At 63.3% G+C, this 56,834-nt stretch carries 54 protein-coding genes (2 of these 54 cut by a window edge); 34 read left to right on the top strand and 20 right to left on the bottom strand.

Features of this window, described 5'->3' with window-relative positions; all coding sequences use genetic code 11:
- Positions 1–841, top strand: the 3' portion of a protein-coding gene (locus P7228_RS14705) for a serine hydrolase domain-containing protein (RefSeq protein WP_278015980.1). It extends 350 nt beyond the left edge of the window; only the last 841 of its 1,191 coding nucleotides appear in the window; the start codon falls outside the window, past its left edge; it ends in the stop codon at positions 839–841.
- A gap of 24 nt (positions 842–865) precedes the next feature.
- On the opposite strand, the gene P7228_RS14700 is transcribed toward P7228_RS14705, so the two are convergent.
- The 3 genes from P7228_RS14700 to purF form a co-directional block, all read right to left on the bottom strand.
- Positions 866–1,210, bottom strand: a complete 345-nt coding sequence (locus tag P7228_RS14700) for a PilZ domain-containing protein (RefSeq protein WP_278015979.1) — start codon at positions 1,208–1,210, stop codon at positions 866–868.
- A 138-nt stretch (positions 1,211–1,348) separates the two neighbouring features.
- Positions 1,349–2,068 carry an SDR family NAD(P)-dependent oxidoreductase gene (locus tag P7228_RS14695; RefSeq protein WP_278015978.1) on the bottom strand — a complete coding sequence of 240 codons (720 nt, stop codon included), beginning with the start codon at positions 2,066–2,068 and terminating at the stop codon, positions 1,349–1,351.
- A complete protein-coding gene (purF, locus tag P7228_RS14690) occupies positions 2,068–3,540 on the bottom strand; it encodes an amidophosphoribosyltransferase (RefSeq protein WP_278015977.1) in 1,473 nt (490 codons plus the stop codon). The genes P7228_RS14695 and purF overlap by 1 nt, the downstream gene beginning before the upstream one ends.
- Positions 3,541–3,734: 194 nt before the next feature.
- On the opposite strand from purF, the gene P7228_RS14685 reads away from it, so the two are divergent.
- From P7228_RS14685 to P7228_RS14645, 9 genes are all read left to right on the top strand, one after another.
- On the top strand, positions 3,735–4,976 hold the full coding sequence (locus tag P7228_RS14685; protein ID WP_278015976.1) for a lipoprotein-releasing ABC transporter permease subunit: 1,242 nt from the start codon (positions 3,735–3,737) through the stop codon (positions 4,974–4,976).
- Positions 4,969–5,643, top strand: coding sequence for an ABC transporter ATP-binding protein (locus P7228_RS14680; protein ID WP_278015975.1), 675 nt, complete (start codon positions 4,969–4,971; stop codon positions 5,641–5,643). Before P7228_RS14685 ends, P7228_RS14680 begins: the two co-directional genes overlap by 8 nt.
- 50 nt (positions 5,644–5,693) lie before the next feature.
- On the top strand, positions 5,694–5,981 hold the full coding sequence (locus P7228_RS14675; protein ID WP_278015974.1) for a P-loop NTPase family protein: 288 nt from the start codon (positions 5,694–5,696) through the stop codon (positions 5,979–5,981).
- A 96-nt stretch (positions 5,982–6,077) separates the two neighbouring features.
- Positions 6,078–6,623 (top strand): hypothetical protein, encoded by a 546-nt coding sequence (locus P7228_RS14670; protein ID WP_278015973.1) that lies wholly within the window; start codon positions 6,078–6,080, stop codon positions 6,621–6,623.
- A 9-nt stretch (positions 6,624–6,632) separates the two neighbouring features.
- Positions 6,633–7,112, top strand: coding sequence for a glutathione peroxidase (locus P7228_RS14665; protein ID WP_278015972.1), 480 nt, complete (start codon positions 6,633–6,635; stop codon positions 7,110–7,112).
- Between the two features lie 74 nt (positions 7,113–7,186).
- Positions 7,187–10,690 (top strand): DNA polymerase III subunit alpha, encoded by a 3,504-nt coding sequence (dnaE, locus tag P7228_RS14660; protein ID WP_278015971.1) that lies wholly within the window; start codon positions 7,187–7,189, stop codon positions 10,688–10,690.
- A gap of 85 nt (positions 10,691–10,775) precedes the next feature.
- Positions 10,776–12,383, top strand: a complete 1,608-nt coding sequence (locus P7228_RS14655) for a long-chain fatty acid--CoA ligase (protein ID WP_278015970.1) — start codon at positions 10,776–10,778, stop codon at positions 12,381–12,383.
- Entirely contained in the window at positions 12,370–12,894 is a 525-nt protein-coding gene (locus tag P7228_RS14650) for a GNAT family N-acetyltransferase (protein ID WP_278017784.1), read from the top strand. The genes P7228_RS14655 and P7228_RS14650 overlap by 14 nt, the downstream gene beginning before the upstream one ends.
- Positions 12,891–13,322 (top strand): DUF1330 domain-containing protein, encoded by a 432-nt coding sequence (locus P7228_RS14645; protein ID WP_278015969.1) that lies wholly within the window; start codon positions 12,891–12,893, stop codon positions 13,320–13,322. Before P7228_RS14650 ends, P7228_RS14645 begins: the two co-directional genes overlap by 4 nt.
- On the opposite strand, the gene P7228_RS14640 is transcribed toward P7228_RS14645, so the two are convergent.
- Positions 13,319–14,329 (bottom strand): phosphatase PAP2 family protein, encoded by a 1,011-nt coding sequence (locus P7228_RS14640; protein WP_278015968.1) that lies wholly within the window; start codon positions 14,327–14,329, stop codon positions 13,319–13,321. The genes P7228_RS14645 and P7228_RS14640 overlap by 4 nt on opposite strands.
- Positions 14,330–14,365: 36 nt before the next feature.
- Positions 14,366–15,475: a PA0069 family radical SAM protein gene (locus tag P7228_RS14635; RefSeq protein WP_278015967.1), complete on the bottom strand. Its 1,110-nt coding sequence runs from the start codon at positions 15,473–15,475 to the stop codon at positions 14,366–14,368.
- A gap of 28 nt (positions 15,476–15,503) precedes the next feature.
- Between P7228_RS14635 and P7228_RS14630 the strand changes: the two genes are divergently transcribed.
- Entirely contained in the window at positions 15,504–16,079 is a 576-nt protein-coding gene (locus P7228_RS14630) for a YcxB family protein (RefSeq protein ID WP_278015966.1), read from the top strand.
- Here P7228_RS14630 and moaB read toward each other — a convergent pair.
- Genes moaB through P7228_RS14615 form a run of 3 tightly spaced genes read right to left on the bottom strand, consistent with a single transcriptional unit; the run spans position 16,066 to position 19,100 of the window.
- Positions 16,066–16,593 (bottom strand): molybdenum cofactor biosynthesis protein B, encoded by a 528-nt coding sequence (gene moaB / locus P7228_RS14625; RefSeq protein WP_278015965.1) that lies wholly within the window; start codon positions 16,591–16,593, stop codon positions 16,066–16,068. The two genes, P7228_RS14630 and moaB, sit on opposite strands and share 14 nt — an antisense overlap.
- Entirely contained in the window at positions 16,577–18,346 is a 1,770-nt protein-coding gene (locus P7228_RS14620; RefSeq protein WP_278015964.1) for a lytic transglycosylase domain-containing protein, read from the bottom strand. Before P7228_RS14620 ends, moaB begins: the two co-directional genes overlap by 17 nt.
- 1 nt (position 18,347) lies before the next feature.
- The gene (locus P7228_RS14615) at positions 18,348–19,100 is read right to left on the bottom strand and encodes a uracil-DNA glycosylase family protein (RefSeq protein ID WP_278015963.1); all 753 of its coding nucleotides are present in this window, start codon (positions 19,098–19,100) and stop codon (positions 18,348–18,350) included.
- Between the two features lie 92 nt (positions 19,101–19,192).
- Between P7228_RS14615 and P7228_RS14610 the strand changes: the two genes are divergently transcribed.
- The 7 genes from P7228_RS14610 to P7228_RS14580 all read left to right on the top strand — a co-directional run bounded on the left by P7228_RS14610 (position 19,193) and on the right by P7228_RS14580 (position 27,105).
- Positions 19,193–20,842: an electron transfer flavoprotein-ubiquinone oxidoreductase gene (locus P7228_RS14610; RefSeq protein WP_278015962.1), complete on the top strand. Its 1,650-nt coding sequence runs from the start codon at positions 19,193–19,195 to the stop codon at positions 20,840–20,842.
- A complete protein-coding gene (locus tag P7228_RS14605; RefSeq protein WP_278015961.1) occupies positions 20,794–21,672 on the top strand; it encodes a 4-(cytidine 5'-diphospho)-2-C-methyl-D-erythritol kinase in 879 nt (292 codons plus the stop codon). The genes P7228_RS14610 and P7228_RS14605 overlap by 49 nt, the downstream gene beginning before the upstream one ends.
- Positions 21,669–22,403, top strand: a complete 735-nt coding sequence (locus P7228_RS14600; protein ID WP_278015960.1) for an N-formylglutamate amidohydrolase — start codon at positions 21,669–21,671, stop codon at positions 22,401–22,403. Before P7228_RS14605 ends, P7228_RS14600 begins: the two co-directional genes overlap by 4 nt.
- 74 nt (positions 22,404–22,477) lie before the next feature.
- Positions 22,478–24,199, top strand: coding sequence for a dihydroxy-acid dehydratase (gene ilvD, locus P7228_RS14595; RefSeq protein ID WP_278015959.1), 1,722 nt, complete (start codon positions 22,478–22,480; stop codon positions 24,197–24,199).
- A complete protein-coding gene (locus tag P7228_RS14590; protein ID WP_278015958.1) occupies positions 24,180–24,521 on the top strand; it encodes a hypothetical protein in 342 nt (113 codons plus the stop codon). The genes ilvD and P7228_RS14590 overlap by 20 nt, the downstream gene beginning before the upstream one ends.
- On the top strand, positions 24,521–25,912 hold the full coding sequence (locus P7228_RS14585; RefSeq protein WP_278015957.1) for an NAD(P)H-hydrate dehydratase: 1,392 nt from the start codon (positions 24,521–24,523) through the stop codon (positions 25,910–25,912). The genes P7228_RS14590 and P7228_RS14585 overlap by 1 nt, the downstream gene beginning before the upstream one ends.
- On the top strand, positions 25,909–27,105 hold the full coding sequence (locus tag P7228_RS14580; protein WP_278015956.1) for a class I SAM-dependent RNA methyltransferase: 1,197 nt from the start codon (positions 25,909–25,911) through the stop codon (positions 27,103–27,105). The genes P7228_RS14585 and P7228_RS14580 overlap by 4 nt, the downstream gene beginning before the upstream one ends.
- Here the strand turns inward: P7228_RS14580 and P7228_RS14575 are convergent.
- From P7228_RS14575 to P7228_RS14560, 4 genes are read right to left on the bottom strand one after another with little or no spacing between them, the layout of a single operon-like run.
- The gene (locus P7228_RS14575) at positions 27,102–27,884 is read right to left on the bottom strand and encodes a hydrolase 1, exosortase A system-associated (RefSeq protein WP_278015955.1); all 783 of its coding nucleotides are present in this window, start codon (positions 27,882–27,884) and stop codon (positions 27,102–27,104) included. The genes P7228_RS14580 and P7228_RS14575 overlap by 4 nt on opposite strands.
- Positions 27,881–28,579 carry an alpha/beta hydrolase family protein gene (locus P7228_RS14570; protein ID WP_278015954.1) on the bottom strand — a complete coding sequence of 233 codons (699 nt, stop codon included), beginning with the start codon at positions 28,577–28,579 and terminating at the stop codon, positions 27,881–27,883. Before P7228_RS14570 ends, P7228_RS14575 begins: the two co-directional genes overlap by 4 nt.
- A 5-nt stretch (positions 28,580–28,584) precedes the next feature.
- Positions 28,585–28,917 (bottom strand): phosphopantetheine-binding protein, encoded by a 333-nt coding sequence (locus P7228_RS14565; RefSeq protein ID WP_278015953.1) that lies wholly within the window; start codon positions 28,915–28,917, stop codon positions 28,585–28,587.
- Positions 28,918–28,953: 36 nt separating this feature from the next.
- Positions 28,954–29,940: a GNAT family N-acetyltransferase gene (locus P7228_RS14560; protein ID WP_278015952.1), complete on the bottom strand. Its 987-nt coding sequence runs from the start codon at positions 29,938–29,940 to the stop codon at positions 28,954–28,956.
- A gap of 25 nt (positions 29,941–29,965) precedes the next feature.
- Here P7228_RS14560 and P7228_RS14555 point away from each other — a divergent pair, with 25 nt between their 5' ends.
- The 13 genes from P7228_RS14555 (at position 29,966) to P7228_RS14495 (ending at position 46,079) form a co-directional block, all read left to right on the top strand.
- Positions 29,966–31,492, top strand: a complete 1,527-nt coding sequence (locus P7228_RS14555; protein WP_278015951.1) for an acyl-CoA ligase (AMP-forming), exosortase A system-associated — start codon at positions 29,966–29,968, stop codon at positions 31,490–31,492.
- Positions 31,489–32,715, top strand: coding sequence for a pyridoxal-dependent decarboxylase, exosortase A system-associated (locus P7228_RS14550; RefSeq protein WP_278015950.1), 1,227 nt, complete (start codon positions 31,489–31,491; stop codon positions 32,713–32,715). Before P7228_RS14555 ends, P7228_RS14550 begins: the two co-directional genes overlap by 4 nt.
- Before the next feature lie 170 nt (positions 32,716–32,885).
- Entirely contained in the window at positions 32,886–33,530 is a 645-nt protein-coding gene (locus P7228_RS14545) for an XrtA/PEP-CTERM system exopolysaccharide export protein (protein ID WP_278015949.1), read from the top strand.
- Positions 33,531–33,546: 16 nt separating this feature from the next.
- Complete coding sequence (locus P7228_RS14540) at positions 33,547–35,070, top strand: XrtA system polysaccharide chain length determinant (protein WP_278015948.1); 1,524 nt, start codon at positions 33,547–33,549, stop codon at positions 35,068–35,070.
- A gap of 10 nt (positions 35,071–35,080) precedes the next feature.
- Positions 35,081–36,052 (top strand): P-loop NTPase, encoded by a 972-nt coding sequence (locus P7228_RS14535; protein WP_278015947.1) that lies wholly within the window; start codon positions 35,081–35,083, stop codon positions 36,050–36,052.
- Position 36,053: 1 nt separating this feature from the next.
- Positions 36,054–37,688 carry a preprotein translocase subunit YajC gene (locus P7228_RS14530; protein ID WP_278015946.1) on the top strand — a complete coding sequence of 545 codons (1,635 nt, stop codon included), beginning with the start codon at positions 36,054–36,056 and terminating at the stop codon, positions 37,686–37,688.
- 13 nt (positions 37,689–37,701) lie between these two features.
- Complete coding sequence (locus P7228_RS14525) at positions 37,702–38,835, top strand: XrtA/PEP-CTERM system-associated ATPase (RefSeq protein ID WP_278015945.1); 1,134 nt, start codon at positions 37,702–37,704, stop codon at positions 38,833–38,835.
- Complete coding sequence (locus P7228_RS14520; protein ID WP_430732481.1) at positions 38,835–39,740, top strand: XrtA system polysaccharide deacetylase; 906 nt, start codon at positions 38,835–38,837, stop codon at positions 39,738–39,740. The genes P7228_RS14525 and P7228_RS14520 overlap by 1 nt, the downstream gene beginning before the upstream one ends.
- Positions 39,737–40,801 (top strand): FemAB family XrtA/PEP-CTERM system-associated protein, encoded by a 1,065-nt coding sequence (locus tag P7228_RS14515; protein ID WP_430732480.1) that lies wholly within the window; start codon positions 39,737–39,739, stop codon positions 40,799–40,801. Before P7228_RS14520 ends, P7228_RS14515 begins: the two co-directional genes overlap by 4 nt.
- Entirely contained in the window at positions 40,801–42,024 is a 1,224-nt protein-coding gene (locus P7228_RS14510; protein ID WP_278015944.1) for a TIGR03087 family PEP-CTERM/XrtA system glycosyltransferase, read from the top strand. Before P7228_RS14515 ends, P7228_RS14510 begins: the two co-directional genes overlap by 1 nt.
- Positions 42,014–43,042: an exosortase A gene (xrtA, locus tag P7228_RS14505; protein ID WP_278015943.1), complete on the top strand. Its 1,029-nt coding sequence runs from the start codon at positions 42,014–42,016 to the stop codon at positions 43,040–43,042. The genes P7228_RS14510 and xrtA overlap by 11 nt, the downstream gene beginning before the upstream one ends.
- Positions 43,043–43,054: 12 nt before the next feature.
- Positions 43,055–44,953, top strand: a complete 1,899-nt coding sequence (locus P7228_RS14500) for an XrtA/PEP-CTERM system amidotransferase (RefSeq protein WP_278015942.1) — start codon at positions 43,055–43,057, stop codon at positions 44,951–44,953.
- A 232-nt stretch (positions 44,954–45,185) separates the two neighbouring features.
- Positions 45,186–46,079 carry a crotonase/enoyl-CoA hydratase family protein gene (locus tag P7228_RS14495; RefSeq protein WP_278015941.1) on the top strand — a complete coding sequence of 298 codons (894 nt, stop codon included), beginning with the start codon at positions 45,186–45,188 and terminating at the stop codon, positions 46,077–46,079.
- A gap of 9 nt (positions 46,080–46,088) precedes the next feature.
- On the opposite strand, the gene P7228_RS14490 is transcribed toward P7228_RS14495, so the two are convergent.
- From P7228_RS14490 to P7228_RS14470, 5 genes are all read right to left on the bottom strand, one after another.
- On the bottom strand, positions 46,089–46,787 hold the full coding sequence (locus P7228_RS14490; RefSeq protein WP_278015940.1) for a pirin family protein: 699 nt from the start codon (positions 46,785–46,787) through the stop codon (positions 46,089–46,091).
- 71 nt (positions 46,788–46,858) lie between these two features.
- Positions 46,859–47,974, bottom strand: a complete 1,116-nt coding sequence (gene zapE / locus P7228_RS14485) for a cell division protein ZapE (RefSeq protein WP_278015939.1) — start codon at positions 47,972–47,974, stop codon at positions 46,859–46,861.
- On the bottom strand, positions 47,971–48,426 hold the full coding sequence (locus P7228_RS14480) for a PaaI family thioesterase (RefSeq protein WP_278015938.1): 456 nt from the start codon (positions 48,424–48,426) through the stop codon (positions 47,971–47,973). The genes zapE and P7228_RS14480 overlap by 4 nt, the downstream gene beginning before the upstream one ends.
- 4 nt (positions 48,427–48,430) lie before the next feature.
- Positions 48,431–49,213: a succinate dehydrogenase iron-sulfur subunit gene (locus tag P7228_RS14475; RefSeq protein WP_278015937.1), complete on the bottom strand. Its 783-nt coding sequence runs from the start codon at positions 49,211–49,213 to the stop codon at positions 48,431–48,433.
- A gap of 245 nt (positions 49,214–49,458) precedes the next feature.
- Positions 49,459–50,808, bottom strand: coding sequence for a lipopolysaccharide biosynthesis protein (locus tag P7228_RS14470; protein ID WP_278015936.1), 1,350 nt, complete (start codon positions 50,806–50,808; stop codon positions 49,459–49,461).
- A gap of 110 nt (positions 50,809–50,918) precedes the next feature.
- Here P7228_RS14470 and P7228_RS14465 point away from each other — a divergent pair, with 110 nt between their 5' ends.
- Positions 50,919–51,665, top strand: coding sequence for a phosphocholine cytidylyltransferase family protein (locus P7228_RS14465; protein WP_278015935.1), 747 nt, complete (start codon positions 50,919–50,921; stop codon positions 51,663–51,665).
- Here P7228_RS14465 and P7228_RS14460 read toward each other — a convergent pair whose 3' ends face one another.
- Complete coding sequence (locus tag P7228_RS14460; RefSeq protein ID WP_278015934.1) at positions 51,666–52,094, bottom strand: HIT family protein; 429 nt, start codon at positions 52,092–52,094, stop codon at positions 51,666–51,668.
- Positions 52,091–53,227: a CDP-alcohol phosphatidyltransferase family protein gene (locus tag P7228_RS14455; protein ID WP_278015933.1), complete on the bottom strand. Its 1,137-nt coding sequence runs from the start codon at positions 53,225–53,227 to the stop codon at positions 52,091–52,093. The genes P7228_RS14460 and P7228_RS14455 overlap by 4 nt, the downstream gene beginning before the upstream one ends.
- Before the next feature lie 112 nt (positions 53,228–53,339).
- On the opposite strand from P7228_RS14455, the gene P7228_RS14450 reads away from it, so the two are divergent.
- Both P7228_RS14450 and P7228_RS14445 read left to right on the top strand, forming a co-directional pair.
- On the top strand, positions 53,340–54,107 hold the full coding sequence (locus P7228_RS14450; RefSeq protein WP_278015932.1) for an NTP transferase domain-containing protein: 768 nt from the start codon (positions 53,340–53,342) through the stop codon (positions 54,105–54,107).
- 74 nt (positions 54,108–54,181) lie between these two features.
- Positions 54,182–54,817 (top strand): class I SAM-dependent methyltransferase, encoded by a 636-nt coding sequence (locus P7228_RS14445; RefSeq protein WP_278015931.1) that lies wholly within the window; start codon positions 54,182–54,184, stop codon positions 54,815–54,817.
- 62 nt (positions 54,818–54,879) lie between these two features.
- Here the strand turns inward: P7228_RS14445 and P7228_RS14440 are convergent, their stop codons facing one another.
- Positions 54,880–56,834, bottom strand: the 3' portion of a protein-coding gene (locus P7228_RS14440) for an Rne/Rng family ribonuclease (protein ID WP_278015930.1). 784 nt of this gene lie beyond the right edge of the window; only the last 1,955 of its 2,739 coding nucleotides appear in the window; its start codon lies beyond the right edge, outside the window; the stop codon is at positions 54,880–54,882.

Raw genomic sequence — 56,834 nt, 5'->3', positions numbered from 1 at the left:
GAAGCGGTTCGAGCAGTATGGCCTGGGGCTGGGGCCGCAGGATCGCTGGACCAGCTTCTCGGTCGCGAAGAGCTTTACCTCGACGCTGCTGGGCGCGGCAGTGAGAGACGGCTTCATCACCAGCCTCGATGATCCGGTGACCAAGTATGTCCCGCAATTGACCGGTTCGGCCTACGATGGCGTCACCGTGCGGCAAATTGCCACGATGACGTCAGGCGTCGCGTGGAACGAGGACTATGCCGATCCCGACAGCGACGTTGCCAAGATGCAGGAATACATCAACGCCTATGGTGCCGATGCCATTTTCGCGCAGATGAAGACGCTCAAGCGGGAAGCGCCTGCTGGCGAAAAGTGGCTCTACAAGACGGTCGAGACGAACCTGATCGGGATTGTCGTCGAGAATGCGGTCGGCCTTCCGCTCGCCAAATACGCCAAGAGCAAGATCGCCGATGCCGCAGGGTTCGAGGGCGACATGTTCTGGATGACCGATCCGCGCGGGGGCAGCATTGGCGGCTGCTGCCTGTCGATCCGGCTGGCGGATTACGCCCGCATGGGGCAATTCGCTCTGGAAGGCGGCGGTGACGTCGTGCCTGAAGGCTGGTTTGTCGATGCCGGAGATTCACTTGTGGATTTCGGCGATAGCGGCTTTGGCTACGGCTACCAGTGGTGGACCTATCCCGGCGGAAACTGGGGCGCTCAGGGAATATTCGGCCAGGCGATCACGATCGTGCCGTCCCGCAATATGGTGGTGGCGATCGTCAGCAACTGGCCGACTGCATCGAACAACGACAATCGTGCCTTGTGGCGGAACCTGATTGAGAAGATCGCAGCAGCGGATTGACGTCAGCCCAGCTGGCTGACTGCGTCAGATCGGGCGATACATGCCAGTATTGCTGTAACGCTGGATGATGTTGTCGTGCACGATCGGGCTGAGGAGCTCGCTGAAGGCGCAGCCGACGATGCAATTGTCCCACCACACGACCTGCGCCTGGAGCGACTCCAGGCCGGGGAGGGTGAGCCAGCAGACCTGGCCTTCGTGCATGCGATTGATCGAGGCGGCGGAGAAGCCGGAAATCGAGAGGTCGTGCACGACGCTCTGGAACGCTCGGCCACCCGATGCGCGCAGCGATGCAGGGATGGTCAGCTTGGTGCGCGGAGCGCAGCGATCTTCCTGGGCGGCGATCTGGTAGCGATCTTCGATGCTGTGCATGGCCTGAACCCTCATGAAACCAAAACCTAATCTCGCCGACGCGCGCGTGCGAAAGTGCGTCTTTGCAGCGATGGTTTGGACAGATTGATCAGGGACGCTTACCGGGCGGTCACGGATAATGGTTACCGCAGCGTTTACCTATTGATTTTCAACCCGTTCGCGGTGCCCTGTAGGGAAATCTTGCTGCACGAGGGCAACGATGCGTTCTGCCACGACGTCAGGCGATTTGACGGTGGCCGGATCCTCGCCTGGATAGGCCTTGGCACGCATTGCCGTGCGAGTCGCACCCGGATCGAGCACGGCCACCCGGATCGGGCTCAGCTTCTCGACTTCCTGCGCATAGCTATCGAGAATGTTCTCGAATGCCGCCTTGGTCGAACCATAGGCCGACCAATAGGCGCGCGGTGTGGTGCCAACGCTGCTGGTCAGGCCGATGATGCGCGCAGCCTCGGCGCGTTTTAGCATCGGGTCGAAACCGGCGAGCAAGGCCTGGGTCGCGAGAACGTTGACCGTCATGGCCTGGCTCAACTGCTTCGGGTCGATCTGCGTAACCGGTGTGAGCTGTGGCAGGTAGGCTGCAGAAATGATTAAGTAATCGAGCTTGTCCCAACGTCCACCAACCGCGGCGGCCAGGCGTGCGACCGAGTCGGGTTCTGTCAGGTCAAGCGGAGCGATGGTGGACGTTCCACCCGCGCCGTGAATCGCGTCCTCGATCTCTTCCAGGCCCTTCACGTCGCGCGCGGTCAGCACGACATGCGCACCGGCAGCACCGAGCGCGCGCGCGGTGGCGGCGCCGATACCCTTGCTTGCACCGGTGACGAGCGCAAGGAGCCCTTCGAGTGGTTTCGCGTCGGTCATCAGGCTGCTTTGTGATCGGCAAAGGTGAGCTGGGCGGCCTGGCTCTCGACCGTACTATGGTCGGTCAGCGAGGTCGGATATTCGCCGGTGAAACAGGCATCGCAGAATTGCGGGCAAGCCTTCTTGCGTGGCTCCGCGCCGACGGCGCGATAGAGCCCGTCGATCGACACGAATGCGAGGCTGTCGGCCTTGATGAAGTCGCGCATCGGCTCGACGTCCATGCGCGCCGCCAGCAGCTTCGCGCGTTCGGGCGTATCGACGCCGTAGAAGCAGCTATGCGCCGTTGGTGGGCTGGCGACGCGGAAATGCACCTCGCTTGCCCCGGCTTCACGCATCATCTCAACGATCTTGAGCGAGGTCGTTCCGCGCACGATCGAATCGTCGATCAGCACGATGCGCTTGCCCGCGACTAGGCCGCGGTTCGCATTGTGCTTGCGCTTGACGCCCGAATGGCGAGCGCCGTCCGATGGCTGGATGAATGTGCGCCCGACATAGTGCGAGCGGATGATGCCGAGTTCGAACGGCACGCCTGACTGCTGGGCGAAGCCGATCGCAGCCGGGACGCCGCTATCTGGCACCGGAACCACGAGATCGGCATCGACCGGGCTTTCGATCGCGAGCTGCTCGCCAATGGCCTTGCGCGCCTCGTACACGGACCGCCCGGCGAAGAATGAATCGGGCCGGCTGAAATATACGTGTTCAAAGATGCAGGGGCGGGACTGGTGCTTGCCGAACGGGTGGAGGGATTCGATTTCTCCGTCGAAGGTTACGCGGATCAGCTCGCCCGGTTCCACCTCGCGGGTAAATTCCGCTCCGACCACGTCGAAGGCCACCGTCTCGCTGGCGAAGGCGATCGCATCGCCCATGCGGCCCATCACGAGGGGGCGAATACCAAGCGGATCGCGGCAGGCAATCATACCTTCGGGCGTCATCACGATCAGCGAATAGGCACCCTCGACCAGGCGCAGGGCGTCGACCAGGCGGTCGATCATGGTCGGATAGCGGCTCGTCGCGACGAGGTGGATGATGACTTCGGTGTCGGAGGTCGACTGGAAGATCGCGCCGCGCCGCACGAGGTCGCTGCGCAGGCTCTGGGCGTTCGAGATATTGCCATTGTGCGCGACGGCAAAACCGCCGCTTGCCAGATCCGCATAGAGCGGTTGCACATTGCGCAGGCCCGCCCCGCCAGTGGTGGAATAGCGGACGTGGCCGGCCGCCATGAAGCCCGGCAGTTCACCGATCGCTTCGGAGCTCGAGAAATTCTCCGCAACATGGCCGAGGCCACGCCGCGAGTAGAATTCAGTGCCATCGAAGCTGGTGATGCCCGCAGCTTCCTGCCCGCGATGCTGAAGTGCATGAAGGCCGAGCGCCGTCGCGGCCGAAGCATCGGATGCGTTGATAACGCCGAATACGCCGCATTCCTCGCGCAGCTTGTCGCCGTCCAGGTCAAGGAAGGGGTGCGTGCAATTCATCGCCGGGAATGTCCGTTGCGCTTCGCCGTGGGCTCGGGGCGCTCAATGGCGATGTTACGGCAGGATTACAAGGGCCGTGGTGGGGAGCATTCACGGAAAATCATGCCGGGGATCATCCCGCATTTGCGATTGCGCGCCATGGGCGCCGCCCCTACAGCCCCGGTTCACCTGGATAACGCAAGAAGCACCCTGTTTTGATCCTGTCACCTTTCGAATGGATGATCGCGAAACGCTACCTCCTGCCGGGGAGGGGCGAGGCCTTCATCGCGCTGGTCGCCGGCATCAGCGTCGGCGTCGTGATGTTGTCGGTCGCCATGCTCGTCGTCGTGATGAGCGTCATGAACGGTTTTCGCGCCGAACTGCTCGACAAGATCGTCGGGCTCAATGGCCATGCGATCGTGCAGGCCTACGGCGGGAGGCTCCAGAACTGGGAGCAGGTGCTCGAGGAAGTGCGCGACACGCCCGGCGTGGTCGATGCCTCGCCGCTGATCGAACAACCCCTGCTCACCACCTTCAACGGGCGGGTTGAAGCGATCCTGGTGCGTGGCAACACCGATGAAGATCTCGCTGCGCTCGGTGAAAAGGTCGTGCTCGGTGACATGAAGGCGCTGGTGCCGGATTCGGGCAATGTCGCGATCGGTTCGCGCCTGGCGCAGAATATCGGTGCCCGGGTCGGGGACACGATCACCATTATCAATCCGCAGGGCCGATCCAGCCCGTTCGGTACCGTGCCGCGGCAGATCGGATATCAGGTCGCCGCGATCTTCGAGATCGGCGTCTATGATTACGACAAGGCGTTTGTCGTGATGCCGATGCAGGATGCGCAGACCTTGCTCCTTACCGGCGATGCCATCGGCATGATCGAGGTCAAGGTCGAAGATCCGGACGAGGTCGGGGAGATCCTGGCTCCGGTGCAGGAAAAGGTCGCCGGTAGGGCCGTAGTGGCCGACTGGAAGACGATCAACGCGACCTTGTTCGAGGCGCTTCAGGTCGAACGCGTGGCAATGTTCTTCGCCTTGAGTTTCATGGTGGTGGTGGCCGCATTCAACATTCTTTCGAGCCTGGTCATGCTGGTTCGTGCGAAGACCCGCGACATCGCGATCATGCGCACCATGGGGGCGACGCGAAGGAGCCTGCTCAAGATCTTCGTCACGACCGGTTTCACGGTTGGCGCGATCGGGACCGTGGCCGGCCTGATCCTGGGCTTCATCGTCCTCGCCTTCCGTCAGCAGATCGTTCGCGGGATCGAGATCGTCACGGGGCAGAACCTGTGGGATCCCTCGATCCGTTTCCTGTCGACCCTGCCCTCGCGCACCGACCCGGTCGAGGTGGCCGGTATTGTCGCGCTCGCCTTGGTGTTGAGTTTCCTTGCGACACTCTACCCCGCGATGAAGGCGGCAAGCACCGATCCAGTGCAGGTGCTGCGCTATGAATAAGCCTGTGGTTTCCCTGCGCGGGCTCAAGCGCTCGTTCCAGCAAGGTGACACCGTCATCGAGGTGTTGCGCGGTATCGATCTCGATATCATGCCCGGAGAGATCGTGGCGCTGCTGGGGCCGTCCGGCTCAGGCAAATCGACCATGTTGCAGGCGGTCGGACTGCTCGAGGGCGGGTTCACCGGATCGATCGCCATCGGCGGCGAGGAAGCTTCGCGCATGGAGCGGGACGAGCGCGCGCGTCTGCGGCGCGAAAATCTCGGTTTCGTCTATCAGTTCCACCACTTGCTCCCCGATTTCAACGCGCGCGAAAACGTCGTCATGCCGCAGATGGTGGCGGGCAAACCGCGCGAAGAATGCGATAGGCGCGCGGAGCAGCTGCTTGCCGCGCTGGGGCTCGAACACCGCATGGATCACCGCCCCAGCCAGTTGTCGGGCGGCGAACAGCAACGCGTGGCGGTCGCACGCGCGCTGGCCAATCGTCCTGCCCTGGTGTTGGCCGATGAGCCCACCGGCAATCTCGACGAGCACACATCGGATCGGGTGCTGGCGCAGTTCCTCGAACTGGTGCGAGGCGAAGGCAGTGCGGCGCTGGTGGCGACGCACAACGAACGCCTGGCGCAGAAGATGGATCGCGTTGTGCGCCTCCATGAAGGGCGTCTCGAATAGGCTGGACCCATCGCGACTTTCCTGCGTTTCCCCAGATGGAGGAACACGCGATGACCGACCATCCCAGCACGTTCAACGGCTACCCCGAAAACCACGGCGAAATCGATTGGGACGACCGGGCGGCTTTATGTCTCAAGGCGGAGAGCGGCGGGAAAATTGTGGCAGGCAGCACGCTGCGCAAGGGCACCTTCGCCGAGATGATCAATCATTTCATGCTGCTGAGCGAAGAATCGCGCGACCGTTATGTGATCAAGAAGCTGGGCGATCGGGCCTATCTCGCTCCCGAGATCCTAGCTCTCGCGCGTCGCGCGGGTTTCCCGGGGCCATCCGCCAACTGACAATACGCCCGCAGAGCGGCATTCGGGGTTGGTCGAGTGGCGCTTGGCCTGCCCGATGCGGGCGCTGAGGCTGCCTGATCGTCAGAGGAGGGGACTATGCTCACGATTATCGCATCACTCGCAATTCTGCAGGCTTCGGCCGCACAGGCGCCCGCTGGGCAACCAACCACGCCCCCTCCAGCACCTCCTGCCTGCGATACCGAGGGCCATGATGGCTTCGACTTCTGGGTCGGCGAATGGGCGGTTTATCCCAACGGCCAGGAAAACCAGGTCGCCAACAGCCGCATCGAGCGCAAGTTCAATGGCTGCGCCGTCGTCGAGAACTGGATGCCGCTCAGGTCGGCGGGGGGAACCAGCCTCAACCATTACGACGCTGCGACCAAGCGCTGGCACCAGAAATGGGTCGGCTCTTCGCCCGGCGCGGTGGAATTCATTGGCGGTGTCGTCGAGGGAAAAATGGTTCTGACCGGCTACTGGCCCAATGGTGCAGGGCCGGGCCAGGACGCCTTGACCCGGATGACCTACACAATGAACGACGATGGCAGCGTTCGCCAGCACGGCGAAGCATCGACGGACCATGGAATCTCGTGGCAAACGAGCTTCGACTTCCTATATCGGCCGAAGGAAGCCGATTCAGACTAGGACAGCCGAATGACCACGATTGCCGATTTCACCGTCACCACCAACCGCGGTGAACAACTCGACCTTGCCGAGAAGAAGGGCAACGTGCTGCTGGTGGTCAATACCGCCAGCAAATGCGGCTTTACCCCGCAGTATGACGGGCTCGAGGCGCTGTACCAGAAGTACAAGGATCAAGGCTTTGAAGTGCTGGGCTTCCCCTGCAACCAGTTCGGTGCGCAGGAACCGGGCAATGCCGATGAAATCCAGGAATTCTGCAAGGTCAATTTCGGCGTGACCTTCCCCTTGATGGAGAAGGTCGACGTCAACGGTCCGGATGCATCGCCACTGTTCGACTGGATGAAGAGCGAGCAGAAGGGCTTCATGGGTACGAGCGCGATCAAGTGGAACTTCACTAAATTCCTGATCGATCGCGATGGCAATGTCGTGAAGCGCTATGGCTCGACCGATGCGCCCGCGAGCATCGCGAAGGATATCGAAAAGGTCCTCTGATTTTTCCGCAGCCTGTGGAGAATTGAGCCTGCTCGGCGCTGGAGATTCGCCGGGGAAGTTCGCATATTGCGAACATGCCCTTCGCTCCTTTCGTTCCGCTGCGCGTTCTCTCGTCCTATTCGATGCTCGAAGGGGCAATCGATCCCAAGGCGATTGCCAAGCTGGCGAAGGAGCGCGGCTTTCCCGCAATCGCGATCTGCGACCGCAACGGCCTTTACGGAGCGGTCATGTTTGCGGGCGCCTGCAAGGGCGAGGGCATCCAACCGATCATCGGCACGTTGCTGGGGGTGGCGCGCCAGGCGAGAGATGGGGCGGAGGAAGGCAAGCAGGTCGATTACCTGCCGCTCTATGCCCAGGACGAGACAGGTTACGACAATCTCTGCCATCTTGTGTCGAAGGCGCATCTCGATCGCCCGCTTGAGTTCGAACCCCACGTGCAGCTCGCCGATCTCGATGGCCATACCGAGGGGCTGATCGCGCTTTCCGGTGCGGGCGAGGGCGCATTGACGAGGCTTCTCGCCGAGGGGCAGGCCGGCCATGCGGAAATCCTCTGCGACCGCTTGCAAGCGCTGTTTCGCGACCGGTTCTATATCGAGATTGCTCGCAATGGCGACGAGGTGGCAAGGCGCGCCGAAAGCGCCTTGATCGACCTTGCCTATACGCGGGAGCTGCCGCTGGTGGCGAGCAATCCAGCGAATTTTGCTGAGCCGCACATGTTCAAGGCGCATGACGCCATGCTGTGCATCGCCAATTCGAGCCATATAGAGGCGGAGGATCGCAAGCGCACCAACCGGCAAGCTTTCGTCAAGACCGCGCCGATGATGGACGAGCTATTCGCCGACTTGCCCGAGGCGACCGCGAATACGCTCGTGATCGCGCAGCGCTGCGCCTATGCGCCGCCTTACCGCAAGCCGATCCTGCCCAGCCTCGCCGGCGACCTCGAAGGCGAGGCCAGGATGCTTGCAGAGGATGCGCGCAAGGGTCTCGAGGCGCGGCTCGAACCCAATGGCGAGATGTCGGAAGAGGAGCGCAAGGTCTATTTCGACCGACTCGATTTCGAAGTCGGCGTGATCAATCAGATGGGTTTCCCGGGATACTTCCTGATCGTTGCCGACTTTATCAAATGGGCCAAGGACCATGACATTCCGGTGGGGCCGGGGCGCGGCTCGGGTGCCGGTTCGCTGGTTGCCTGGGCGCTGACGATTACGGACCTCGACCCGATCAAGCTGGGCCTGCTGTTCGAACGCTTCCTCAACCCCGAGCGCGTGTCGATGCCCGACTTCGACATCGACTTCTGCGAAACGCGGCGCGGCGAGGTGATCCGCTATGTTCAGCAGAAATACGGGCACGATCACGTCGCGCAGATCATCACCTTCGGCAAGATGAAGGCGCGCGCCGTGCTGCGCGATTGCGGCCGTATCCTGCAGATGAGCTACGGCCACGTCGATCGGCTGTGTAAGATGGTGCCGAACCATCCGACCGACCCTTGGACGCTGCCTCGCGCGCTCAACGGTGCGGCAGATTTCAAGCGCGAGTATGACAACGACAATGAGGTGAAACGCCTCGTCGACCTGGCCATGGAACTGGAGGGGCTGCCCCGCAACAGCTCGACCCACGCGGCCGGGGTGGTGATCGGCGACCGGCCGCTGGCGCAGTTGGTGCCGCTCTACCGCGATCCGCGTTCGGACATGCCGGTCACGCAATACGACATGAAGAATGTCGAGAGCAGCGGACTGGTGAAGTTCGACTTCCTCGGGCTGAAGACGCTGTCGGTGCTGCGCAAGGCCGTCGATCTGCTCGAGAAGCGCGGGATCGAGCTCGACCTGTCGCAGCTGCCGCTCGACGATCCGGCGGTCTACGATCTCATGCAGGCGGGCAATACGGTCGGCGTGTTCCAGCTGGAATCCGAAGGAATGCGCCGCACGCTGACCGCGGTGAAACCCACCAATTTCGGCGACATCATCGCGCTCGTTTCACTCTACCGTCCGGGGCCGATGGACAACATTCCGCTGTTCGGCCAGCGCAAGGCGGGCGAGGTGGCGATCGAGTATCCGCACCCCAAGCTCGAGGAGATCCTTGCCGAGACCTACGGTATCTTCGTCTACCAGGAACAGGTCATGCAGGCCGCGCAGATCCTCGCCGGCTACTCGCTCGGCGACGCCGATCTGCTGCGCCGCGCGATGGGCAAGAAGGTGCAGGCCGAGATGGACGCCCAGCGCCAGCGCTTCGTCGACGGGTGCAAGGAAGTATCGAACATCGAGCCGAAGCAGGCCAACGAACTGTTCGACTTGATCGACAAGTTTGCAGGCTATGGTTTCAACAAGTCGCACGCTGCGGCCTACGCCTTGCTCGCCTACCAGACCGGTTGGCTGAAGGCGCACTACCCCGAGGAATTCTACGCCGCTTCGATGTGCTTCGACATGCACCAGTCGGAGAAGCTGGCGGTCTTTGTCGATGATGCACGCCGCTATCCGAATGGCAGCGGCGGGGTCGAGGTGCTCCCGCCCGACATCAACAAGTCCGAGGCGCGCTTCACCGTCGAGCAGACCGATCATGGCTATGCCGTGCGCTATGCGCTCGCCGGCATCCGCAATGTCGGTGAAAAGGCAATGGAAGCGATCGTCGCCGAGCGCGAGGGTAGCGGGCCTTACACGAGCCTGCAGGACCTGTTCGAGCGTATGCCCAAGGGCGCGATGAATTCGCGGCAATTGGAAGGGCTGGCGGCGGCAGGCGCGCTCGACGGGCTGGAAGATGATCGCGCCAAGGTCTTCGAGAACGCGGACATGCTACTGGCAGTGGCCGAAGCCGCCGAGCGTGAACGTTCGAGCGGACAAGTCGGCTTGTTCGGCGGCGAAGACCAGGCGGACGACAGCCTGCGCCTGAAGGAAGTCGAACCGTGGACCCGTGCCGAGCGGATGGCGAAGGAGCGCGAGAATTTCGGGTTCTATTTCTCCGCCCATCCCGTCCAGCAGCACTGGCCGATCGCCTCGGCCAATGGTGCGCGAACCTATCAGAGCCTGATGGAAGGCGGTGCCTCGCCCGGCGGGCGCTCCAGCGCGGTCATGGCGGCGATGGTCGAGGGCTACAGCAAGCTGCGCACCAAGCGTGGGGCTGACTACGTCCGCGCCGATTTCTCCGATTCTTCAGGGCAGTTCTCTGCCGCCTGTTTCGAGGAAAGCCTGGTGCCCGCTTTCCAGCAATGGGCAGCCGACGGGACATGCCTGTTGCTGACGGTCGAACTCGACCGGCCCAATCCCGGCGACGCGCCGCGGGTGACCGTTCGAGGGGCAAGGCCGCTAGCCGAGGTAAAGGGCGCGACGAAGATGCTCCTCACGCTCGACGTCCTGAGCGTCGAAGCTCTGGCGGAACTCAAGATGGAACTCGCCTCGGGCGAAGAGGGGCAGGGCGAGGTCATTGCCCGCCTGCCGCTGGGCGATCAGGGCGAGGTGCATATGCGCCTCGGGCGCAATTTCCAGCTCGACGGCGATCTGGCCGAACGGCTCAGCGCGGTGGGCGGGCTCGATCGCGTATCGCTGCAGCCGCAACGCTCCAGCGCCCGCTTGCGCCTCGTCGCCTAAACTTTTTCTCTTCTCCGCACCGATTGCCAAGCGTGTCGGCTGTCGGCATGAATGGTGGCAAAGCGAAACGGGAAGAGGAACGGCAATGCCCACTGGATCTTTGGGAGCTATGCAAGACTGGAGCATGCGGATCACGCATGTGATCGACCATGCCGCGCGCGAGGCCGGTTCACGCGAGATCGTCACGCGCTGGGCCGATGGCAGCGAGACCCGCACGAACTGGGCGGAAATCCGCTCCGACGCGCTCAAGATGGCGCAGGCGCTGCTGGCGCTGGGCATCAGAAAGGGCGACCGCGTCGCGAGCCTGGCGATGAACCACTCGCGTCATTTGGTCAGCTGGTACGGTGTCGCCGGGATGGGCGGGGTGCTGCACACTGTCAACCCGCGCCTGTTCGACGACCAGCTCGAATACATCGTCAACCACGCCGAGGATAAGGTGCTGTGTTACGATGCGGCGTTCCAGCCCATCGTCGACCGGATGAAAGAGCGCTGGACCACGGTCGAGCACTACATCTGCTACGATTCGGGCGAGCATTCGCCCGCTTTCGAAGAATGGATCGGCGAGCAGGACGGCGATTTCGAATGGGTCGCCGGGGACGAACGCGACCCTTGCATGATCTGCTACACCTCGGGCACCACCGGCAATCCCAAGGGGGTTCAGTACGAGCACCGCTCGACCATGATGCACGCGATTGCCGGGCTTCAGCCAGCGGCATTCAACTTCAGCAGCGCCTCGGTGATGTTGCCGGTCGTCCCGATGTTCCACGCCGCGAGTTGGGGCCTGCCCTATGCCGGCGCCATGGCCGGGATCAAGTTCGTGTTCAGCGCGGTCAACGATCCGGCGGTGCTGCACGAACTGATGATGCGCGAGAAAGTAACCGACAGCGCGGGCGTACCGACGGTCTGGCTGGCGCACTTCCAATATTGCGACAAGGAGGGGATCGACCTGCCGCCGCTCAAGGCCGCGACGATCGGCGGTTCTGCCTGTCCGCGTTTCATGATCGAACGGCTGATGAAGAACGGGACCCGCGTCCAGCATGCTTGGGGCATGACCGAGACCAGCCCGATTGGCACGGTCGGCGGCCCGACCTGGGATTGGGACCAGCTCAGTTTCGAGGAGAAGGTCGACAAGACCGCGATGCAGGGTCGCCCGATCTTTGGCGTCGAACTGCGGACGGTCGATCTCGACGACATGATGACCGAATTGCCACGCGACGGAGTAGCCTCTGGTGCGCTCCAGATCCGCGGCCCGTGGATCATCAAGCGCTACTTCAAGGCCGAGCAGGACGCGGTGAACAACGAGGGCTGGTTCGACACCGGCGACGTCGGCATCATCCACCCGGACGGAACGCTGCAGCTGACCGACCGGACCAAGGACGTGATCAAGTCTGGCGGCGAATGGATCAGCTCGGTCGAACTCGAGAATGCGGCGGTGGGCCACCCGGCGATTGCCGAGGCCGCCTGCGTTGGCATGTTCCACCCCAAGTGGGACGAACGCCCGGTCCTGTTCGTGGTGAAGAAGGAAGGCACCGAATTGACGCAGGACGAGGTGATCGACCACCTCAAGCCGCTGATCGCCAAGTGGTGGTTGCCTGACGCGGTCGAGTTCATCGACGAAATTCCGCACACGGCGACCGGCAAGATCAGCAAGAAGGACCTGCGCGACCAGTTCAAGGACTATAAGCTTGCCTGAAATTGCAATTCGGCCTGCGCTTCCCGGTGATGCGCAGGCCATTTGCGATATCTATGCCTACCACGTCGCGCATGGCACCGCGACGTTCGACACCGAAGCGCCGGACGTTTCCTTTTGGGAAGGAAAGATCGCGGACATCGGCGGACGTGGTTGGCCGTTCCTCGTTGCTGAAGGCGCGAATGGGGTGCTCGGATATGTTTATGCCACCCAGTTCCGTGACCGCGCTGCCTATGCGCATACTTGCGAGAACAGCATCTACGTCGCCGAAAATGCGCGCGGCGCGGGCGTTGGATCCAGATTGCTTGGCGAGTTGATCGCTGCGGCGCGCATAGCGGGGTTCGAGCAGATGATCGCGGTGGCTGGCGGGGGTGAGCCCGCCTCGGTCGCACTCCATGCGAAGCTCGGTTTCGTCCACGCCGGCAGGATGCGCAATGTCGGCTTCAAGTTCGGGCGTCGGCTCGATACCGTCTACATGCAGTATGATTTGACGCAGGGAGGATTGCCCCAATGAGCGACACCTACATCGACCCCAGTCCCGCCAACTTCCAGGCCTTCAAGGACCTGCCGCGCGACGAGCCGATCCACATGCTCAACCTGCTGCTTTATCGGGACCTCGCCGAATATCCGGAAGGTCACGAGCACCATGGCAATGGCTGGAGCGGGCGGCGTGCCTATGAGGAATATGGCAAGACCAGCGGTCCGATCTTTCGCCGAGTCGGGGGCGAGATCGTGTGGCGCGGGGCCTTCCAGACCATGGTGACAGGGCCGGAAGACAAGCGCTGGCACGATGGCTTCGTTGCGCGCTATCCCAACGCCGGCGCCTTCTTCGAGATGATCAAGGATGCCGATTACCAGCTCGCAGTTCAGAACCGCACGGCGGCGCTGGTCGACAGCCGCCTGATTCGCTTCAAACCCGGTGACGCGGGCGCAGGATTCTAGGCGGGATTGGGAACAGGCTGCGCGATCGAAACCGGTTCGCCAGGTCGATCCGCGAAGAAAAGCAGGCACAGGCGGTAGACGCTGAAGGCAGCAATTGCCCCGACAATGCCATCGACCGCGTAGTGCCAGCCGAGCGCAATCGACAGCGTGAAGATCACGGCCCAGGCCGCGAGAGCGACGGGGAGCCAGCGGCGGCGCAGCACATAGGTTGCGATGACGACCCAGCTGCTGGTCGTGACATGCATCGAAGGCATGGCGGAGATTCCGTTGCCGGCACCGAAGCTGCCGCTTTCGTAGAAATCCCACAAATATCCGGCGACCGCCGCTGTTTCGGGATTGTTCTGCATGGCCGCGAAGCGCGGCCCATAGCCCATGGCTTCGTAGAAGATCGGTCCGACAGCTGGAAGCAGGCTGTGCACGATTGGCGCGACCAGCGACCACAGCACGAAATAGCTCACGATAATCGCCGATCGTTCCCGCGAGGCGGGAGCGAAAGTTGCAACCAACAGGGCGATCGCGATCGTGAAGAACCACACCGGATGGTAGATCAGCCCTGCGAATGGGACATTGGCCCAGTCGAGCAGCGTCCACGGATCGTGGCCGAAGAACAGGGCGTTATCGAACAGAGCAAGCAGCGGGTCAGCCCAGAACGGCACCAGTTGGTTGAGCAATGGCTTGATCCACATGAAGGTGATCATGTTGAGGCCTGCAAGGAGGATCAGTAGCGCGGCTTGCAGGATTGCACGCCAGTCCTGCTGTACCATTCTCGCTATCGCGGCCGCCGGGCTGGGTTCCTTGCGAGCGACCATGTGCGCAAAGGCGCCGATGGCTGCGAGGATTGCGGCAGCCGCCATCCATGCAGGCAGAATAGCGAGGGCGGGGGCGAGGTCCGCCGGTGAATTCGCGTACCAGGCGGCAAACAGGGCAGGGCAGAGCGTAAGCAGAACGCACAGCGCCCATGCTCGCCCGTCGAGCGCGTTCGAAACCGTGATTGTCTCACTATCCATCAACGGCGGGCTTAGTCGATCTTGGTAAACAGCGGGTTAGAGCAAGCGCAGCTGCCCGCCGGTTTCCGGGGCACGGAACTGCGTGCAATCGAGTTCGAACCGTTCGCCCATCGTGCTGCTCATCGCGGTACTGCTGATCCCGGCGCGTTTGCAGGCGATGCGAAAGCGGGTCCGGAACAGCTCCGCCCACACGCCGGTGGGTTTGAGCCGAGTAAAGAAGTCGGGGTCGTTATCACGGCTCGAGCGAATCGAGCGAACGATGCTCATCACCTTGCCCGCCCGCTCGGGGTAGTGGACATCGAGCCATTCGCGGAACAGCGGCGCGACCTCGTGCGGCAGTCGCAGCGGGATCCAGCCCGCGCTGTTCACACCCATCGCGGCGGCGCGCTGGATGATCTCCTCCATGAATTCGTCGGTAATGGCGGGGATGATCGGGGCGATCGAGCAGTGCGCCGGGATGCCAGCGTCGACCAGCTTGCCCAAGGCCGCCATCCGCTTTTCCGGGGCTGCGGCGCGCGGTTCGAGCTTGCCCGAAAGCTTGGGATCGAGGGTCGTCACCGAGATAGCGACCGCTACGAGTCGCCGTTTCGCCATTTCGGCGAGCAAGGCGATGTCATCGAGCACCCGATCGGACTTCGTGGTTATGGTCACCGGATGGCGCGCATCGAGGCAAACCTCGAGCACCTGGCGGGTTATCCGGTAATTTCGCTCGATCGGCTGGTAGGGATCGGTGTTGGTCCCCATCGCGATCGGCTTGGGCCGGTAGCGCGGGCTGGCGAGCGTTTTTCGCAGGATTTCTGCGGCATTCGGCTTCGCAAACAGCTTGGTTTCGAAGTCCAGGCCCGGCGATAGATCGTGATAGGCATGGGTAGGGCGGGCAAAGCAATAGATACAGCCATGCTCACAACCGCGATAGGCATTGATAGAACGATCGAAGGCAATGTCGGGCGACTGGTTGAAGCTGAGGATGGTCTTGGGATTTTCCTCGGTCACAGTCGTACGCAGTTTCACGGGTGGGCCATCGAGGAGCTCCACATAGTCGCGCCAGTCGCCGTCCACCTCGCGTTCGTTCAATCCAAAGCGCGTCGGCACCTTGTCGGACTGCGCGCCGCGCCCGTGAACCTCAACTCTCCTCGGTTTGCTCATGACGTGCAGAATAGAACAAATAAGGAACATGGCCAAGCGATTCGCTGTTGCTTCCACGGGCGTGGTCGCTAGCTTCGAGGCGATGGAACGCAGTGCCAGCTATCAAATGACGGAAGCGGACGTTGTCGCGGTCGCGCGCATCGCGGTGAAGCGCAACCTCTCGCGCCCTACAACCATGGCGGTGCTGCTGGCACTCTACTGTACCATCATCCTGCTCTTGTACTTCCTGGTGGGCCCCGAGCGGGCGGCCCCCTTGCTGATCGCCGCGGTCATAGCGCCACCCATTGCGATCTGGTTGATCCTGCGCTTCCTCTTGCCGCTGCAGGCGAAAGCGCATTTCCGGCAAGCCAAGGCGCTGCAATGCGAAACGCAGGTCAACTGGGACGAGGCCGAAGTGACCCTGGCCAGCGAGCGTGGGACGACGCGACTCGAGTGGTCGGACTTTCGCCAGATCATCGATCGCAACGGCTATTTCGTGCTGTTCCAGAGCGACATGCTCTACAATGCAGTGCCTCAGGCGCCGATGGGCGAGGAACGGGCGGAGGATTTCCGGCGTCTCGCCGGTCTCGCACCGCGGGCTGCGCCGGGCGTTACTGCTCCCTGAGTCGCGGCATCAGTTCGACGAAATTGCACGGCCGGTTGCGGCTGTCGAGCTGCTCGGCAAGGATGCCGTCCCAGCCATCCTTCACCGCGCCGTTCGAGCCGGGCAGCGCGAAGATGTAGGTTCCGCGAGCAACCACCGCGCAGGCGCGCGACTGCACCGTGCTGGTACCGATGCTCTTGTAGCTGAGCCAGCGAAACAGCTCGCCGAACCCCTCGATCGTCTTGTCCTTGACCCGGTCGAGCGCTTCGGGCGTCACGTCGCGTCCGGTGAGGCCGGTGCCCCCGGTCGAGACGATCGCGTCGATTCCGGGATCGTCGATCCACGCGTTGAAGCGATCCGCCAGCACGGCCGCATCATCCTTCTCGATAACGCGCGCGACGAGGTGATGGCCCGCCGACTTGACGCGTTCGGCAAGGATGTCGCCCGAGGTGTCGTCCGCCGCGGTCCTGGTGTCGGACACGGTCAGCACGGCAATGTTGATCGGCTTGAAGCTCTTGTCAGGGTCGATTGGCATCTCGACCACCGGCCATACGCTGGCTGGCGAGGTCTGGGAAGAGGGGCCAGATCCCCTGGGCAAGCGCTTCGCGGCTGGGCGAACGCACGCCTGCCTGACGCTCGTACATCCAGTAGTTGCGCATCACGATCGCGACATAGCCCCGCGTCTCCCAATAGGGGATCGATTCCATGTAGAGCAGCGGATCGTCCTGGTCCTTGACCTCGTAGTTCCAGCGCGAGATCGGCGTCAGCCCGGCGTTGTAGGCGGCCATGATCTTGGGCAGGTAACCCTGCGTGGCAGGATCGTCGCGCAGCATCTTCAGATTGCGCTGGCCGAAGGCGAGATTGACCTCGGGATCGTTGAGATTGACGTAGCTCGCATTCATCTCGAGCCGCGGCGCATGCTGGCGCACGGTGATCGGGGTGATCTGCATCAGCCCGCGCGCATTGGCCGGGCTGACCGCGCGGGTGCGGAAGTTCGATTCCTGCAAAGCGTGAGCGAAGGCCAGCGCCGGGTCGACCTGCCACCCGGTCGTCGGGGTCCACTTGGCGGTCGGAAAACGCAAGGCCGGTTCGGCGCGGGTGCCATAGGGCGCGTTGTGCGCCATCCAGAGCTGAGTCTGCGGCATCCCGAGCTCGCGCGCGAGGCGCGACAGCGCACCGTAATCGCGCGGATCGCCGATCCTCGCCTGGTGCCGCAGCACCTCGTCGGCAAGGCCCGACTGGCCGATCTCGTTGAGTGCGACAGCGACGCGGATATTGGGTTCGTCGCGCAGCTTCTGCCAATCCTCGGGCGTGAAATCGGCGGCGGCGTGCTGGGCCGGAAGGTCGATTCCGAGCTGTTCGAAGGCGAGCATGCCATAAAGCGTCTCGTCGAACCGCGCGGCAGCGCGCAAATGCTTGTCCGCATCGGCCGGTTGCCGGCAGCGGGTATAGGCTCGTCCGGCCCAGAAGTGCGCGGCCGAGGTCAGTTCGGGATTGGTCGCCTGCGCTGCCGAACGGGCGAAACTGTCGCCGGAAAGCTTGCAATCCCCCAGCCGCCATGCGGCAAGGCCGGCGACCCATTCACCCTCGGCGACCCAGGCGCCTGAACCATCGGCCACGGTGCGCGCCATGCCAAGTGCGGCGGCGTCGTTGTTCTCGATGTAATAGCTCCAGGCGACCCGCTGGCGCCACTCGGCGCGCGCCTCGGAACTCAGTGAGGCGTCGATCCCGTCGAGCAGCAGCCGTGCGCCGCCCGGATCGTCGTTCTTGATCCGCTCGAGGATCTCGCTGCGCACCGTTTCCGGCATGGTCCCGTCGGAGACCGTGCGCGGCAGGATGCGCTTGGTCGCATAGGGCTGGCGCTGGAACGACCGTTCGCTCGGCATCGCGGGAAGCGTTTCGAGCCCGCGTTTGAGCCCGATCCGCCCGATCTGTTCGCTTTGCGGCAGCAAGGTGCCCTTGTCGAGCCACGCGGCGGCCTGCTCGGCCGTGACAGCCGGGCTGGTGGCCGCGGTGTAGAATTCGGCGGTTGCAACCTGGTGGAGCGGCCCGTCCGGGCGATCCTTCAGCAATTGGTCGACCCTGGTCCATTCCTCGCGGTCGATCGCGCGAAACAGGTCGGCGTAATATTCCCGCTCGCCCTTGCTCAGCAGTTCGGGAACATTGGTGTTGGCCATGCGTGCGCGGAAATATTCCGCGCTCGTGTTCGCGCTGGCCTGAGTTGCCGGGAAAAGGGTGCTGCCAGCCAACAATGCGGCTGCGAAAATCCGAACGCCCTTGGGGTTCATGTCAGTCTGCCGTCCAATCGAGCCATCTATGCCAGAAACGGGCCTTGAGCCTGGGCATTGCCATCATGCTCTCGAGCCCTTCTGCTACCAATATCGGTATGCTTCGCCCGTCATGGTTTATTTCTCGTAAAGAGTGAGGGCCTTGCGCCGCATTGTGCCCCAAAAGCGGCGGGAGGTTGGCGCCGAAGGCCACGATCCGGCGCGGCGCCACGAGGCCGACGTGGTGGAGCAGCACTTCGCCGAGGCCAGACTGCGCCAGCGTAGCGCCATCGGCCATCGGTGTGTGCCGGGGCAGGGCGGATGCGAGATAGACCGCATCTTCCTCGAACCCCATGGCCGCGATGATTCGCGACAGCAGCCGACCCTGCGGTCCCGACAGCAGCTTGTCGCTGTCCTGCTCCTCCGGATCGGTAACAAGAAACATTAGATCGGGTGATGCCGCGCCCCACGGGGCGATCCTCCCGCGCGGTCCGATCGCATCGAGACCGGGGGCCGTGAGCCAGAATTCGCGAAATGCCTCAAGCGTCGTGGGCGGTTGGGGACCCAGCAATGCGATCTTTTCGGCGGGCGCTGCTGCCTGCTCGGGCGCGCTCTTGCGCACGGCAACGGCCGGTTCGGGCGCAGCTTCTGCAGGTGCTGCCGCGGCTAGCCAATCCGTAGCGTCATCGGAAAAGTCGAGGTCGACACCGGCATCGCGCCACCAATCGAAGGCGGCAGCGATATCGCTCGCATCAAGGGGGTTCTGGTCATCCATCGGCGCTCCAGCAGGTCTTGACCTTCCGAGGGCCAGCAATCAAGGCATGACCGGAAGGTTGAACACGAAAAATTTCGAGGGCTGGAAGCACCATGAGCGAACGTGAATCGATGCCATGTGATGTCGTGATTGTCGGCGGTGGGCCAGCGGGGCTCGCTGCGGCGATCCGCTTGAAGCAGGTCAATGACAGCCTCGAGGTGGTCGTCCTCGAGAAGGGTTCGGAGATCGGCGCGCACATCCTGTCGGGCGCGGTGGTCGATCCAAAGGCGCTCGAGGAGCTGTTCCCCGACTGGCGCGACATGAACTGTCCGATGGCGGAAACGCCCGTGACCGACAATTGGCACTGGGTGCTTTCGAAGGGCGGCAAGACCTCGCTGCCGCACATCATGATGCCGCCGCTGATGAGCAACCACGGCTGCTACACGGGCTCGCTCGGCAATCTCACCCGCTGGCTTGCCGAACAGGCGGAAGGGCTGGGAGTCATGGTCTTCCCCGGCTTCCCCGCGGCAGAAGTCATGTTCAACGATGCGGGCGCTGTCATCGGCGTGATCACACAGGACATGGGCGTAGCGGCGGATGGCTCGCACAAGGGCGATTACCAGCCGGGCATGGAGATCCACGCCAAGTACACGCTGTTTGCAGAGGGTGCGCGCGGCAATCTGACCAAGAAGCTCAAGGCCAAATACGAACTTGAAGCCAATTGCCAGCCGCAGGTCTATGGCATCGGCATCAAGGAATTGTGGGACATCGATTCCGACAAGCATGTGCCCGGCCGTGTGATCCACACGCAGGGCTGGCCGCTGTCGGAGACCGACAATTGGGGTGGCGGCTTCCTCTACCACCAGGCCAATGGCCAGGTCGCGCTCGGCTTCGTGACGGCGCTCGACTACAAGAACCCCTACGTCTCGCCCTACCAGGAATTCCAGCGCTGGAAGAAACACCCGGCGATCCGCGAGTATCTCGAGGGTGGCAAGCGTGTCGCCTATGGCGCGCGCGCGATCAACGAGGGTGGCTGGCAGAGCATTCCCAAGCTCGCCTTCCCGGGCGGCGCGTTGATCGGCTGCGCCGCGGGCTTCGTCAACGTGCCGCGCATCAAGGGCAGCCACACCGCGATGAAGAGCGGCATGCTGGCAGCGGAAAGCGTCGCGGCTGCGATCGGCGCTGGCAGCGAGCACACCGAGCTGGGCGATTACGAAGCGAACCTGCGCGCAAGCTGGATCGCCACCGAGCTGAAGCTGGTCCAGAATGCCGAGCCGGCAGTGGCCAAGTTCGGCGGCAAACTGGGCACCATCATCGGCGGGCTCGACATGTGGATGCGCACGCTCAAGATCGGGCTGCCGATCAGCATGAAGCATCACCGCGACTACGAGGCGCTGCAGCGGGCCGACCTGTACCAGCCGATCGATTATCCCAAGCCCGATGGCGTGGTCAGCTTCGACCGGCTGACCAATGTGGCATTCTCGTTCACCAACCATGCGGAGGACCAGCCGAACCACCTCAAGCTGCTCAACCCCGAGCTGCAGAAGGAAAGCGAGCTGGGCGTATTTGCCGGGCCTTCGACCCGCTATTGCCCGGCCGGCGTCTATGAATGGCTGGTCGACGAGGATTCGGGCGAGCCGCGGTTCCAGATCAACTCGCAGAACTGCGTCCACTGCAAGACCTGCGATATCAAGGACCCGAACCAGAACATCGAATGGATCACGCCCGAAGGTGGCGGCGGCCCGAACTACCCGAATATGTGACGCCTTTGGCGCTCACCGAAACCGCTTACGCCAAGATCAACCTCGCGCTGCATGTCCGCAGGCGGCGCGAGGACGGTTATCACGAGCTCGAAACGCTATTCGCCTTCGTCGATTGCGGCGATGTCCTGACCGCGCAACCGGCCGAGCAGGATCGCGCGGAAACGATCGGCGAGTTCGCAGCGAATCTCGACAACCCCTTCGACAATCTCGTCTGGCGCGCGCTGACCGCGCTGCCGCGACCTCAGGGCCTGCATATCTCGCTCGAAAAGAACCTGCCGGTCGCCGCGGGGCTGGGCGGAGGATCGGCTGACGCCGGGGCGGTGTTCCGGATCGTCGAGGCGATACACGGCTTGCCCGACGACTGGGAAGAGCGTGCCGCCCGGCTCGGTGCCGACGTCCCAGCCTGCGTGCGCAGCGAAATGGCGATCGGGCGGGGCACCGGGACCGAACTCGAGCCGGTCGAGAACGACATGGCGGGCATGGCGGTGCTGCTCGTCAACCCACGGCAACCGGTCCCGACCGGGCCGGTGTTCAAGGCTTGGGCCAGTGTTGGGGATGGCGCAGATCGCGGACCGCTCCCTGATGGCCCCGCCAGCCAGATCACCCGCGAGGGCCGCAACGACCTGCAGGCTCCGGCAGTCACGATCTGCCCGGCCATCGCCGACGTGCTCGAGTCGCTCAATGACACCGATCCCTGGCACGTCGCCATGTCGGGTTCGGGCGCGACCTGCTTCGCGCTCTACGAAAGCGCCGCACAGCGCGACAAGGCCGCGGGAATCCTCAGCGAACTGGAACCGCAATGGTGGCAGATGGTAGGATCGCTGAGATGATTCTTGACGACAAACCCTATCGCCAGGTCGGCACTGTCAAGCGCGGCGGTCTCGTCTGCGTCGCCGACCACGCGTCGAATTACGTTCCGGACGACATCGAACTCGGCATTCCGCGCGAACTGCTGACCCAGCACGTCGCGCTCGACATCGGGATCGAGGGGATTGCCGACCGGATTTCGCGGCGCCACGGCGTTCCCGCACATATCGCCTGCGTCAGCCGCCTGGTGTGCGACCTTCACCGCGAGGAAGATCACCCCAAGGTCGTGCCGACCGAGAGCGACGGGCACCTGATCCCCGGCAATATCGGGGCAGATGTCGAAGCCCGGCTCAAGCGGTTCCATCGCCCCTATCACGCGGCGCTCGCCCACTGGCTCGATGCGATCGAACCCGATTTGATCGTATCGCTGCACAGCTTCACCCCCGAGATGGCGACTTGCGACAAGCATCGCCCATGGGAGGTCTCGCTGCTGTACAACGAGGATGACCGCGCCGCGCGCCACGCCGTTCGCCTGTTCGGCGAGCTTGGCCTCGAGGTGGGCGAGAACGAGCCCTATTCGGGGGCCGAGCTCAACGCGACGATGAACCGCCATGCCGAGGCGCATGGTCGCCCCTACATGTTCCTCGAGATCCGACAGGACCTAATTGCGACCCGCGCCGATCAGGCGCGCTGGGCGGCGATGGTCGCCGATGTGGCGGGGCGGGTCGACCTCGCGCTCAAGGCCGAAGCCTGAGCGATAGCAGGGTTGCGTTCGCCCCCAAGTAGGGGCAGGGCGCGTTTCGTGAATCCTTGGATACGGGAAACAATATGTCCAGCCGCTTCGACAAGTCGAAACTTCCTAGTCGTCACGTCTCGGTTGGGCCCGAGCGGGCGCCACATCGGTCCTACTATTATGCGATGGGAATGACCGAGGAGGAGATCGCGCGACCCTTCGTAGCGGTCGCGTCTGCGGGGAACGATTCGGCGCCATGCAACACGGCGCTCGACGCGCAGGCGAATATTTGCCGCCAGGGTGTGGTCGATGGCGGCGGCACGCCACGCCGGTTCAACACGATCACTGTGACCGATGGCATTGCGATGGGCCACCAGGGGATGAAGAGCTCGCTCGTCAGCCGCGAAGTGATCGCGGATTCGATCGAACTCTCGGTGCGCGGGCATTGCTATGACGCGCTGGTCGGATTCGCGGGTTGCGACAAGAGCCTGCCGGGCATGATGATGGCCATGCTGCGGCTCAATGTGCCTTCGATCTTCGTATATGGCGGTTCGATCCTGCCGGGCACTTTCCATGGCGAGGATGTGACCGTGGTCGATGTTTTCGAGGCGGTCGGTCAGCACGCCGCGGGTAATTGCCCGCTGCAGGAACTGATCGCGCTGGAGAAGGTCGCCTGCCCCGGCCACGGCGCCTGCGGTGGTCAGTTCACCGCCAACACCATGGCCTGCGTTGGCGAGGCCATCGGGCTCTCGCTGCCGAATTCGAACATGGCACCCGCTCCTTACAAGTCGCGTGAGGAGGTCGCTATCGCGGCCGGCAAGCAGGTGATGGAACTGCTCGCGCGCAATCTCCGTCCGCGCGATATCTGCACCAGGGCTGCGTTCGAGAACGCCGCGCGCGTGGTCGCCGCGACCGGCGGTTCGACCAATGCGGCATTGCATCTGCCAGCGATGGCGAGCGAATGCGGGATCGAATTCGATCTCTTCGACGTCGCCGAGATATTCAAGTCGACGCCCTATATCGCCGACCTCAAGCCAGGCGGAAAATATGTCGCCAAGGACATGCACGAAGCAGGCGGCGTTTACATGCTGATGAAGACGCTGCTCGATGGCGGTTTCCTCGATCCCGAGCCAATGACGGTTTCGGGCAAGACGATCGGCGAGAATATCGAAGAGGTCACCTGGAACCCCGACCAGAAGGTGATATTCGAGGTCTCGAACCCGATCACGCCGACAGGCGGCGTCGTTGGGCTGAAGGGTTCGCTCGCTCCCGACGGGGCGATCGTTAAGGTCGCAGGGATGCATCGCTTGCAGTTCAGCGGTCCGGCGCGCGTCTTCGATTGCGAGGAAGATGCGTTCGAAGCGGTCGAAAACCGCGACATCGCCGAAGGCAGCGTGATCGTCATCCGCTACGAAGGCCCCAAGGGCGGGCCGGGAATGCGCGAAATGCTCTCGACCACGGCTGCACTCTACGGGCAGGGAATGGGCGAGAAGGTTGCGCTCATCACCGACGGGCGGTTTTCGGGCGCTACCCGCGGCTTCTGCATCGGGCACGTCGGCCCCGAAGCCGCAGAGGGTGGTCCGATCGCGCTGGTCGAGGATGGCGATATCATCAGCATCGATGCCGAGGCTGGAACCATCGATCTCGAGGTCGATGCCGATGTGCTCGAGGCGCGTCGGTCTGGCTGGCAGGCGCGCACCAACGACTATCAGTCGGGCACCTTGTGGCGCTACGCCCAGAATGTCGGGCCCGCCTACAAGGGCGCGCTTACCCATCCCGGTGCAAAGGCCGAGCGTCATGTCTATGCGGATATCTAGCGCGCTCCTAACGCTTGTCCTGGTCTCTGCTTGCTCGGGCGGGACGGAGAGCGAAGAACCGCAAGGTGAAGCGATCGATTGCGCGCTTGCCGGTGCAGCCGAGTTCGAGCGCGTCTGTACCTATGAAGAACTGCTCGAGGAGCAGCAGGTGGTCATCTGGCATCCCGATGGCGGCTTCCGGCGCTTCGACCTGCTGCCGGGCGGTGCTGGCGTCGCCAGCGCGGACGGTGCCGAGCAGGTGATCCAGGGCATCATGGGCGGTATGCTCGAGGTAACGGTCGGGGATGACCGCTACCGCCTGCCAACGGCACCGATGCCGTGATGGCCGGGCGCGAGGTCCTCACCGTCGCGCAGATGCAGGCCGCCGAACAGGCGGTGTTCGATCAGGGTACCAGTGTCGATGAACTGATGCGCATCGCAGGCGAGGGTGCCGCCGAATGGGTCTGGCGCATTGCCGCGGGGCGCAGCGTTACCGTCCTGTGCGGTCCGGGCAACAATGGCGGCGATGGATATGTGATTGCCGAGGCGCTGCGCAAGCGTGGGCTCGCGGTCGGCGTCGTCGCCCCGGTCGAGCCCAAGACCGATGCCGCGCGCAATGCCCGGTCGAATTATCGCGGCGAGGTCCGCACTGCCGGAAACGGAACCCGCGGGGATGTGTTGGTCGATTGCCTGTTCGGTTCAGGGCTCGCCCGGCCGCTGTCGGGCGAACATGCGCTCATGCTGCGCGACCTTGCGGAGCGGCACCATCACAGCGTTGCCATCGACCTGCCGTCAGGCGTCGAGAGTGACACTGGCGCGCTACTCAACGAGCGATTGCCGCATTACGATCTGACCCTGGCGCTCGGCGCCTGGAAGTTCGCGCATTGGCGGCTGCCGGCGCGCGCTGCGATGGGCGAGATCAAGCTGATCGAAATCGGCGTCCCACCGACACCGGGTGCGGCGCAGCTGATCACGCGGCCCAGGTTGAATGCGCCCGAGGCCGAATCGCACAAGTACCGGCGGGGGCTCTGTGCGGTCGTCGGTGGCGCGATGCCCGGCGCCTCGATCCTGGCGAGCAAGGCCGCAATGCGGGCTGGGGCGGGCTATGTGAAGCTGCTGTCGGACAATTGGCATGACAGCGCGCCTGCCTCGCTGGTGATCGACGACAACATGCTGGAGGATGCGCTTGCCGACGAGCGGCTTGCGGCGGTGCTGATCGGTCCGGGGCTGGGGCGGGGCGAGATCGCGCGCGACAGGCTCGCTTGCGCGCTCGAAAGCAAGGTTGCGGCGGTTCTCGATGCGGACGCGCTGCACCTGATCGACAGCGGTTCGCTTCCATCCGATGTGCCGCTGCTGGCGACCCCGCACGATGGCGAGCTGGATGCGCTGTGCCGCACATTTTCCGTCGTTGCCTCGGGGCGGCAGGACCGCGCGCAGGCGCTCGCCAAGGTCAGCGGGATGGTCATTCTTGCCAAGGGGCCGGACACCATTGTGGCAGCACCGGATGGCAGGCTGGCTCTCGCGCCGCCCGCATCGAGTTGGCTGTCGAGTGCCGGGACCGGCGATGTGCTTGCGGGGATTGCGGTCAGCCGGATGGCGACCGGACGCGATGCCTTCACGGCGGCCTGCGAAGCGGTGTGGCTGCATGGCGAGGCCGCCCGGCAGGCTGGCCCGGCTTTCACTGCCGACGAGCTTGCACATTGCGTTTCGGGCGCTATCGCCGCCGCATTGTGAGTAGCACTGGCACGATTATTCGCATCGCCGCGAAAGGCGATGGCGTCACGGCGGATGGCCGGCACGTGGCTGGCGCCGCGCCGGGAGATATTGTCCGCGAGGACGGCAGCCTCGAGCCTGGACCGCATCACGCCACGCCACCCTGCCGCCATTTCGCCAACTGCGGCGGATGCCAGCTGCAGCACGTCGATGACGAGGCGCTGCGCCAGTTCGTGACCGACCGCGTGGTCAACGCCGCCGAGGGGCAGGGGGTGGCCATCGGACAGCTGCTGGACACGCATCTCTCGCCGCCCCGGAGCCGCCGCCGCGCGACGCTCCACGCGATGAAGGCAGGCAAGGGCGCAGTCGTCGGTTTCCGCGAGAGCGGATCGCACCGTATCGTCGATCTGGCCGAATGCCATGTCATTGCGCCGGAACTGTTCGCGCTGGTCGAACCGCTGCGCCAATTCGTCGCCAAGCATGGCGGCAAGGGCGCGGTCGATATCGAGCTGGCACTTGTCGACCAGGGCGTCGATTGCAGCCTCAAGAATCTCGCGCTCGAGGGCCTCGCGGCGACCGAGGCGGCGCTCGAATTCGCACAGGACAATGGCCTGGCGCGACTGACACTCGACCAGGGATACGGTCCCGAAGCGATGTGGGAGCCGGAGCAGCTTTCCGTCACCTTCGCGGGCGTGCCGGTCCCCTTTCCCAGCAGCTCCTTCCTGCAGGCGACCCGCGATGCCGAAGAGCTGATGGTCGCAGATGCCAAGCGCACGCTCGAGGGTGCGAAGACCATCGCCGACCTGTTCGCCGGGCTCGGCACCTTTGCGTTTCATCTGGCCGGCCCGGCCAAGGTGCTTGCGGCCGAAGCGGCCCGCGATGCCCATCTCGCCTGCAAGACGGCCGCGGGGATCAGCGGCAAGCCGGTGCATGCGCTTCACCGCGACCTCTTCCGCAATCCCTTGATGGCTGACGAGATCTCGCGCTTCGATGCCGTCCTGCTCGATCCGCCGCGCGCGGGGGCCAAGGATCAGATTGGCCGTATCGCGGAAAGCAGCATTGGCCGGGTGGCCTATGTCAGCTGCAACCCGTCGAGCTGGGCGCGCGATGCAAAGCGCCTCGTCGACGCCGGGTTCAAGCTGGAGCAGCTACGCCCGGTCGGCCAGTTCCGCTGGTCGACCCATGTCGAGCTGACAAGCTACTTCGCGCGCTAGGCGCGCAGCGCGACGAGCAGTTGTTCGCGCAGCCATTCGCGCGCATGCGGTTCGACATAGCTGTGGCCCGCCCCCTGGCAGCGGAAGACGCGGCTGTCTTGCTTGTCCCAATTGGCATCGAACAATTGTGCGGTCCGGTCGGAGCCGGCGAGAAGGATCCGCACATGCCCACCGTAGCCTGACAGCCCTTCGCGCATCTCTTCGGCAAGCCCCGTCGCTTGGGCACCCGGCCGGATCGATTGCCCTATCCCGCGCACGAGCTTGCCGAGGTCGACACCGCCCTTCAGCAGACGGGCGACTTCGCTCGGGTTCTTGAGCTTTTCGAGATAGCGCGCGCGGATCGCTTCGGGCGGCGGTGCGGTGTCCCCGCCATCCTCGTCCTCGACCGTCCAGGGGTTGGACAGCACCAGGCCGTCGGCACCCGCCCCGCCGGACAACATCAGAGCGGAGGCCGCATCGCAATTGCCGAAGGCGACGACGCGGTTGATCTGCGGTGAAATCGCGCGAAACGCCTCGAGCGCCGAGCGGATGTCTTTCTCGGAATTGCGAAACCCGCGATTCTCGCCTTCGCTCTCGCCGATTCCGCGGCGGTCGTAGCGAAACACCGGAAAACCCCGGCGGGCTATCTCCGCCGCAAGGTTGGCCTGACCTGAGAAGGCGCCCGAACGTAGCTCGTTGCCGCCGCTCACGATGAGCAGCCCGCTGGTCCCTGGCGCGGTGTCGAGCGTGCCCGCAAGACTGTGCCTGCCGCAGCCGAACTGGAGGGGGAGACGGCTCATTCGGCGCCGTCCGATTTGCCATCGAGCGCTACCGCGATGATCGCGGCGAGGGCGTCGGCCTGCTCCGGGTCCTCGTCCGGCTCTGCCCGAAGCCATAGGCCGGCACCGCCAAGGTGCGATTGCTCGATCACCGCCTGCTTTGGCGACTTGCGGATCTCGGCTGTCTCCAGCTGGTGAAAAAGCTCGGGCCCGAATTCCCAACCGGCAAGCTCCACCCCATCGCTGCGACCCAGTTGCTGCAAGGCGTCGATCGTTTCCTCGCGGCCCGCTTCACGCGAGGCGATGGTACGCGCGCGGAGCAGTGCGCGCAGAATCTTCCCTCCCGTCTGCGGGGCATATTGCCACCCGGGCATGTGGGGAGGGGCAACCAGTGCCCCGCCGCGCAGGCTGAGGACATGCGTCGCATCGAAGTGCCGGGCCGCAGCCTCCGCACTTGCGCGCCAGCTTTCGAGGGTCTGCTCCGCGAGCGGGGCAAGGCTCTCATTTGTCCCGGGAAGATCGGGCAGGAAGCAATCGATCCCGGAAAGATCGAGCCGCCGCATCACCTCGACCGTCATTCGGCGCAGCTTGTTGGCCTCGTCGAACAGGGCCGGAACGACAAGCAGGCGGTGGGATCGCGTATGGTCGAACTGCACCACAAGCTCCTCGCTCGTCCTGCCGGTGGGCAAGGGGCAAGGCCAGGTGGCGATGTTCAAGAGCTCTAGCCCTCGACAGCCTTGGCCTCGGCGAAGGCCAGCAGTCCGCCGTAGGTTTCCAGCATTTCACCGTCGACATCGTCGTCGTCGATGATGATGTCGAGCCGGTCTTCCATTTCGGTCAGGAGTCCCGCGACCGCCATCGAGTCGAGCTCAGGCAAATGTCCGAAGAGGCCAGTATCGGCGTTGAAACCGGCCACGTCGTTTGCATCGAGGCCGAGCACGTCGCACAGGATTGCCTTGAGTTCGCGGTCGATCGCAATGCGGCTCGGGCCGAGTGCGGATGCATCGAGCGCGGATTCAGTGCTGTCGTGGCTGGATTCGGGCTCGGTGGCCATATCAGTTCCATTCCCCTGCAAAACCGGGCGCTCGCCTTAACCCTGACCGATAAGCTTCGCAAGGCGACCCGCTGCCTGCTTTGCGAGAGCAGGCCAGGCGGAAGGCTGGCGCGGATCGAGGCAATCGATGCGATAGCGTGCCCGCACGCTCTCCATCCAGTCTGCCTTGTAAGGATCATTGCCAGTGCCAAAGTCGATCAGATCGACCTCGTCCCGGTCGATGACGTGCTCGAAAAGAGCGGCGCTGAGCACCGTTCCGGCGGAGAGTTGCTTCATCCCCTCCAGATGCGCGAGCTTGTGAATGTAGGCAGTGCCATTCTCTACCGTCCAGAACTGCGCGGCGACGGGTTGGCCGTCATGTCGCGCAATCCCGAGGCGCATGCGGCCTGCCGCAGCCTCTTCCTCGGCGAAGCGGCGGAGCAGGGCGGGGTCGCCTTCTTCCGGCTTCCAGCTCTGGTTGTAGATTTCCTCGTAGGATCGCCATGCATCGCTATCAAATATAGTCAGAACTTCGGTATCAACGCGCTTGGCCTTGCGCTTGAGCGTGGTGCGCATCTTGCCCGGGCGCGACGCCCAATATTCTTCGAAACTGCGCCCCTTCACATCGAGAACGTGATTGTGATCGCATTGTTCGAGCGCGACCTGCCAGCCTGCGCCGCGAAATGCGTCGGCCAACCTCCGGGCCGAGCCGTCTTCATCGGGGATCGGCCATAGCGTCACGCGATGGGCGCGGCTGCGGAGCTGGTGCGCGATTTCCTTCAACAGGCGGTCGCCATGCGGGCCATCGGGAGCAAGCTGGCGCCAGGTGAAGCTGTACCAGTTGCGCAGGGGTTCGATCCTGCCATTGGCGTGGGTCAATGCGAGTGCGGCGTGATTCTCGGCATCGCTGGCCAGCACCACCAGCGGCTCGAGCCCTGTATCGGCCAACAGGGCGAACCATTCGGACCGTTCAAAAGGCGATGGCGCCGGCTGACACAGGCCATGCAAGACGTTAACCGTGTCGTGGTAACTCGTCGCCGTCACTCGTCTATTCCCCGGACCATTTTCAATGCCCAGCGCTCTCGATCCAAGACCCCAACCGCTCGACCACTTGGCCGAATGCGGCACGGATAAAGATCCGGCGCTGGTGCTGCGCGAGACGACGCTTAACCATAAGGAGTTAAGACAGCGTGTCGCCCGGATGGCGAGTTGGCTGCGACAGCATGTGCCCACGAAGGGCGCGCGGGTCGCGACCTGGGCGGCCAAGGGCGAACTCACCTGCATCATGCCACTGGCTGCGGCGCGAGCGGGGCTGGTCCATGTGCCGATCAATCCGCTGCTTAAACACGCGCAGGTGGCCCACATCCTTGCGGACAGCGGTGCGGAGCTGCTGATCGGGACCAAGGCGCGTCTGGCCTCGCTGGAGGAGGGCGACGTGCCTGTCGATTGCCGGGCGATCGAAGAGAACGAGGCGCTAGAAGCGGTCGGCGATCATCACGGGCACCTCGATCCCTCGGATGCCGATCCCGACGAATTGACCGCAATCCTCTACACCAGCGGATCCACCGGTCGCCCCAAGGGGGTGATGCTCAGCCATGCCAATCTGTGGCTCGGGGCTGTAAGCGTGGCGCATTACCTGGGCATGGCGCGTGACGATGTGACTCTGGCCGTGCTGCCGCTGTCCTTCGACTACGGCCAGAACCAGTTGCTTTCGACCTGGTTCGCGGGTGGCTGCGTCGCACCGCTCGATTACCTGTTTCCCAAGGATGTGATGAAGGCCTGCGCAAGGCATGGGGTAACGACACTGGCTGCTGTCCCGCCGTTGTGGGTACAGCTTACGGAACTGGAATGGAACGACGACGCCACGGCATCGATGCGGCGCCTGACCAATAGCGGAGGCGCGTTGACGACCGACCTGGTGCGCGATCTGCGCGGGATTTTCCCCGCAGCAGACCTCTATCCCATGTACGGCCTGACGGAAGCGTTTCGTTCCACATTCCTTGACCCTGATTTGGTAGATTCACACCCAACGTCAATGGGTAAGGCGATACCTTTCGCAGAGATTCTGGTGATCGACGACACCGGGGATCTCGCCGCGCCCGGCGAGGAAGGCGAATTGGTCCATTGCGGTCCGCTCGTCGCCCAGGGTTATTGGCAAGATGCGGAGCGAACGGCCGAGCGGTTCAAGCCCGCGCCGCAATCCAGCACCTTTGGCGGGACAGCCGTATGGTCGGGCGACCGGGTCAAGCGCGACGAGGACGGCCTGCTCTATTTCGTCGGGCGGCGCGATGCCATGATCAAGAGCTCCGGCAACCGGATCAGCCCGCAGGAAGTCGAAGAGGCCGCGCTTGCCACCGGACTGGTGGCGGAAGCCGTGGCGCTCGGCATTGCCGATGACCGCCTGGGGCAAGCAGTGCACCTCGTGGTCAGGGCTGAGCCAGGCACTGACGATGGCGAAACACTGCTTCCCAAGCTGCTGGCGAGGGAATTGCCCAATTTCATGCAGCCACAAGTAATCCATTGGCGCGAGGCCATGCCGCTCAACCCCAACGGGAAGATCGATCGGACCGCACTGACAAGGGAGCTCTCCGAATGAAGCCGCTTGGCCCCATTCCTGCCGGATATGAAGCGATCGATGGCGAACTGGCAGTCGGAGGCCAGACGGTCGGTGCGCTGGTAGAACGGGCCGGTACCACGCCGCTGTTCGTCTATTCGAAAGAGCACCTCGACCGGCGCGTGGCCGAACTGCGGCAGGCGATGCCGCCGCGGCTTGGTATCAATTATGCCGTGAAGGCGAACCCATTTGGCCCGGTGCTCGAGCACATGGCGGGGCTCGTGGATGGCTTCGACATCGCCTCGGCAGGCGAGTTGGCGCTGGTCGAGGCCGCGGGGATCGATCCGGCACGGGTCAGCTTTGCCGGACCGGGCAAGCGCGACAGCGAACTCGAAGCCGCCATTGCAGCTGGCGTGACACTCAATTGCGAAAGCGAGGGGGAGGCCCGGCGCGCGCTGTCGACTGCGGAACGGCTGGGAAAGGCGCCGCGCATGGCCATTCGCGTCAATCCTGAGTTCGAGCTCAAGGGATCGGGAATGAAGATGGGCGGCGGGGCGAAGCCCTTCGGCCTCGATGCCGAGCGTGTCTCCGCCCTAGCACGCGAGGTGATCGCCGCCGGCGCCGAGTTCCGTGGCTTGCATATCTTTACCGGGAGCCAGGCGCTCAGCGCAGAAGCCCTGATAGAAACACAGGGTAATGTTCTGGATTTAGCCGGAAAACTTGCGGACGAGATTGGAGTTCCTCTGCCCAAGCTCAACATGGGCGGGGGTTTCGGTATCCCCTATTTCCACGGCGATGAACCGATTGAGATTCAATCGATCGGCACTGCGCTGGCAGAGCGATTTGCGAACCTGCCGCCCTGCCTGCTTGATACCCAGTTCTGTATCGAGCTTGGCCGGTACCTCGTCGGTGAGGCGGGCGTTTACCTGACGCGGATCGTCGATCGCAAGGAAAGCCACGGCGTCACCTACCTGATCACCGATGGCGGCCTTCACCACCAGCTCGCCGCCTCGGGCAATTTCGGGACGGTCGTGCGCCGGAATTACCCGGTAGCGATAGCTTCCCGGTTTACAGCGGTGCCAGATGAGGAGGTCAACGTGGTGGGCTGCCTCTGTACGCCGCTCGATCGGTTAGCCGATGCCGCTAACCTGCCGCGCGCCGAAGTAGGGGACCTGGTCGCCGTGTTCTGCGCCGGGGCCTATGGCGCAAGCGCCTCCCCCAGCGCGTTCCTAGGCCAGGGACCGGCCGCCGAAATCCTCGTTTAGGATTGCCCGGAACGATGTCCCGCATCGGGAATGAGGTGCAGAGTTTACGTCATCACTAACGCATTATTCACCCTTTTGAGCGAGGAAGACTGCCTGTTCCGCGGGTTAAGGACTGGCAGGTAGCTCCTGTCGCGCAATCCTTGCCCGCTGCCATGGCAAGGATGATATCGATGCGAAATCCCAAGAACCTGTCGCTGCATGCAAGCTTCGCGCTCGCTGTCCTGGCGCTCGGCGGTTGTACCGCGGGTTCGGACAAGGAACTCCCGGCGGCCTCGTTTGTCGCGCTGCAGGAAGGCCCGGGCGAGGAATATGTGATCGGCCCGCTCGACGAGCTGACCATCCACGTTTGGCGCAATCCGGAGCTCAGCGCGGAAAAGATCCAGGTGCGGCCCGACGGGCGCATCACCATTCCGCTGGTGCGTGACATGCCTGCGGTCGGCAAGACGCCGACCATGCTGCAGGAAGATATCCGCCTGCAATTGTCGCAGTACATCGAAGAGCCGATCGTCTCGGTCATCGTCAACGAATTTGCCGGCACCTTCAGCCAGCAGGTCCGCATCGTCGGCTCGACCGAAAAGCCCGCTTCGCTGCCTTACCGCGCCAACATGACCGTGCTCGATGCCATGATCGCGGTCGGCGGGCTGGGCGAGTTTGCTGCCGGCAACAAGGCCAAGCTGATCCGGTTCGACAAGCAAAGCGGCAAGCAGCAGGAATACGGCCTGCGCCTGACCGACCTGCTCAAGCGCGGCGACAGCAAGGCCAACGTCATGCTGCGTCCGGGCGACGTGATCATCATTCCGGAAAGCACGTTCTGAGGAGCTGGGCGGGGGCATGAACGACCTCTTCGAAGAACTGCGCTCTGCGCTTTACTCGGTGTGGCACCGCCGCTGGCTGGCGCTCGCCGTCGCCTGGGGCGTCTGCCTGCTGGGCTGGCTGGTGGTCGCACTGATCCCCAACAGCTATGAGGCCAAGGCACGCATCTACGTCGACCTCGACGACGTCTTGAGCGAACAGATCGGCATCCCCGGCGACGGGAAGCAGGAGATCGCCCGCGTACGCAAGACGCTGACCAGCTCGGTCAACCTCGAGAAGGTCATTCGCGGCACCAGCCTGGGCGAGGGGATCGTGGATCGCCGCCAGATGGACGCTGCGATCGAAGACCTGTCGAAGCGCGTTGCCGTCACCAGCCACGAGGAAAACCTGTTCGAGCTTACCGCCACCAGCAAGGAAGGCGATCGCTCGGATGCGGCCAATGCCGTCCTGGCGCGCGATATCGTCCAGAAGCTGATCGACATCTTTCGCGAGGAGAACATCGCCGGCAACCGCAACGAGGTCGCCGGGACGATGGTCTTCCTCGACCAGCAGCTCGACGAGCGCAAGCGCGAGCTGGAGGCTGCCGAGCAACGCCGCCTGGCGTTCGAGGCGCAATATCCTGAGCTCATTGGGGGCTCTTCGGCTCTCGCGACGAAAATCCAGCAGGCGCGCACGGAACTGCGCGGGATCGAAGGCGATTATGCCGCCGCCCAGAGTGCGCTCGCAGCGATCAACGGGCAGATTGCCGGGACGCCGCGTACCATAATCGGTGCCGGCGATGCCGGGGGCGCGAGAGGCGCTCTGATGCAGGCCCAGTCGCAGATCGCCCAGCTTCGCGGTCGCGGTCTGACCGACGAACACCCCGATATCGTTTCGACCAAGAAACAGATCGAGCTTCTCCGCCGCCAGGTCGCGGCAGAAGGTCCGGACGCGCAAGGCGGCCAGCCAAACCCGGCCTATACCTCGCTGATCTCGATCCGCGCGGAGCGCCAGGCCAATCTCGAGGCGCTGCAGTCGCGTCGCGCTGCGATCCAGTCGGATGTCGCTGCACTGATGGCGAGCCAGGCCACCGAGCCCGAAGTGGCCGCTGAAGCGAACCGGATCAGCCGTGATTACCAGGTGCTCAAAGACAAGTACGACGAACTGCTCAAGGATCGCGAAGAGATCCGCCTGCGCGGCCAGGTCGAGAACGAGCGCTCCTCGCTCAAGTTCGACATTGTCGATCCGCCGGTCGTGCCGCGCAAGCCCGCGGCCCCGAACCGTCCGCTGCTGCTGCTGGGCGTGCTCTTCGTCGGCATCGCGGCCGGCGTGGGCGCCGCGTTCGGCATGAGCCACCTGCGCTCGACTTTCAGCACGGCGACCAAGCTCGAGAAAGCCATGAACCTGCCGGTCGTGGGAGCAATCTCGCTGACGGTCAAGGAAAGCGCACGCGCGCTTCAGGCGAAGCGACTGAAACAATTTGTCGGGGCGACGGCGGCGCTCGGCGGGGTCCTGGTGATCCTGCTGGCGATCGAGTTCGTCCAGGTCGGCAGCGTGGTGTGAGTGGGGCAAGATGACCGAACACAGCAAAATCACCACTGACAAGGCACGGCCCATCGCCGAGGGCGGTTCGCTGCTGGAACGGGCCAGCGGCTCCTTCGGGCTGGACGCGCTCAAGCCGATCTCGCCACCGCGCGATCTCCCGGCGCCGGCGGCACGTGCGCCGCAGGCTCGCTCTGTTGCGACGAAGGTTGCTTCGAACCCGACCCGCTCACCTGCTGTTCCGCCGGCGACGCGGGCGTCGAAGGTGACATTTTCCGGTCCGCGACAGGCCGTCGACAGGGACCTGCTGCGCGAGAACGGGATTATTGATTCCAGCGGCGGCGTTACCGAGCTGCTGGAGGAATTTCGTATTGTTCGCCGCGAGTTGCTGGGCGATGCTCGAGAGAATGGCTCGGCTGAAGGCCGGCGTATTCTCGTCTGCTCTCCCCACCCGGGAGAGGGCAAGACCTATTGCGCCACCAACCTTGCCATCGCCATGGCGGCCGAGCGTGGCATCGAGGTTCTGCTGATCGACGCCGATTTTGCCAAGCCTTCGATCCCCGGTCTTTTGGGCATCAGCCCAGGCAAGGGGTTGATGGATTGCCTCGCGGACCCGTCGCTGGCGCCGGAGAGCCTGGTGATCGCCACCGATATCGAGGGATTGTTCGTCCTTCCGGCCGGCAATCGTACGACCCGCGATACCGAGTATCTGGGCAGCGCCCGCACCCGCGACGTGCTCGACAGGCTGACAGCCGACGCGCCCGATCGGATCGTGATCTTCGACACACCACCTGCGCTGGCGGCCTCGCCGGCCGCCGAACTTGCCAAGCATGTCGGCCAGTCGCTCCTCATCGTGCGGGCCGACGTAACCGGCCAGAGCGCGCTGGAGGACGCCTACCAGCTGCTTTCGGCATGTCCTGACATCAAACTGCTGCTCAACGGAACGCATTACAGCCCGTCGGGTCGCAGCTTCGGATCATACGCGGGATACGGGAGCGAATGACATGCGCCTGCTGAACCTTTCGGCCCTGGCCCTGCTTGCGACCGCGACCCTGGCCACCGCCGTTCCGGCGGCAGCGCAGGAAGCGCAGCCTGCGCAGGCGACGCGAGCCGTCGCCGTCCAGCCCTATATCGAGGTCTCGCAGATCGTCCTGGCCGAGCTTTCGCCGGGCGACGATGTGCTGACCTACACCCAGCTGGCCGCTGGCATCGACGCGACCGTGACCGGGCGCAACAACGGCGGTTCGATCTCGCTGCGCTACGAGCGCAACATCAGCTGGAATGGCGATGACGTCGACAGCGACACGATCAGCGGCATCGCGCGGGGCTATGCCTCGATCGTTCCGCAGACCGTCACCTTCGAGGTTGGCGCGCTTGCCAGCCGCACGCAGGTCGACGGGGGCGGCGGAAGCTCGTTCATTCCGCTGGTAAGTGAGGATTCCGAAAGCCGGATTTACTCGGTCTACGCGGGCCCCAATGTCCACACACGCGTGGGCGATGTTCATGTCAATGCGTTGGGCCGCGTAGGCTACACTCGCTTCGAAGCGCCCGATGCGCTTCCGGTGATCGGCAGCGAGCCGCTCGATGTGTTCGACGAAAGCGTGACTTATCGCGGCGAAGTGCACCTTGCGATCAAGCCGGGCGAACCGCTTCCGGTCGGCCTCGGAGTCGGGGGAGGCTACTTCCAGGAAGATGTGTCCAATCTCGACCAGCGCGTCCGCGATGCGCATGTTCGTGCTGACGTCACGGTGCCGGTAACGCCGACGCTCGCCGTCGTGGCGGGCATTGGCTACGAGGATGTCGAGATATCGAGCCGCGACGCGGTGCGTGACGTCAACGGCTTTCCCATCATTGGCTCGAATGGACGGTTTGTGACCGACAAGAGCCAACCACGCCAGATTGCCTACGAAGTTGACGGCCTGATCTGGGATGTGGGCGTGCTGTGGCGCCCCAGCCGCCGTACTTCGCTCGAGGCTCATGTTGGAAAGCGCTATGATTCAACAACCTATTATGGTTCTTTCGCATGGCGTCCGAACAGTTACAGCCAACTCAATATCTCCGCTTATGATGGGGTGAGTGGCTTCGGCGGCGTGCTCACGAGTTCGCTGGCCGCACTGCCGACCGAATTCGAGGCGGTCCGTAACTCGCTTACAGGCGATTTCAACGGCTGCGTGACTGGCCAGGAACAGTCCGGCTGTGTCGGCGGGATCTTCGGATCGGTTCGCTCGGCGGTATTCCGCGGCCGCGGTGTGCAGGCGAGCTACAGCCGCCAGCTGGGCCGCTATACTGCATCGGTCGGGGCCGGCTACGATCGCCGCAAGTTTATCGCGGCTTCGGGCACCGTTCTTGCCGCTGCAAACGGGGTTTCCGACGAAAGCTACTACATTGCCAGCTCGCTCAGCGGCCAGCTCGGCCCCAATGCGGGTTTCACCGTCGGCAGTTATATCAACTGGTTCGAAAGCGGGTTCGCAAATGGCGGCGACCTGGTCGGCATGGGGTCTTACGCCTCGTACAACCGTTCGATCACACCGAAACTCACGGCCCGCGCCGCGATCGCCTTCGACTATCTCGATTCAGACCTTTCCGCCGAGGACCTGGCCGCCGCAAGCGCGCTGCTGGGCCTGCGTTACGCATTCTAAGAGGCACGTCACGATGTACGAGCATTTTTACGGTTTGAGCGGACGCCCCTTCCAGCTGACGCCCGATCCCGATTTCTATTTCGAGAGCGCCAGCCACAAGAAGGCAATGTCCTATCTCGGCTATGGCCTCGCGCAGGGCGAAGGCTTCATCGTCATCACCGGCGAGATCGGCGCAGGCAAGTCGACCCTCGTCGCGCACCTCATGCAGTGCATCGATCCGGCGCAACTGACGATCGGCAAGATCGTCACCAGCGCGCTTGACGGCGACGAGCTGATCCATGTGGTCGCACAGAGCTTCGGCCTGGCGGTCGAGGGCCATGACAAGGCGGGCGCGTTGGGAGCGATCGAGCATTTCCTCGGCGAAGAAGCGCGCGCAGGCCGCCGTTGCCTGCTGATTGTCGACGAAGGCCAGAACCTCGATATCGAGGCGCTCGAAGAACTGCGCATGCTCTCGAACTTCCAGCTTGGCTCACACCCGCTGCTGCAGACACTGCTGCTCGGTCAGCCCGAGTTTCGCGCGCTGGTTGCGAACCATCCGGAACTGGAGCAATTGCGCCAGCGGATCATCGCCTCGCACCACCTGAGCGCGCTCAAGCCGGACGAACTCCAGGATTACGTCGAGCACCGCATGCAGCAGGTCGGCTGGGATGGAAATCCCGCGCTTGGTGCCGAGCTTTTCGCAGCGCTGTACCGCGCCACTGATGGCATTCCGCGGCGCGTCAACCAGGTGATGAACCGCATGCTGCTGCTCGGTGCGATCGAGGAACGGGCGGAATTCTCGCCCGAAATGATCGAGGCAGTCGTGGCCGAAATGGCTGGTGATACGCAGGGCGGGGCTGAGCGCGCCCCGGTGCGCGTCGAGCCGACTCAAACTGCAGCGGTGGCGCCGCAAGCAGAGCTTAGCGCAGCCGACGACACAGCAATTGCCGAGATGCTGGCGGAGCGCGATGCGCGCATTGCCGAGCTCGAACAGGCGGTCACCAAGCTGCACCATGCGGCCGAACGACCGGGACGAGAGACCCCGGGCGCCGACATGGACCTTTCCGAGATCGAGCAACGGCTCGAGGAACAGGAGCATACCCTGCGCCATGTCCTGACAATGCTGATCGAATTCTTCGAGGATGCGAAGTCGCGCGAGGCTGCCTGATGATGGACATGAGCGGCCATCCCCAAGCCGCCCCGGCGCAGGCGCGTATCGTCAACGGACTGTCGGTCGACGTCGAGGATTGGTTCCAGGTGGGCGCCTTCGAAAAGGTAATCGCCCGGGAAGAATGGGATTCGATCAAGACCCGGGTCGAGAACAATATCGATCGCATCCTGGACCTGTTCGCGGAGGTTGATGCCAAGGCAACGTTCTTCTCGCTCGGCTGGGTAGCGAAGCGTCATCCGGCGATGATGCGCAAGATTGCCGACGCCGGGCACGAGATTGCCAGCCATGGCTACGACCATGCCCGCGTGTTCACTTTCGACCGCAAGCAGTTTGGCGAGGATATCGCACTTGCGCGCAAGATCCTCGAGGACACTTCGGGCAAGCGGGTGACCGGCTATCGCGCGCCGAGCTTCTCGATCGACAAGCGCACTCCCTGGGCCTTCATGGAGCTGGCCGAGCAGGGCTATGCCTATTCGTCGAGTGTCGCGCCGATCGCACATGACCATTACGGCTGGCCCGAAGCGCCGCGCTTCGCCTTTCGTCCACTGCCATGGTCCGAGCTGGTGGAAATTCCGGTGACCACGGCGATGTTCGGCGGAAAGCGCATGGCAGCAGGGGGCGGCGGATTTTTCCGCGTCCTGCCCTATGGCTTCTCACGCTGGGCGATCCGCCAGGTCAACAATCGTGACGAGCGTCCGGCGGTGTTCTACTTCCATCCGTGGGAGATCGATCCAGAACAGCCGCGCCTCAATCACGCGCCCATGCGATCGCGCCTGCGGCACTACACCAATCTCGACCGAATGGCGGACAAGCTGCGGGCGCTGGTCCGGGAATTCGCCTGGGGCCGGATGGATGTGATCGCGCATCGTGAGGCGCAGCGCGCAACGGAACTCGCGCCGTGAACATGCCGCTCAACCCTTCCGCCACGCGTTACGCGGTGGCCGATTTGCGTGCGCCCGGTGAGGCGGCGCGGATCGAAGGCTTCGTGCGCGATATGGAAGGGACGTTGTTTCACCGGCCGCTCTGGCTGGAAGCGGTTGAACGAGGAACGGGCCAGCGCGCGACGGGTATCGTCGCCGAGCGGATGGGCGCTGTCGTTGGCTGGCTGCCCTTGACCGAGATCCACTCGCCACTATTCGGGCGCGCGCTCGCTTCGAGCGGCTTTGCCGTTGGCGGGGGAACGCTGGCCGATAGCACTGCCGCTACCGAGGGACTGTGCCGCGCGGCAGAAGAACTGGCCGTGCGTGCCTCTTGCCCCAGCGTCGAAATTCGCGGCGGGGCGATCCCGTCCGACTGGGAGCGCTGGAACGACCGCCATGCCGGCTTCGAAGCCGATCTGGCCGATGACGACGAAGCCCAGCTCCTGTTCGTGCCGCGCAAGCAGCGTGCAGATATTCGCAAGAGTCTCGACAGCGACTTGACCGTCAGCGTCGGAACCAATGAACAGCAGCGCGCCGCGCATTACGCGATCTACGCTGAAAGCGTACGAAATCTCGGCACGCCCGTGTTCCCGCGTGGACTGTTCGACGCGATGCTCAATGCTTTTGATGACAGTGCCGATATCCTGACCGTGCTTCATGGCGATGAGCCAGTGGCGAGCGTGCTCAACTTCTACCATCGCGGAAGCGTGATGCCCTATTGGGGCGGAGGAGTGTATGCCGCGCGCGCGCTCAAGGCCAACGAGCGCATGTATTACGAGCTGATGCTCCACGCCCGGCGCAAAGGAATGAGCTGCTTCGATTTCGGGCGCTCCAAAACGGGAAGCGGGCCCTATCGATACAAGAAGAACTGGGGGTTCGAGCCGCAGCCGATGACCTATGGCGGGTGGAGCGCCGACCCGGCCAAAGCGCGGAATATCGATCCCACGGACGCGAGCTACTCAGCCAAGATCGAGCTCTGGAAGAAGCTACCCTTGCCGCTGGCGAACCGGATTGGGCCATTGATTGCCAAGGGTCTCGGCTAATGTCCGGCATCCTGTTCCTGGCGCACCGCATCCCGTTCCCGCCCGACCGCGGTGACAAGATTCGTGCACACCACATTCTCAAGCATCTGGCGAAGCTCGCACCGGTTCATGTCGGCTGCTTCGCCGAGACCGAGAAGGATTTTGCGGGCGAGGCCGAGCTGGCAAGATTGTCCGTGAGCCACTGCCTCGTCAAACGATCCAAGCCACTGGTGCTGGCGGGGGCGGAAGCCGTTCTTTCCGGCAAGCCAGTCAGCCTCACGGCCTTCTACAGCCCCAAGCTCGAACAATGGGTCAAACGCACGATCGCCGAACAGGCAATCGACACGATCTTCGTATTCTCGGGGCAGATGGGCCAGTATATTCCCGATGGCTTCGCAGGACGCGTCATCGTCGACCTTTGCGACGTCGATTCCGCCAAGTTCGAAGACTATGCCGCAGCGGGTGATCGGGTCTGGATCAACCGGCGCGAGGGTCGTCTGCTCGCTATCGAGGAAGAGCGGCTTGCCCAACGTTGCGACGCGACCGTGCTGATCAGCGACAACGAGGCCCAGCTCTTCCGCTCGCGGCTCTTGGCCCCGCACAGCGCTTCGATCCACGCCATCGGCAACGGCATCGACGCGGGGTTTTTCAATGCCGAGGCAGTTCTGCCCAATTGCGACATCAGCGAGCAGCCGGGCCCGCATTTCATCTTCACCGGCCAGATGGACTACCGCCCAAACGAACTTGCGGCGATTTGGTCGATCGAGCATTTCCTGCCTGCGATACGCGAGCGTTATCCGCCAGCGGAATTTCACGTGGTGGGTCGCAATCCAACCGACGCGCTGCTCAAGCATAAGGATGTTCCCGGTCTCACGGTATGGGGAGAGGTCGTCGACGTTCGTCCGTTCCTGGTCGCCGCAGATATGGCCATCATCCCGCTTACCATTGCCCGCGGCGTCCAGAACAAGGTCCTCGAGGCAATGTCGATGGAGCTTCCGGTTATGCTGACTGCCGAGGCCGCGACCGGAATTACCGCGACCGATGGCGAACACTGGCTGATAGAAGCAGCCGATCCAACCGCGATGGTTGCACGCTTCGATGCGCTTTGGGCTGAACAGAACGCGTTCAGGTCTATGGGCCGTGCCGCGCGCCATTTCGTGTTTGATCGCCATGCCTGGGATGCGGTGCTTGCACCGCTCGACAAGCTCGTCAGCGGGCCGGGGAGAGCGCGCCATGCAGCTTGAGCGCATTCCCCAGTTTTGGCGTGAACAAGGGCTCGCGGCGCATTTGCCTGAAAGCTGGAAGCTGCCGCTGGCCCGGCTGGCCTTCGTAACGCTTGCGGTGATCGGTGTCACTGCACGAGAATGGGGCGAAATGCTCCATCAGTGGTGGAACATCGATACCTACAACCACATCCTCTTCGTGCCGCTCATTGTCGGCTGGTTGGTCGCGTTGCGGCGCCCGGTGCTTTCGAAAATCGTCCCGACCATGTGGGCTCCAGGGCTCGTCCTGGTGATTGGGGGGCTGTCATTATGGCTGGTTGGCAGGACAACCGGCATCAACTTGCTCGCTCACGCTGGGGCGGTTGCCGCGCTGCCGGCAATCGCCGTGACGCTGCTTGGCGCGCGGGTCGGTACAGCGCTGCTTCTTCCCCTGGCCATGACGGGATTCCTTGTGCCCTTCGGCGATGAAATCATCCCGCCGCTGCAAATGATCACCGCCGACATAGCCATCGCGCTGACCCATTGGAGCGGTATTCCGGCGACCATCGACGGGATTCATATCGATACGCCGGTCGGGCTGTTCATTGTCGCCGAAGCGTGTTCAGGCGTGAAATTCCTTGTCGCGATGGTGACGCTCGGCGTGCTGGTATGTTTCACTGCTTTCGAAAGCTGGAAACGCCGAGCCATCTTCATGCTCGCGTGTATCGTCGTTCCGATCCTTGCCAACGGGATCCGGGCCTGGGGCACAATCTATATTGCGCAGAGCCAGGGCGTTGAATTCGCCGCTGGTTTTGACCACATTTTCTATGGCTGGATCTTCTTTGCGATCGTTGTGGCGATGGTGCTCGGCGGCGCATGGAGATATTTCGAGCGTGAACCGGAGGACGCAGGTCTTTCGCTGTCGGAAATCGAGAGCAACGTCATGATCGAACGTCTGTCTGCGCAGCAGCTCAATCCCGCCGCAGTCCTGGCAGGGCTTGCCGCAATTCTCGCAAGCTTCCTGATCGCTGCGATTTACGCCTCATCCCGGCTGCTGTAGGCCCCATCGACAATGTGCGGGATCGCCGGGATATTTCACGCCGAGACACCTAAGCCGGTCGATCCGCGACGGGTCGAACGGATGTGCGATGCCTTGGTCCATCGCGGCCCCGACGGTGCAGGCGTTTGGACGGGGCAGGGGATAGGGCTCGGCCACCGGCGCCTCTCGATCATCGATCTCGCAGGTTCTCCGCAGCCGATGCACTCGGTCGACGATCGGGCGGTGATCGTCTTCAATGGCGAGATCTACAACTATCGTGAATTGCGCCGCGAACTTGAAAAGGGCGGGGTCGAGTTCAACACTCACGGCGATACGGAGGTCATACTCGCTGCCTGGCAAAGGTGGGGAACCGATTGCCTGCGGCATCTGGATGGCATGTTCGCCTTCGCGATCTGGGATAAGCCGAAGCGGCAGTTATTCCTCGCTCGCGATCGATTGGGCGTGAAGCCGCTGTTCCTTGCTCCGCTGAGCGACGGCAGCCTGGCCTTCGCCTCAGAACTCAAGGGTCTGCTCGCCCACCCGCTGTTCAAGCGGCGGCTCGATCCGCTCGCAATCGACGATTATCTCGCGTGGGGCTACGTGCCAGACTCGCGCTCGATCCTGCGCGATGTCGAGAAACTGCCGGCCGGGCACTACCTGTTGCTTGAGCAGGGTAAGCCGCATCCAAAGCCGCAAATGTGGTGGGACGTGAGCTTCGCCGAACGTCGCAAGGGTGCCGAAGCCGACCTGTCCGCCGAGCTCGTTCACTTGCTCCGCGAGGCGGTGCAGAGCCGCATGGTGGCTGACGTGCCGCTGGGCGCCTTCCTGTCGGGCGGGGTCGATTCCTCGAGCGTGGTCGCCTTGATGGCGGAAGCGAGCCGCGAGCCGGTCCGCACCTGCTCGATTGGTTTCGACGTCGAGGCGCTGGACGAAACTTCATACGCTCAGCAAATCGCCGAGAAGTTCAACACCGACCATCGTAGCCGGACCGTCGGGCAAGACGATTTTTCGGAGATCGATCGCCTAGCAGCGATGTTCGACGAGCCCTTCGCAGACGCGTCGGCTTTGCCGACATGGCGAGTGTGCCAGCTGGCGCGCGAGAATGTGACTGTGGCGTTGTCGGGCGACGGAGCCGACGAGGCGTTTGCCGGCTATCGCCGCCAGGTCTTCCATCGCCACGAGGAGCGTGCGCGTTCGATCTTGCCACAGTCGCTGCGCGGACCGCTGTTCGGGACGCTGGGCAACATCTGGCCGAAGGCCGATTGGGCGCCGCAGCCGCTGCGTGCCAAGACGACCCTACTGTCGCTCGCCAGCGACGGGAACGAGGGATATGCGCGGGGCCTGTCGGTACTCAACCGGGAGCAGCGCCATTCGATTTACGGCGCAAATGCGAAGAATGCTCTCGGAGGGTATCGGGCGGAAAGCGCGCTCGTCAGCATGATGCAGGCGGCGCCTGCGCGGAGTGGCCTCGACCGCGCGCAATATGCCGACCTGAAGTTTTGGCTGCCCGGAGATATTCTCACCAAGGTCGACCGGACCAGCATGGCGGTGAGCCTCGAAGCGCGCGAACCCCTGCTCGATCATCGCCTGATCGAGTTCGCTGCCACCTTGCCCGACAATATGCGGGTGCGGGGCAAACAGGGGAAATTCCTGCTCAAGAAGAGCATGGAGCGGTATCTGCCGTCGGACATTCTCTATCGGTCGAAGCAAGGCTTCGTGACGCCGATCGCGGCCTGGTTCCGCGGCCCACTGTCAGGGGCTGCGCGTGGGATCGCTCGCAGTACCGCCCTTGGTCAGATCGATTGGTTCGACAGCGGCGCCCTGGCGGATCTGGCCGAAGCACATATCGCAGGGCGCTCAGACAACTCGCGGCTCTTGTGGCAATTGCTGATGCTCGAAAAGTCGCTTGAGAGGCTGCAACTCGCCGGCTGAACGGTGTGGCTGAAGGGTCACAAACGGCGGTTCCGCGGACGACTTATTTCGGCAAGACAAAGGGTTTGGCTAATTTTGTGTTTGCCAAGCGAGTCCATACTCGCTTAAGATTCCACAAAATCAGCGGATGGCCTCATGGGAATAGCTGCTCCATCCGTAATAAAAATAACATTCTTGTCTGTTTTGACGGGGGCGCGACGGAATGGATAGCGGCGTTAGCAGAGCAATTCCTTTGGTTGATGAAGACGAGCTCTTCTCGGAAAGCGCTGTGCATGCGGCAATTCCGGATGAATTGTTCGATCTGGCGGAACTCGACGTCATGTATGACGACCGAACGAGTGCGCTGTGGACCTTCATGAACCCGACGGCGAGGCCGAGCTTTACGCCGTCCATGCTCAACGATTTCGAGGATTGGCAACGGTTGATCGGTTCGAGCTTCGGCCCGGACAAGGTGCCGCTGCGTTACCTGATCCTGGGGAGCCGAGCGCCCGACGTATTCTGCTTTGGCGGCGACCTGGACCTTTTCCAGCGGCTGATCCGTGAACGCAATCGCGATGCGCTGGTCGAATACGGCCATCGTTGCTGCGCGATCCTCGATCGCAACATTCGCACACTCGAGATCCCGATGCTGACCGTCGGGCTGGTGCAGGGCGCTGCACTGGGTGGCGGTTTCGAAGCGCTGCTTTCGTTCGACTACATCGTCGCCGAGCGCACGGCGACCTTCGGCCTGCCCGAAATCATGTTCGGCCTGTTCCCCGGCATGGGTGCGCACGCGCTGCTGTCACGCAAGCTCGGCAGCGCCATGGCCGACCGCATCATCGTTTCCAACGAGACCTACACCGCCGAACAGATGTACGAGCTCGGCATCGTCCATCACCTTGCGGAACCCGGCGACGGTGTGAGTGCGTGCCGCGAGTTCATCAAGAAGTCGGATCGGCGCCACGCCGGTCTCGTCGGTTCGCGCCGCGCCATGAAACACGCGTGGAAGCTCGAACTCGCCGAACTCAATCGGATCACCGAGATGTGGGCGGACACCGCGCTGGAACTGCGCGAGCAGGATCTGAAGGTGATGAACCGGCTCGTCGCAGCCCAGGCGCGATTGGCTGACCGAATGGCGGCGGCCTGACGCGCTCGTCTAGCGAGCGTCGACGAGCACCACTTCGCTGTCTTCCAGCGCTTCGACAATAATCTCGGCTTCGCCCGTCAGGGCGATCCCGTCACGCGCTTCGGCATCGTGGCCATTCACGCGAATCTTCCCGGTGGGGGCGACCAGATACTGGTGCCGTTCTTCCGAAGATCGCCACACGGCCTTTTGACCCGCCTTGAGCGTCGCCGCAGCCACCTTCGCGTCGGTACGGATAGCCAGCGCTTCGTCTGCTTCCGGCGTGCCGCTGGCCAGGATCTCGAACGCCCCCTCGCGGCTTGCCTTGGGAAACTGGCGTTGGCCCCAGCTGGGCTTCTCGCCCTGGCGATCGGGAATGATCCAGATCTGGAACAGCGTCGTTTCCTCGTCTTCGAGGTTGTATTCCGAATGCGTGATGCCCGTTCCGGCGCTCATCACCTGGACATCGCCGGCTGCGGTGCGGCCTTCATTGCCCAGGCTGTCGCGATGCGTGATCGCGCCGGTGCGAACGAAGGTGACGATTTCCATGTCGCGATGCGGATGGGGCGGGAAGCCGGTCTGGGCAGCGATCGTGTCGTCGTTCCAGACGCGGATCGAACCCCAGCCCATGCGTTGCGGGTCGTGATAGCTGGCAAAGCTGAAGTGGTGTCGCGCATCGAGCCAGCCATGATCTGCGGCGCCGAGCGAGGCGAAAGGACGGATATCGATCATTGGATATTCCACATCGGCGGGGTTGAAGTGGCCGCCGGAATGCCAATGAGATAGTGTCTCTTGTCGGGCTTTCAACCCTGCTCGCCATGACCCAGGGCCATGTAGTCGGCGCTCTGCATTTCTTTCAGCCGACTGACCGTGCGCTCGAATTCAAAACTGCCATCGCCCGATTGGTAGAGATTCTCGGGCTCGGCTTCGGCCGTCGCGAACAGTTTGACCTTCTGTTCGTAGAGCGCGTCGACCAGCTTGGTGAACCGGATCGCTTCATTGCGCATGTCAGGGCCCATCTGCGGGATGCCGACGACAATCACCGTGTGATAGGCGCGCGCGATCGCGAGGTAATCGGACGCGCCACGGTTCTCGCTGCACAATCGCTTGAAGCTAAACACCGCCACGCCCTTGAGGCTCTTGGGAACATGCAGTGTCCGCCCGCCGCCTAGGTCGAGTTCCGCACTTGGCACGTTGGCGGCATCCTCGGGCTTGAAATCGGTCAGGCGAAAGAACGCTTCGCGCACCTGCGCCGTCGCAGCATCGCCCAGCGGAGTGTGCCAGGTTGCTAGATCGCCCAATCGATCGAGCCGGTAGTCGACCGGCCCATCGAGCTCGAGCACGTCCAACTCGGCCTCGATCAGGTCGATGAAGGGCAGGAACAGCGAGCGATTGAGCCCGTCCTTGTACAAATCATGGGGAGGGCGGTTGCTGGTTGTTACAATTGTCACGCCTTCGTCGCCAATGAGCGCGGTGAACAGCCGGGCCATGATCGCGGCGTCGGCAGTGTTGGTGACGACCATCTCGTCGAAGGCGAGGCAGCGCACGTCCTGGGCCAGATCGCGGGCGACCTTGGCGATGGGATCACCGGGATCCTTCGCGCGCCACGCGCGCATCATGCGATCGACCTCCAGCATGAATTCGTGGAAATGGGTGCGTCGCTTCTCCGGGATGCCGAGGCTGTTGACGAACAGGTCCATCAGCATCGACTTGCCGCGACCAACGCCGCCCCACATGTAGACCCCGCGGGGCTGGTTCTGCTTGCGGGCGAAGAATTGCGAGAGCAGGCCGCCCGAAGTCTCCGCCTCCAGGTCTTTCTGCAGCGCGCTCAGGCGCTCCGCCGCCTTGCGCTGATCGGGGTCGGCCTTGAGCTCGCCACTGGCCACCAACCGCTCATAGCGCGCCAGCATGCCGCTCATCGCGGGGGAAACTTCCTGATGATGCCGCTGAACGCCGCGACGCAATCCTCGTCCTGCACCACGTCGCCGCGGACGAATACGAGCTTGCTAGTCTCGCGCTTGATCTCGGTCACGGCGTCGAGTGGGCGGTTGGGGTCGCCAGCGCCGATGAACTGGGTCGAAAGCTCGAGCGTGACCGAGGGTCCGGCATTGCCGCTGCCAATCACATGCATAGTGGTGAACAGCGAGATGTCGATCAGCGAGAGCGTGATCGCACCGTGGATAATGCCCTGTAGATTTTCATGCTTGCGCTCCGGAAACATGCGCAGGCGGCACTTATCGCCTTCCTTGCGCGTGATGAGCTTGCCCATCACCGCGCCGTTGAACAGCGTGTCGTCCTTCAGATTCCAATGGTGCCAGCCCGGATTTTCCGGATCGGGCCGGTGGTCGAAGACGTCTTCCTTCAGCGCCACGAGGCTAGATCGCCCGTTCGGCCATCATCTTCTTGGTTTCGGCAATCGCCTTGGCCGGCGAAAGCCCCTTGGGGCAGACATTCGCGCAGTTCATGATCGTGTGGCAACGATAGAGCCGGAAGGGGTCCTCGAGCTGGTCGAGGCGCTCGCCAGTCATCTCGTCGCGGCTGTCGGCCAGCCAGCGATAGGCCTGCAGCAGGATCGCCGGGCCGAGGAACTTGTCGCTGTTCCACCAATAGCTCGGGCAAGAGGTCGAGCAGCAGGCGCACAGGATGCACTCGTACAGGCCGTCGAGCTTCTCGCGCTGCTCGGGCGACTGCAACCGTTCCTTGCCACTGGGCGTCGGGCTGACGGTCTGCAGCCACGGACGGATCGAGGCGTATTGCGCGTAGAAATGGGTGAAGTCGGGCACCAGGTCCTTGATCACGTCCATATGCGGCAGCGGCGTGATGCGGATTTCGCCCTTCAGGTCCTCGATGGCGGTGGTGCAGGCGAGCCCGTTCTTGCCATTGAGGTTCATTGCGCAGGAGCCGCAGATACCCTCGCGGCAAGAGCGGCGGAAGGTGAGTGTCGGATCGACCTCGTTCTTGATCTTGATCAGCGCGTCGAGAACCATCGGCCCGCAATTGTCGAGATCGATCTCGAAAGTGTCGTAGCGCGGGTTCTCGCCGCTGTCTGGATCGTAGCGGTAGATCTTGAACTTCTGGATGCGATTGCCGCCTTCAGCCTTGTGCTCGCGGGACTTGCCCGTGATCTTCGAGTTCTTGGGAAGGGTGAAGGTGGCCATAACGCTCAGAATCCTGTTGCTTTGCGGGACCTATCTAGCGGCTTCGCCCGCGAGAGCAAGCTGCGGGTGTTGAGAGATTCGCGCCGCGTGTTGCTTATGATCGAACGCGCCTCTGCCCTCGGTCATTCCTACTCGATGGAACACATGGAACACGGTTCCAAGGCTGGAAATCCCCGCTGCCCGTGATCCGAAACGAGGCGGATTTATCGTGGAATGCAGCCCAGTAGGAAAGCTGACGATGCGATCTAGGTCGAAGGGTCTGCCGTGGTCGCATCGGCGTCGATCTTGCGCAGCGTAATATACGCCATCAACCCCATGACGACATAGCCAACCGCAGCGCCGATCACGAGGCCCCAGGCAACGCCCTGTTCCTCGTAGTTCTGCACCAGCAGGACAAGCGCGATGCCCGCGGTCAGCACCGTGACAAAGCGCGCGAACAGCGACAGCCGCGCGCGTCCAGTCGAATGCAGGACCGGTTCGAAGGCCACGCTGGCGAGTTCAAGGCTGGTCACGATCGTCAGCGGAATGAGAATAGTGTAGCCCATTCGGAATTCCTCGCCTCCCAACAGTGCGAGGATGTGACCGCCGACGGCAGAAACGAAGATCACCACTATTGCGCCGCCCACACCTGCGAGCCGCGTGGTTTGCCATGCGAGCTGCCGGAATTCCTGCGTTGCAGAAGCGACGCTGGCACGCGCAATCTCGGCATAGGCCGCGCGGCTGAGCAAGGTCGAAAGCTTGGCCAGACCCTGCGCCAGCTGGTGCGCAAGGCGGTAGATGCCGGCAGCGCTGGTCCCGACGAAATAGCCGACCGCGAGCAGCGGGCCATGGCGGAACACCGCTTCCAGCGTCGCGCTGACATAGGTGATGCCGAAGAACCGGACGAGCCCGGGGTTCTCCTTGCGCGCGTCGAAGGCGGTCCCGAGATATCTGAGCCGGATCGCGCGCGGGCTGAGCTTGCGGGCGACAATCCAGTATACCGCCGCTTCGATCAGATCGATCACCGCCCAGGCGATGAGGAAGCGGATCAGGCTGGGGCCTGTAGCGGCGATGATCCCTGCGGCGAGCAGCCGTCCGGCAGGCACGATGGCTTCGACATATACTGCAATATCAAAGCGATCGAGCGCGCGGACTATGCCCGTTGGTGCCGAAACCAGCGCCCATAGCGCCGCAACGTTGAACCAGAATGCCGTGTCGACGAGCCGAGGGTTGAGATCGAGCTCCGCGGCGAACTGGTAGAAAACGACATAGGCGATCGCGCAGCCGATGATTGCGCCCACCACGTCGAGGATGAAGGCCATCATGCTGAGGCGGCCGAAGCCGGCCCAATCGTGGTCGTGGATATGCTGGACGCCGAATCTCACCACCGTTCGCCAGGTCTGGAACCCGGCAATCGCGATGAGCGCCTGTGCGGTACCGAAAATCAGCGCAAAGTGCCCGAAATCCTTGAGGCCGAGCGAACGGGTAAGAATCGCGAGATAGATCAGCGAACAGACCGCGCCAAAGCCCTTGCCGCCGATAAGCCAGGCGACATTCTTGAGCATCCGCGATAGCAGCGAGCGTGGCTCGTCCGGGGTCTGGGCGTTAGCTTCCATAAAAATTGCGCTTTGGACGAGGCTTAGGTCGCGCGCAAGCACCGCGCGACAGCTAGCCACAGTGCGCCGATCATTGCGACATTGGCTCGCTGGTTATAAAGGGCGGCGCCATGATTGAACATGCTATCCTTCTAAGCGCAGGACAAGGCTCCCGTCTGTTGCCGCTGACCGCAGAACGCCCCAAGTGCTTGATCGACTTCTCGGGCAAGACCCTGATCGAATGGCAGATCGAGATGCTGGCGCGCGGCGGCGTGAAGCGCATTGACATCGTGACCGGCTTCATGACCGACATGGTCGAGGAAATGGTAACACGGATCGACGATCCGCGCGTGGAGGTGACTTGCCACTTCAATCCGTTCTTCAAGGTAGCCGACAACCTCGGCTCGTGCTGGATCGTCCGCGAGGAAATGAAGGGCGATTTCCTGATCCTCAATGGCGATACGCTCGTGTCCGAAGATATCGTGCGCAAGGTGCAGGAAGGTTCTGATTGGCCGATTGCGGTCACGGTCGACGTCAAGCACGCTTATGACAGCGACGACATGAAGGTCAGCCGGGGTGAGAACGGCGGCCTCGCGCGGATCGGCAAGACACTGACCGCCGAGGAAAGCAATGCGGAATCGATCGGCTTCCTGGCCTTTCGCGGCGAAGGGGCCGAACTGTTCCGCGAGACAGTCCGCGAGACCATGCGCACGCCCGACGGCGTCAATCACTGGTATCTCAAGGTGATCGACATGATCGCATCGAGCGGCAAGGTTGGCACCAAGTCGATCGAGGGGATGGATTGGGCCGAGGTCGATTTTCTCAACGATATCGAGATTGCCAGCGCGTTGACCGATCGCTGGGTCGCGCAGGGCTGATCACGCCAGGAGCGGGTTCAGCGCGGCCTTCAGCTGGGCGATCTGCATATCGGTGAGCGCAACCGCGCTGCCGAGATCGGGCAGTTTCGGCCAGCCCGCGTCGAAAAATGCGACGCCGCCGAAATCGCGCGATCCCTCGTAGCGCGGGATCACGTGGAAGTGCACATTGGGGTCGACCATCATCAACATCAGGTAGTTGATCTTGGAGTAGTCGACGAAACGCTTGAGTGCGTCCTCGATCGCCTTGGTTGCCTCGGCCAGTTCGGCATGCGCAGCGGGCGGCAAGGCGGAGAAATCGGTGGCATCCGACTTGGCCGCCAGCACCAGGCTGCCCAAGGTGGGCTGGGCGGGACGCAGCAAGACGACCCAATGCTCGAATTCGCGCAGCAGCGTGCTTGGAAAACCGAATTTCTCGATGGTCTCGTTCATGCGTCATCTCCCGCCAGCCAACTCGTCAGCTGAGAGCCCTTCCGGGCACGCGCGATCTCGGCCTGGATCAATTGTATCACATGGACGACGAGCGATGCGACGCTCCACCAGGCGACCGCGATGATGCCGAGATCGGGCCGACCAAACAGCATCGAGACGAACAGGATCACCATGTTGGGATTGCGCCGCGCGGTAATCAGCCGGAACTGGCTGTCGAAACGGCGCCAGACATGGATATGCATCATGCCGTTGCGACGCATGAACACGCCCTCGATCAGCCGCTGGACGAGATAGCCTCCCTGGATCGCGCCCTGCGCAAGCCAGAAGGTCGTCGTGTCGAGGGCAAGCCCCCAATAGACTAGGCCCGTCGCCCAGAACCACCACCAGAAGGGCGGATGCACGAGGTCGATCCCATGGTCGAATATATTGCCCCACCAGCTTGAGGTGATGGTGCAGCGGGCGAGCTTGCCGTCGACCGTGTCGAGTACCATGAACACCAGCCCCATCGCCATTCCGGCCCAGTAATGACCATAGGCAAAGGCGACGGTGGCTGCGACGCACAGGATGGCTCCGATCGCGGTCACCATGTTCGGCGTCATGCCGATCCTGGCGGCGATGCGGGTCAGGACCAGCGCCCATTCGGGCCACAAATACTTGGTGAGGATGTCGGTCACGCCCTTGTAGGCGCCGAAATAGCTGGCGCGCTCGATCGCGCGTACTGTGCCGGGTTCGAGCGGCATCAGGAACGGCGTTTCGCGCTTCCTCAGCTGCTTGTTCTCGATCGTCGGGCCGTCTTCAAAACGCAGGACTTCAAGCTGCGAGATGTCGGACATGGCCTGCGAACCCAGCATTGCCTCGCGCAAACGATCCGCTTCGGCACCGTCACGGGCATGGGCGAGGGCGGGTACGCCGCCAAGTGTCAGCACCATCCCGGGGTGCGCGGCGATATGCCTCACCCACGCCGGATCTGCGACATCCTGCGCGTTGACGAGCACCACCGCATCAGGGGCCGTGCCGTCATAACCGTTCGCATTGCCGATGCGCCGGTGCCGTTCCTGATTGGTCAGGCCCCATAGCCCGGTGGGATTGGTGCCCACGGTTTCGATTGCGGGATTGCCTTGTTCGCTAGCCATGCTGCGCGATTAAGCGGCGCGGCGGCGCGGGGCAATGCCCGGATTGCGATCTCGCGGAAAGATTGCGTTCCGGGCTGTCAGTTGGTCGCGGTCGCGGCTAATGCGGGCACCGATGGAGGAGAATACAGCCCCCTTTGCGGCCCTCGTGCTCGCAGGCACGCGCCCCGGCGGCGATCCCCTGGCGCACGAACTGGGCGTTCCGCACAAGGGGTTGATAGAATTCGGCGGTGAGGCATCGCTCGCACGGGTTGTCGCGGCGCTGCGGCAAGCGGGCGCAGCGAGAATCGCGGTCTCGTGCGATGAGGCCGGACCCATCGCGCGGCTCGCGCTTGATCTTGGCGCGGAAACTCTGCCGGCTGCACGTGGACCAAGCGGCTCGGCGCTGGCGGCACTTGCGGCAATGGGCGCACCCATGCTCGTTACCACCAGCGACCACGCGCTGCTGCGCCCCGAATGGGTGCGGCAATGCCTGCGCGACACGCCGGGCGACGCCGATCTTGGTGTGATGCTGGCCGAACGCGCGGTAATCGAACGCGCCGTGCCGGGCAGCCAGCGCACCTTTCTGAAGTTTGCCGACGGTCAGTGGTCGGGCTGCAACCTGTTCTTCCTGCGCACGGACCGCGCGAAGGAGGCAATGCTGCTGTGGAATCGCCTGGAACAGGATCGCAAGCAGCCTTGGCGCATGGCGTTCCGCATCGGCATCGGGATGTTGCTGCGCTATCTCACCGGAGGCCTGAGCATGGCGAACGCGATCGAACGAGTCGGCAAACGCATCGGGATCGAGGCGCGCCTCGTCAGCGCGGAAGACGGGCTGGCGGCGGTGGATGTCGACAAGATGCGCGATGTCGAACTGGTCCGCTCGCTCGTCGAATCTGCCTAGAGGTCGATTTTCGTTTGCGAATCGCGTCAATCGGCTAGTCTCTCCTGGGGCATCGGCCGGTGGGAGAGTGGGCGATGGGTTTGCAGGGCTGGTACGATCGGCATGTCATGCCGCGATTGGTCACGTTTGCCTGCTCGCAGGGCCAGATCATGAAGCGCCGTTCTCAAGTCGTCCCGCTGGCAACGGGCGACGTGTTCGAGCTTGGCTGCGGTGGCGGCCTCAATCAGGAATTCTACGACACCGAAGCGATCTCGAGTTTTTCGGGGATCGATCCGCACGGCGGTTTGCTCGAGGGCGCGCGCGAGCGCGCTCGGGCCAAGGGCTGGGAAGTCGATATTCGCGAGGGGAAGGGCGAAGCGATACCCTTTTCCGACAGCAGCTTCGACACCGTCGTCTGCACCTTCACTCTGTGTTCGGTGGATGAGCCGGCGCAGGTGCTGGGCGAGATGCGACGAATCCTCAAGCCAGGAGGGCGGTTGCTGTTCCTCGAGCATGGCCGCGCCCCGGATCCCGACGTTCTCAAATGGCAGGAACGGATCGAGCCCGTGTGGAAGCGGATCGGCGGCGGGTGCCACCTGACCCGCCCGATCGGTTCGGCAATGCGCGGGGCCGGGTTCGAAGTTGAGCCTCTGGGCCAGGGCTACCTGCCGAAAAGCCCAAAGTTTGCGGCGTGGAACGAGTGGGGAATCGCCCGAAAAGCGGGCGTCTGACGCCATAGAAAAAGGGCGCGAAACCGAAGTGCCGCGCCCTTAATCAATATCAGTTCAAGAACTTATTCGCCGAAGGTGCGTTGCCACCAACCGCGGCGCGATTTTCCTTCATCGTCGTTCTCGGCAGTGCCGTTGTTCTCGTTCGAGGCTTCGGCCTGGGTTTCGGACGGCGCCTCTTCCGCCTTCTTCGCCTTGGGCGCCGCGCGCTTGCGCGCCGGCTTCTTCGGCTTGTCTTCTGCCGGGGCCTTGTCGGTCTTTTCCGCGCCGACGACCGCGATGTCCTCGGTCAGCTGTTCCTTGACCTCTTCGACGGCTTCTTCGACCTTCTTCTTCCGTGGGGCCCGCTTGCGCTTGGGCTTCTCGGCCTTCGCTTCATCGGCGGTGTCTTCAACCGGTTCGCTCGGCGCTTCCTCGGCAGGCTTTTCAGCCTTCTTGCGACGAGTACGCTTCGCCTTCGGTTTGGGCTCTTCCTGTTCGTCCGAACTGTCGGCCTCGGTTGCCTCTTCCGGGCTGCCGACGACTGCCATGTCCTCCGTTACCTGCTCGGCTACTTCGTCGAGCTGTTCGGCATCCTCGGCAGTCACTTCCTCGCCATCGCCCCGGTTCTTGCGCCGCCTGCGACCGCCACGGCTGCGGCGACGCTTCTTGCGCGGCGCTTCGTCGCCGTCATCGGAGGGACTGTCACGACGTTCCTGTTTTTCGGAATCGTCATCCTCATCCTGGTCCTCGGCGTCATCGCCTTCGTCCTGACGATTCTTGTTGCGACCACGCCCGCCGCGGCGGCGACGGCGACGCTTCTTGCGTCCGGCATCGTCATCGTCGCGATCATCGTCATCCTCGTCCTCGTCGATGATCTCGTCTTCGTCGTCATCGTCGTCGACGATCGGGTCGAAACGCGGAGCGGCTGAAGGACGTGGCCCCCCGCTCGAAACCGACATCTTGGCCCCTTCGTCCTCGCCCTCAGGGACGACTTCGACGCTGACGCCGTAGCGTTCCTCGATCTCGGCAAGGTCCGAGCGCTTGGCGTTGAGGAGGTAGATCGCCGCCTCGGTGCTGGCACCAAGCCGGATGATCGTGCCTTTACCCTTGGCGGCTTCATCCTCGATCAAGCGCAGGGCCGAAAGGCCGGCCGAAGAGGCCGTGCGCACGAGGCCGGTGCCGTCGCAATGCGGGCAATCGCGCGTGGTCGCTTCGAGCACACCGGTGCGCAGTCGCTGGCGGCTCATCTCCATCAGGCCAAAGCCCGAGATGCGACCGACCTGGATGCGCGCGCGATCGTGCTTGAGCGCTTCCTTCATCGCCTTTTCGACTTTGCGGATGTTGGAGTTGTACTCCATGTCGATGAAGTCGATCACGACGAGGCCGGCCATGTCGCGCAACCTCAACTGGCGGGCGATTTCACGCGCGGCTTCGAGGTTGGTGGACAGCGCCGTTTGCTCGATCCCGTGTTCCTTGGTCGAGCGGCCCGAGTTGATATCGATCGAGACCAGGGCCTCGGTCGGGTTGATCACGAGGTAACCACCCGATTTGAGCTGCACGACCGGATCGTACATCGCCCGTAACTGGTCTTCCGCACCGTAGCGCTGGAACAGCGGAACCGGATCGGAATAGGCTTTCACCCGGCGGGCGTGGCTCGGCATAAGCAGCTTCATGAACTGCTTGGCCGATTTGTAGCCTTCCTCGCCCTCGACGACGACCTCTTCGATTTCCTTGTTGTAGATGTCGCGGATCGCCCGCTTGATGAGGTCGCTGTCAGAATGGATCAGCGTAGGCGCGGTCGAGGCGAGTGTTTTCTCGCGGATTTCGTCCCACAGGCGCGCGAGGTAATCGAAGTCGCGCTTGATCTCGGGCTTCGTGCGGCTGAGGCCCGCGGTGCGAACGATCAGGCCCATGGTCTTGGGCAGTTTAAGGTCGCCGACGATCGACTTGAGCCGCTTGCGGTCGCTGGCCGAACTGATCTTGCGGCTGATCCCGCCGCCATGCGACGAATTCGGCATGAGCACGGTGTAGCGGCCCG

The organism is Altererythrobacter sp. CAU 1644, assembly GCF_029623755.1.
Classification (GTDB): domain Bacteria; phylum Pseudomonadota; class Alphaproteobacteria; order Sphingomonadales; family Sphingomonadaceae; genus Erythrobacter; species Erythrobacter arenosus.
Note: the sequence above shows the minus strand (reverse complement) of the source record. Positions and strands in the feature narration are given on the sequence as shown.

Coding starts and splice junctions, on each gene's coding strand:
- P7228_RS14700 (WP_278015979.1), bottom strand. CDS start 1,210: ATGCACAGCATCGAAGATCGCTACCAGATCGCCGCCCAGGAAGATCGC.
- P7228_RS14695 (WP_278015978.1), bottom strand. CDS start 2,068: ATGACCGACGCGAAACCACTCGAAGGGCTCCTTGCGCTCGTCACCGGT.
- purF (WP_278015977.1), bottom strand. CDS start 3,540: ATGAATTGCACGCACCCCTTCCTTGACCTGGACGGCGACAAGCTGCGC.
- P7228_RS14680 (WP_278015975.1), top strand. CDS start 4,969: ATGAATAAGCCTGTGGTTTCCCTGCGCGGGCTCAAGCGCTCGTTCCAG.
- P7228_RS14675 (WP_278015974.1), top strand. CDS start 5,694: ATGACCGACCATCCCAGCACGTTCAACGGCTACCCCGAAAACCACGGC.
- P7228_RS14670 (WP_278015973.1), top strand. CDS start 6,078: ATGCTCACGATTATCGCATCACTCGCAATTCTGCAGGCTTCGGCCGCA.
- P7228_RS14665 (WP_278015972.1), top strand. CDS start 6,633: ATGACCACGATTGCCGATTTCACCGTCACCACCAACCGCGGTGAACAA.
- dnaE (WP_278015971.1), top strand. CDS start 7,187: ATGCCCTTCGCTCCTTTCGTTCCGCTGCGCGTTCTCTCGTCCTATTCG.
- P7228_RS14655 (WP_278015970.1), top strand. CDS start 10,776: ATGCCCACTGGATCTTTGGGAGCTATGCAAGACTGGAGCATGCGGATC.
- P7228_RS14645 (WP_278015969.1), top strand. CDS start 12,891: ATGAGCGACACCTACATCGACCCCAGTCCCGCCAACTTCCAGGCCTTC.
- P7228_RS14640 (WP_278015968.1), bottom strand. CDS start 14,329: ATGGATAGTGAGACAATCACGGTTTCGAACGCGCTCGACGGGCGAGCA.
- P7228_RS14635 (WP_278015967.1), bottom strand. CDS start 15,475: ATGAGCAAACCGAGGAGAGTTGAGGTTCACGGGCGCGGCGCGCAGTCC.
- P7228_RS14630 (WP_278015966.1), top strand. CDS start 15,504: ATGGCCAAGCGATTCGCTGTTGCTTCCACGGGCGTGGTCGCTAGCTTC.
- moaB (WP_278015965.1), bottom strand. CDS start 16,593: ATGCCAATCGACCCTGACAAGAGCTTCAAGCCGATCAACATTGCCGTG.
- P7228_RS14620 (WP_278015964.1), bottom strand. CDS start 18,346: ATGAACCCCAAGGGCGTTCGGATTTTCGCAGCCGCATTGTTGGCTGGC.
- P7228_RS14615 (WP_278015963.1), bottom strand. CDS start 19,100: ATGGATGACCAGAACCCCCTTGATGCGAGCGATATCGCTGCCGCCTTC.
- P7228_RS14610 (WP_278015962.1), top strand. CDS start 19,193: ATGAGCGAACGTGAATCGATGCCATGTGATGTCGTGATTGTCGGCGGT.
- P7228_RS14605 (WP_278015961.1), top strand. CDS start 20,794: ATGGATCACGCCCGAAGGTGGCGGCGGCCCGAACTACCCGAATATGTG.
- P7228_RS14600 (WP_278015960.1), top strand. CDS start 21,669: ATGATTCTTGACGACAAACCCTATCGCCAGGTCGGCACTGTCAAGCGC.
- ilvD (WP_278015959.1), top strand. CDS start 22,478: ATGTCCAGCCGCTTCGACAAGTCGAAACTTCCTAGTCGTCACGTCTCG.
- P7228_RS14590 (WP_278015958.1), top strand. CDS start 24,180: ATGTCTATGCGGATATCTAGCGCGCTCCTAACGCTTGTCCTGGTCTCT.
- P7228_RS14585 (WP_278015957.1), top strand. CDS start 24,521: ATGGCCGGGCGCGAGGTCCTCACCGTCGCGCAGATGCAGGCCGCCGAA.
- P7228_RS14575 (WP_278015955.1), bottom strand. CDS start 27,884: ATGAGCCGTCTCCCCCTCCAGTTCGGCTGCGGCAGGCACAGTCTTGCG.
- P7228_RS14565 (WP_278015953.1), bottom strand. CDS start 28,917: ATGGCCACCGAGCCCGAATCCAGCCACGACAGCACTGAATCCGCGCTC.
- P7228_RS14555 (WP_278015951.1), top strand. CDS start 29,966: ATGCCCAGCGCTCTCGATCCAAGACCCCAACCGCTCGACCACTTGGCC.
- P7228_RS14550 (WP_278015950.1), top strand. CDS start 31,489: ATGAAGCCGCTTGGCCCCATTCCTGCCGGATATGAAGCGATCGATGGC.
- P7228_RS14545 (WP_278015949.1), top strand. CDS start 32,886: ATGCGAAATCCCAAGAACCTGTCGCTGCATGCAAGCTTCGCGCTCGCT.
- P7228_RS14540 (WP_278015948.1), top strand. CDS start 33,547: ATGAACGACCTCTTCGAAGAACTGCGCTCTGCGCTTTACTCGGTGTGG.
- P7228_RS14535 (WP_278015947.1), top strand. CDS start 35,081: ATGACCGAACACAGCAAAATCACCACTGACAAGGCACGGCCCATCGCC.
- P7228_RS14530 (WP_278015946.1), top strand. CDS start 36,054: ATGCGCCTGCTGAACCTTTCGGCCCTGGCCCTGCTTGCGACCGCGACC.
- P7228_RS14525 (WP_278015945.1), top strand. CDS start 37,702: ATGTACGAGCATTTTTACGGTTTGAGCGGACGCCCCTTCCAGCTGACG.
- P7228_RS14520 (WP_430732481.1), top strand. CDS start 38,835: ATGATGGACATGAGCGGCCATCCCCAAGCCGCCCCGGCGCAGGCGCGT.
- P7228_RS14510 (WP_278015944.1), top strand. CDS start 40,801: ATGTCCGGCATCCTGTTCCTGGCGCACCGCATCCCGTTCCCGCCCGAC.
- xrtA (WP_278015943.1), top strand. CDS start 42,014: ATGCAGCTTGAGCGCATTCCCCAGTTTTGGCGTGAACAAGGGCTCGCG.
- P7228_RS14500 (WP_278015942.1), top strand. CDS start 43,055: ATGTGCGGGATCGCCGGGATATTTCACGCCGAGACACCTAAGCCGGTC.
- P7228_RS14490 (WP_278015940.1), bottom strand. CDS start 46,787: ATGATCGATATCCGTCCTTTCGCCTCGCTCGGCGCCGCAGATCATGGC.
- zapE (WP_278015939.1), bottom strand. CDS start 47,974: ATGAGCGGCATGCTGGCGCGCTATGAGCGGTTGGTGGCCAGTGGCGAG.
- P7228_RS14475 (WP_278015937.1), bottom strand. CDS start 49,213: ATGGCCACCTTCACCCTTCCCAAGAACTCGAAGATCACGGGCAAGTCC.
- P7228_RS14470 (WP_278015936.1), bottom strand. CDS start 50,808: ATGGAAGCTAACGCCCAGACCCCGGACGAGCCACGCTCGCTGCTATCG.
- P7228_RS14465 (WP_278015935.1), top strand. CDS start 50,919: ATGATTGAACATGCTATCCTTCTAAGCGCAGGACAAGGCTCCCGTCTG.
- P7228_RS14460 (WP_278015934.1), bottom strand. CDS start 52,094: ATGAACGAGACCATCGAGAAATTCGGTTTTCCAAGCACGCTGCTGCGC.
- P7228_RS14455 (WP_278015933.1), bottom strand. CDS start 53,227: ATGGCTAGCGAACAAGGCAATCCCGCAATCGAAACCGTGGGCACCAAT.
- P7228_RS14450 (WP_278015932.1), top strand. CDS start 53,340: ATGGAGGAGAATACAGCCCCCTTTGCGGCCCTCGTGCTCGCAGGCACG.
- P7228_RS14445 (WP_278015931.1), top strand. CDS start 54,182: ATGGGTTTGCAGGGCTGGTACGATCGGCATGTCATGCCGCGATTGGTC.